49 protein-coding genes and 1 pseudogene (2 of these 50 only partly in view) are annotated in these 57,057 nt (G+C 64.9%); 22 read left to right on the top strand and 28 right to left on the bottom strand.

The window, feature by feature from the left end; genetic code table 11:
• The 5 genes from ACMGGG_RS21950 to hutG all read left to right on the top strand — a co-directional run.
• Positions 1-852, top strand: partial view of an HAL/PAL/TAL family ammonia-lyase gene (locus ACMGGG_RS21950; RefSeq protein ID WP_414154420.1) — the 3' portion only. It extends 672 nt beyond the left edge of the window; only the last 852 of its 1,524 coding nucleotides appear in the window; its start codon lies off the left edge, out of view; it ends in the stop codon at positions 850-852.
• 23 nt (positions 853-875) lie between these two features.
• Positions 876-2,408, top strand: a complete 1,533-nt coding sequence (gene hutH / locus ACMGGG_RS21945) for a histidine ammonia-lyase (RefSeq protein WP_125931228.1) — start codon at positions 876-878, stop codon at positions 2,406-2,408.
• 104 nt (positions 2,409-2,512) lie between these two features.
• Positions 2,513-3,916: an amino acid permease gene (locus ACMGGG_RS21940; protein ID WP_414154419.1), complete on the top strand. Its 1,404-nt coding sequence runs from the start codon at positions 2,513-2,515 to the stop codon at positions 3,914-3,916.
• A 15-nt stretch (positions 3,917-3,931) separates the two neighbouring features.
• Positions 3,932-5,137 carry an imidazolonepropionase gene (gene hutI / locus ACMGGG_RS21935; RefSeq protein ID WP_112899353.1) on the top strand — a complete coding sequence of 402 codons (1,206 nt, stop codon included), beginning with the start codon at positions 3,932-3,934 and terminating at the stop codon, positions 5,135-5,137.
• Between the two features lie 10 nt (positions 5,138-5,147).
• On the top strand, positions 5,148-5,951 hold the full coding sequence (hutG, locus tag ACMGGG_RS21930; protein WP_414154418.1) for an N-formylglutamate deformylase: 804 nt from the start codon (positions 5,148-5,150) through the stop codon (positions 5,949-5,951).
• 56 nt (positions 5,952-6,007) lie between these two features.
• Here the strand turns inward: hutG and ACMGGG_RS21925 are convergent, their stop codons facing one another.
• Positions 6,008-11,509 carry a dermonecrotic toxin domain-containing protein gene (locus ACMGGG_RS21925; RefSeq protein ID WP_414154417.1) on the bottom strand — a complete coding sequence of 1,834 codons (5,502 nt, stop codon included), beginning with the start codon at positions 11,507-11,509 and terminating at the stop codon, positions 6,008-6,010.
• Positions 11,510-11,686: 177 nt separating this feature from the next.
• Between ACMGGG_RS21925 and pip the strand changes: the two genes are divergently transcribed.
• The 7 genes from pip to ACMGGG_RS21890 all read left to right on the top strand — a co-directional run bounded on the left by pip (position 11,687) and on the right by ACMGGG_RS21890 (position 20,454).
• Positions 11,687-12,658 (top strand): prolyl aminopeptidase, encoded by a 972-nt coding sequence (gene pip / locus ACMGGG_RS21920; RefSeq protein WP_063541390.1) that lies wholly within the window; start codon positions 11,687-11,689, stop codon positions 12,656-12,658.
• Entirely contained in the window at positions 12,655-13,092 is a 438-nt protein-coding gene (gene dtd, locus ACMGGG_RS21915) for a D-aminoacyl-tRNA deacylase (protein WP_054894799.1), read from the top strand. The genes pip and dtd overlap by 4 nt, the downstream gene beginning before the upstream one ends.
• 263 nt (positions 13,093-13,355) lie before the next feature.
• Positions 13,356-15,101 carry a glucan biosynthesis protein G gene (locus ACMGGG_RS21910; RefSeq protein ID WP_081255321.1) on the top strand — a complete coding sequence of 582 codons (1,746 nt, stop codon included), beginning with the start codon at positions 13,356-13,358 and terminating at the stop codon, positions 15,099-15,101.
• Entirely contained in the window at positions 15,094-17,667 is a 2,574-nt protein-coding gene (mdoH, locus tag ACMGGG_RS21905; protein ID WP_112899350.1) for a glucans biosynthesis glucosyltransferase MdoH, read from the top strand. Before ACMGGG_RS21910 ends, mdoH begins: the two co-directional genes overlap by 8 nt.
• A 221-nt stretch (positions 17,668-17,888) precedes the next feature.
• The gene (locus ACMGGG_RS21900) at positions 17,889-18,686 is read left to right on the top strand and encodes a transporter substrate-binding domain-containing protein (protein ID WP_414155834.1); all 798 of its coding nucleotides are present in this window, start codon (positions 17,889-17,891) and stop codon (positions 18,684-18,686) included.
• 78 nt (positions 18,687-18,764) lie between these two features.
• The gene (locus ACMGGG_RS21895; RefSeq protein ID WP_414154416.1) at positions 18,765-19,727 is read left to right on the top strand and encodes an amino acid ABC transporter permease; all 963 of its coding nucleotides are present in this window, start codon (positions 18,765-18,767) and stop codon (positions 19,725-19,727) included.
• Positions 19,720-20,454: an amino acid ABC transporter ATP-binding protein gene (locus ACMGGG_RS21890; RefSeq protein WP_054894811.1), complete on the top strand. Its 735-nt coding sequence runs from the start codon at positions 19,720-19,722 to the stop codon at positions 20,452-20,454. Before ACMGGG_RS21895 ends, ACMGGG_RS21890 begins: the two co-directional genes overlap by 8 nt.
• Before the next feature lie 75 nt (positions 20,455-20,529).
• Here ACMGGG_RS21890 and ACMGGG_RS21885 read toward each other — a convergent pair whose 3' ends face one another.
• From ACMGGG_RS21885 to ubiE, 12 genes and pseudogenes are all read right to left on the bottom strand, one after another.
• Positions 20,530-22,473, bottom strand: coding sequence for a methyl-accepting chemotaxis protein (locus ACMGGG_RS21885; protein ID WP_112899349.1), 1,944 nt, complete (start codon positions 22,471-22,473; stop codon positions 20,530-20,532).
• A 152-nt stretch (positions 22,474-22,625) separates the two neighbouring features.
• Complete coding sequence (locus ACMGGG_RS21880) at positions 22,626-23,339, bottom strand: methyl-accepting chemotaxis protein (protein WP_414155833.1); 714 nt, start codon at positions 23,337-23,339, stop codon at positions 22,626-22,628.
• 141 nt (positions 23,340-23,480) lie between these two features.
• Positions 23,481-24,425 (bottom strand): annotated as a pseudogene (locus tag ACMGGG_RS21875) (methyl-accepting chemotaxis protein); the annotation flags it as partial.
• 216 nt (positions 24,426-24,641) lie between these two features.
• Positions 24,642-25,349: a 16S rRNA (uracil(1498)-N(3))-methyltransferase gene (locus tag ACMGGG_RS21870; RefSeq protein WP_414154415.1), complete on the bottom strand. Its 708-nt coding sequence runs from the start codon at positions 25,347-25,349 to the stop codon at positions 24,642-24,644.
• Positions 25,346-26,137, bottom strand: a complete 792-nt coding sequence (gene tatC, locus ACMGGG_RS21865) for a twin-arginine translocase subunit TatC (protein WP_063546576.1) — start codon at positions 26,135-26,137, stop codon at positions 25,346-25,348. The genes ACMGGG_RS21870 and tatC overlap by 4 nt, the downstream gene beginning before the upstream one ends.
• Positions 26,134-26,508, bottom strand: a complete 375-nt coding sequence (gene tatB, locus ACMGGG_RS21860; RefSeq protein ID WP_065863874.1) for a Sec-independent protein translocase protein TatB — start codon at positions 26,506-26,508, stop codon at positions 26,134-26,136. The genes tatC and tatB overlap by 4 nt, the downstream gene beginning before the upstream one ends.
• A 3-nt stretch (positions 26,509-26,511) precedes the next feature.
• Positions 26,512-26,796: a twin-arginine translocase TatA/TatE family subunit gene (locus ACMGGG_RS21855; protein WP_054894793.1), complete on the bottom strand. Its 285-nt coding sequence runs from the start codon at positions 26,794-26,796 to the stop codon at positions 26,512-26,514.
• Positions 26,797-26,873: 77 nt separating this feature from the next.
• A complete protein-coding gene (locus ACMGGG_RS21850; protein ID WP_054894792.1) occupies positions 26,874-27,206 on the bottom strand; it encodes a phosphoribosyl-ATP diphosphatase in 333 nt (110 codons plus the stop codon).
• A 2-nt stretch (positions 27,207-27,208) separates the two neighbouring features.
• Positions 27,209-27,601 (bottom strand): phosphoribosyl-AMP cyclohydrolase, encoded by a 393-nt coding sequence (hisI, locus tag ACMGGG_RS21845; protein WP_054894791.1) that lies wholly within the window; start codon positions 27,599-27,601, stop codon positions 27,209-27,211.
• A gap of 73 nt (positions 27,602-27,674) precedes the next feature.
• Positions 27,675-29,285 (bottom strand): ubiquinone biosynthesis regulatory protein kinase UbiB, encoded by a 1,611-nt coding sequence (ubiB, locus tag ACMGGG_RS21840; RefSeq protein ID WP_054894790.1) that lies wholly within the window; start codon positions 29,283-29,285, stop codon positions 27,675-27,677.
• Positions 29,282-29,905, bottom strand: coding sequence for an SCP2 domain-containing protein (locus tag ACMGGG_RS21835; RefSeq protein WP_054894789.1), 624 nt, complete (start codon positions 29,903-29,905; stop codon positions 29,282-29,284). Before ACMGGG_RS21835 ends, ubiB begins: the two co-directional genes overlap by 4 nt.
• Positions 29,905-30,675 (bottom strand): bifunctional demethylmenaquinone methyltransferase/2-methoxy-6-polyprenyl-1,4-benzoquinol methylase UbiE, encoded by a 771-nt coding sequence (ubiE, locus tag ACMGGG_RS21830; protein WP_054894788.1) that lies wholly within the window; start codon positions 30,673-30,675, stop codon positions 29,905-29,907. The genes ACMGGG_RS21835 and ubiE overlap by 1 nt, the downstream gene beginning before the upstream one ends.
• 124 nt (positions 30,676-30,799) lie before the next feature.
• Here ubiE and ACMGGG_RS21825 point away from each other — a divergent pair, with 124 nt between their 5' ends.
• The 3 genes from ACMGGG_RS21825 to ACMGGG_RS21815 all read left to right on the top strand — a co-directional run bounded on the left by ACMGGG_RS21825 (position 30,800) and on the right by ACMGGG_RS21815 (position 32,443).
• Positions 30,800-31,075: a polyhydroxyalkanoic acid system family protein gene (locus ACMGGG_RS21825; protein WP_063546572.1), complete on the top strand. Its 276-nt coding sequence runs from the start codon at positions 30,800-30,802 to the stop codon at positions 31,073-31,075.
• Between the two features lie 131 nt (positions 31,076-31,206).
• Positions 31,207-31,629, top strand: coding sequence for a phasin family protein (locus ACMGGG_RS21820; RefSeq protein WP_063546570.1), 423 nt, complete (start codon positions 31,207-31,209; stop codon positions 31,627-31,629).
• Positions 31,630-31,639: 10 nt separating this feature from the next.
• Entirely contained in the window at positions 31,640-32,443 is an 804-nt protein-coding gene (locus ACMGGG_RS21815; RefSeq protein ID WP_054894784.1) for a phasin family protein, read from the top strand.
• A 94-nt stretch (positions 32,444-32,537) separates the two neighbouring features.
• Here the strand turns inward: ACMGGG_RS21815 and ACMGGG_RS21810 are convergent, their stop codons facing one another.
• The 14 genes from ACMGGG_RS21810 to gshB form a co-directional block, all read right to left on the bottom strand.
• The gene (locus tag ACMGGG_RS21810) at positions 32,538-33,152 is read right to left on the bottom strand and encodes a TetR/AcrR family transcriptional regulator (RefSeq protein WP_414154414.1); all 615 of its coding nucleotides are present in this window, start codon (positions 33,150-33,152) and stop codon (positions 32,538-32,540) included.
• Positions 33,153-33,156: 4 nt separating this feature from the next.
• Positions 33,157-34,839: a class II poly(R)-hydroxyalkanoic acid synthase gene (gene phaC, locus ACMGGG_RS21805; RefSeq protein WP_125931240.1), complete on the bottom strand. Its 1,683-nt coding sequence runs from the start codon at positions 34,837-34,839 to the stop codon at positions 33,157-33,159.
• A 136-nt stretch (positions 34,840-34,975) separates the two neighbouring features.
• Complete coding sequence (gene phaZ, locus ACMGGG_RS21800) at positions 34,976-35,827, bottom strand: poly(3-hydroxyalkanoate) depolymerase (RefSeq protein WP_063546564.1); 852 nt, start codon at positions 35,825-35,827, stop codon at positions 34,976-34,978.
• A gap of 60 nt (positions 35,828-35,887) precedes the next feature.
• On the bottom strand, positions 35,888-37,567 hold the full coding sequence (gene phaC / locus ACMGGG_RS21795) for a class II poly(R)-hydroxyalkanoic acid synthase (RefSeq protein ID WP_063546562.1): 1,680 nt from the start codon (positions 37,565-37,567) through the stop codon (positions 35,888-35,890).
• A gap of 233 nt (positions 37,568-37,800) precedes the next feature.
• Complete coding sequence (locus tag ACMGGG_RS21790) at positions 37,801-38,178, bottom strand: gamma-butyrobetaine hydroxylase-like domain-containing protein (RefSeq protein ID WP_063546560.1); 378 nt, start codon at positions 38,176-38,178, stop codon at positions 37,801-37,803.
• Between the two features lie 154 nt (positions 38,179-38,332).
• Positions 38,333-39,676, bottom strand: a complete 1,344-nt coding sequence (hslU, locus tag ACMGGG_RS21785) for an ATP-dependent protease ATPase subunit HslU (protein ID WP_054894846.1) — start codon at positions 39,674-39,676, stop codon at positions 38,333-38,335.
• A gap of 76 nt (positions 39,677-39,752) precedes the next feature.
• On the bottom strand, positions 39,753-40,283 hold the full coding sequence (gene hslV / locus ACMGGG_RS21780) for an ATP-dependent protease subunit HslV (RefSeq protein WP_054894845.1): 531 nt from the start codon (positions 40,281-40,283) through the stop codon (positions 39,753-39,755).
• A gap of 177 nt (positions 40,284-40,460) precedes the next feature.
• Positions 40,461-41,732 (bottom strand): dihydroorotase, encoded by a 1,272-nt coding sequence (locus ACMGGG_RS21775; protein ID WP_414154413.1) that lies wholly within the window; start codon positions 41,730-41,732, stop codon positions 40,461-40,463.
• Complete coding sequence (locus ACMGGG_RS21770; protein WP_054894843.1) at positions 41,729-42,733, bottom strand: aspartate carbamoyltransferase catalytic subunit; 1,005 nt, start codon at positions 42,731-42,733, stop codon at positions 41,729-41,731. Before ACMGGG_RS21770 ends, ACMGGG_RS21775 begins: the two co-directional genes overlap by 4 nt.
• A gap of 12 nt (positions 42,734-42,745) precedes the next feature.
• Positions 42,746-43,264 carry a bifunctional pyr operon transcriptional regulator/uracil phosphoribosyltransferase PyrR gene (gene pyrR / locus ACMGGG_RS21765; protein WP_054894842.1) on the bottom strand — a complete coding sequence of 173 codons (519 nt, stop codon included), beginning with the start codon at positions 43,262-43,264 and terminating at the stop codon, positions 42,746-42,748.
• 46 nt (positions 43,265-43,310) lie between these two features.
• Positions 43,311-43,736: a Holliday junction resolvase RuvX gene (ruvX, locus tag ACMGGG_RS21760; RefSeq protein WP_054894841.1), complete on the bottom strand. Its 426-nt coding sequence runs from the start codon at positions 43,734-43,736 to the stop codon at positions 43,311-43,313.
• Complete coding sequence (locus ACMGGG_RS21755) at positions 43,736-44,305, bottom strand: YqgE/AlgH family protein (protein ID WP_054894840.1); 570 nt, start codon at positions 44,303-44,305, stop codon at positions 43,736-43,738. Before ACMGGG_RS21755 ends, ruvX begins: the two co-directional genes overlap by 1 nt.
• Before the next feature lie 94 nt (positions 44,306-44,399).
• Complete coding sequence (locus ACMGGG_RS21750; RefSeq protein ID WP_063546554.1) at positions 44,400-45,299, bottom strand: energy transducer TonB; 900 nt, start codon at positions 45,297-45,299, stop codon at positions 44,400-44,402.
• An 89-nt stretch (positions 45,300-45,388) separates the two neighbouring features.
• Positions 45,389-46,342: a glutathione synthase gene (gene gshB / locus ACMGGG_RS21745; protein WP_054894838.1), complete on the bottom strand. Its 954-nt coding sequence runs from the start codon at positions 46,340-46,342 to the stop codon at positions 45,389-45,391.
• Positions 46,343-46,537: 195 nt separating this feature from the next.
• On the opposite strand from gshB, the gene ACMGGG_RS21740 reads away from it, so the two are divergent.
• From ACMGGG_RS21740 to trhA, 7 genes are all read left to right on the top strand, one after another.
• Positions 46,538-46,939 carry a response regulator gene (locus ACMGGG_RS21740; protein WP_063546904.1) on the top strand — a complete coding sequence of 134 codons (402 nt, stop codon included), beginning with the start codon at positions 46,538-46,540 and terminating at the stop codon, positions 46,937-46,939.
• Positions 46,940-46,986: 47 nt separating this feature from the next.
• Positions 46,987-47,352 (top strand): twitching motility response regulator PilH, encoded by a 366-nt coding sequence (gene pilH / locus ACMGGG_RS21735; RefSeq protein WP_012274551.1) that lies wholly within the window; start codon positions 46,987-46,989, stop codon positions 47,350-47,352.
• Positions 47,349-47,903, top strand: a complete 555-nt coding sequence (locus tag ACMGGG_RS21730; RefSeq protein WP_054894837.1) for a chemotaxis protein CheW — start codon at positions 47,349-47,351, stop codon at positions 47,901-47,903. The genes pilH and ACMGGG_RS21730 overlap by 4 nt, the downstream gene beginning before the upstream one ends.
• 50 nt (positions 47,904-47,953) lie before the next feature.
• On the top strand, positions 47,954-50,005 hold the full coding sequence (locus ACMGGG_RS21725; RefSeq protein WP_414160021.1) for a methyl-accepting chemotaxis protein: 2,052 nt from the start codon (positions 47,954-47,956) through the stop codon (positions 50,003-50,005).
• A complete protein-coding gene (locus ACMGGG_RS21720) occupies positions 49,987-55,263 on the top strand; it encodes an Hpt domain-containing protein (RefSeq protein WP_414154412.1) in 5,277 nt (1,758 codons plus the stop codon). The genes ACMGGG_RS21725 and ACMGGG_RS21720 overlap by 19 nt, the downstream gene beginning before the upstream one ends.
• Entirely contained in the window at positions 55,256-55,729 is a 474-nt protein-coding gene (locus ACMGGG_RS21715; protein WP_414160005.1) for a chemotaxis protein CheW, read from the top strand. The genes ACMGGG_RS21720 and ACMGGG_RS21715 overlap by 8 nt, the downstream gene beginning before the upstream one ends.
• Positions 55,730-55,803: 74 nt before the next feature.
• Positions 55,804-56,421 (top strand): PAQR family membrane homeostasis protein TrhA, encoded by a 618-nt coding sequence (trhA, locus tag ACMGGG_RS21710; RefSeq protein ID WP_063546544.1) that lies wholly within the window; start codon positions 55,804-55,806, stop codon positions 56,419-56,421.
• Positions 56,422-56,431: 10 nt separating this feature from the next.
• On the opposite strand, the gene ACMGGG_RS21705 is transcribed toward trhA, so the two are convergent.
• On the bottom strand, positions 56,432-57,057 hold the 3' portion of the coding sequence (locus ACMGGG_RS21705; RefSeq protein WP_063546542.1) for a 16S rRNA (uracil(1498)-N(3))-methyltransferase. 94 nt of this gene lie beyond the right edge of the window; only the last 626 of its 720 coding nucleotides appear in the window; its start codon lies beyond the right edge, outside the window; the stop codon is at positions 56,432-56,434.

Genomic DNA, 57,057 nt, shown 5'->3' with positions numbered 1-57,057 from the left:
ATGAGCTTCGAGGCCCTGCGCGGCCAGATCGCTGCGTTCGACCCCGAGATCATCGCCCTCAAGCCACACCCAGGCATGCAGCTGGTGGGCGAGAACCTGCGCGCGCTGCTCGATGGCAGTGAAGTGATCGCCTCGAGCAAAGGCATCCGGACCCAGGACGCCCTGAGCATTCGCTCGATTCCGCAGGTGCACGGCGCGGCCCGCGACCAGATGGCCCATGTGGTGCGCCAGGTCGAGGCCGAGCTCAACGGCGCCAACGACAACCCGCTGCTGCTCGGTACACCGGACGATTTCCGTGTGGTCTCGCAGGCCAACCCCCATGGCCAGTCGGTGGCCCTGGCTGCCGACCTGCTGGCGATCGCCATGGCGGAGATCGGCGCGATTGCCGAGCGCCGCCTGGACCGCCTGGTCAACCCGCATGTCAGTGGCCTGCCGGCGTTTCTGGTCAGCAACCCCGGCGTCAACTCGGGGATGATGATCGCCCAGTACGTCGCCGCCTCGCTGTGCGGGCAGAACCGCCAGCTGGCGCAGCCCGCGGTGCTCGACAATTTCGTCACCTCGGGGCTGCAGGAAGATCACCTGAGCATGGGCACCAATGCCGCCCTCAAGCTGCACCAGGTATTGGAGAACTGCACGCAGATCCTCGCCATCGAGTACCTGCTGGCCGCCCAGGCATTCGAATTCCTCAAGGAACAGCGTTTCGGCGCGGGCACCGACGCGGCCTGGCGCTTGCTGCGCGAGAGCGTGCCGGCCTACCTGCAGGACCGCTGGCTGGCGCCGGACATCGCCAGCACCGCGGCCCTGCTCAAGGATCCACGGTTGCCGCAGCCGGTGCTGGCTGCGCTGCACTAGACAAAATAAAAAGGAGCATGAACATGGAAGCTTTGACCCTGACCCCCGGCCAGTTGACCCTGGCCCAGTTGCGCCGCATCCACCAGGCGCCGGTGCGCCTGAGCCTGGATGCCGACGCGGGTGCCGCCATCGACGCCAGCGTTGCCTGCGTCGAGCGCATTCTTGCCGAAGACCGCACGGCCTACGGCATCAACACCGGTTTCGGCCTGCTGGCCTCGACCCGCATCGCCAGCCACGACCTGGAAAACCTCCAGCGCTCGCTGGTGCTGTCCCACGCTGCCGGGATCGGCGCGCCGCTGGACGACGCGCTGGTGCGCCTGATCATGGTGCTGAAGATCAACAGCCTCAGCCGGGGTTTCTCCGGCATCCGCCGCAAGGTCATCGATGCGCTGATCAGCCTGGTCAACGCCGAGGTCTATCCGCACATTCCGCTGAAGGGCTCGGTTGGTGCCTCTGGCGACCTCGCGCCGCTGGCGCACATGTCGCTGGTGTTGCTGGGCGAGGGCAAGGCGCGTTACCAGGGGCAATGGCTGAATGCCAACGAAGCCCTCGCGGTGGCCGGCCTCGAGCCGCTGACCCTGGCTGCCAAGGAAGGCCTGGCCCTGCTCAACGGCACCCAGGCGTCCACCGCCTATGCGCTGCGTGGCCTGTTCCAGGCCGAAGACCTCTTCGCCGGGGCCATTGCCTGTGGTGCGCTGACTGTGGAAGCGGCACTGGGCTCGCGCTCGCCGTTCGATGCGCGTGTCCATGAGGTGCGCGGCCAACGTGGCCAGATCGACGCTGCCGCCTGCTACCGCGACCTGCTGGGCGACTCCAGCGAGGTTTCGCAATCGCACAAGAATTGCGGCAAGGTCCAGGACCCGTACTCGCTGCGCTGCCAGCCGCAAGTCATGGGCGCCTGCCTGACCCAGTTGCGCCAGGCTGCCGAGGTGCTGGCGGTGGAATCCAACGCCGTCTCTGACAACCCGCTGGTGTTCGCCGCCGAGGACGAAGTGATTTCGGGCGGCAACTTCCACGCCGAGCCGGTGGCCATGGCAGCCGACAACATCGCCCTGGCCATTGCCGAGATCGGCTCGCTGAGCGAACGCCGCATCTCGCTGATGATGGACAAGCACATGTCGCAGTTGCCGCCGTTCCTGGTGGAAAACGGCGGGGTCAACTCCGGCTTCATGATCGCCCAGGTCACCGCCGCCGCGCTGGCCAGCGAGAACAAGGCGCTGTCGCACCCGCACAGCGTCGACAGCCTGCCGACCTCGGCCAACCAGGAAGACCACGTGTCGATGGCCCCCGCCGCGGGCAAGCGTCTGTGGGAGATGGCCGAGAACACCCGTGGCGTGCTGGCCATCGAATGGCTGGGCGCTTGCCAGGGCCTGGACCTGCGAGAGGGCCTGAAGACCTCGGCGAAGCTGGAGCAGGCGCGCCAGACCCTGCGCCGCGAGGTACCGCACTATGACCGTGACCGCTTCTTCGCGCCGGATATCGAGGTGGCTGTGGAGCTGCTGGCCGACGGGCGCCTGACCGGCTTGTTGCCGGCTGGAGTGCTGCCGAGCCTGTGATCGGTGTCCATGCCTTCGCGGGGCGAACCCGCTCCCGCAGTCGAACCTGCAGGAGCGGGCTGGCCCCGCGATGAGGCTCTTGAGAACAACAATAAGGACGAACCATGCAACCAGCACAAGGACTCAAACGCGGGCTGACAGCCCGACACATTCGATTCATGGCCTTGGGATCGGCCATCGGTACCGGCCTGTTCTACGGCTCGGCGTCGGCGATCCAGATGGCCGGGCCAGCGGTGCTGCTGGCCTACCTGATCGGCGGCGCGGCGGTGTTCATGGTCATGCGCGCGCTTGGCGAAATGGCGGTGCACAACCCCGTGGCCGGTTCTTTCGGGCAGTACGCCAGCACCTATCTCGGACCGATGGCCGGGTTCGTGCTCGGCTGGACCTATGCCTTCGAGATGATCATCGTGTGCATCGCCGACGTCACCGCGTTCGGGATCTACATGGGCTTCTGGTTCCCCGAGGTGCCGCGCTGGATCTGGGTACTGGGCATCGTGTTCCTGATCGGCGGGCTGAACCTGTGCAACGTCAAGGTGTTCGGCGAGATGGAGTTCTGGCTGTCGCTGCTCAAGGTCGGCGCCATCGTTGCGATGATCGTGGCCGGCTTCGGCATCATGGCGTTCGGTCTGGGCCAGGCCGGTGCCGAAACCGGTGTCGGGGTCGCCAACCTGTTCGAGCATGGCGGCTTCCTGCCCAATGGTATCGGTGGCCTGATCGCCTCGTTCGCGGTGGTGATGTTCGCCTTCGGCGGTATCGAGATCATTGGTATTACCGCCGGTGAGGCGCAGGATCCCAAGCGCGTCATCCCCAAGGCGATCAACGCCGTGCCGCTGCGCATCCTGCTGTTCTACGTGCTGACGCTGTTCGTGCTGATGTGCCTGTACCCCTGGCCACAGATCGGCACCCAGGGCAGCCCCTTCGTGCAGATCTTCAGCAACCTGGGCATCAGCTCGGCCGCTGCGGTGCTGAACGTGGTGGTGATTTCCGCGGCGGTCTCGGCGATCAACAGCGACATCTTCGGTGCGGGTCGCATGATGTACGGCCTGGCCGAGCAAGGCCAGGCGCCGCGAGGGTTCGCACAGTTGTCCAGGCACGGCGTGCCGTGGCTGACGGTGCTGGTGATGGGCGCTGCGCTGCTGTTGGGGGTGCTGCTCAACTACCTGATTCCGGAAGACGTCTTCCTGCTGATCGCCTCGATCGCCACCTTCGCCACCGTGTGGGTGTGGCTGATGATTCTGGTCACCCAGGTGGCCATGCGCCGGCGCATGAGCCGCGAGCAAGCGGCCGCACTGGAGTTCCCTGTGCCGTTCTGGCCCTGGGGCCCGGCGCTGGCGATTGTGTTCATGTTGTTCATTTTCGGTGTGCTCGGCTACTTCCCGAACACTCAGGCGGCGCTGCTGGTGGGCGTGGCGTGGGTGGTGTTCCTGGTGCTGTCCTACCTGCTGTGGTGCAAGCCGCGCTCGGGGCAGGGCCAGGTCGCCCGGGAGCAGGTCGAACTGCACCGCTGACTTGTGGAGAGCTTTATGAGAACCCTTTGGCAGCACTGCCACGTGGCCACCATGGCCAACGGCAGCTACTCGATCATCGAGGATGCGGCGATCGTCACCAATGCCGGGCTGATCGAATGGATCGGCCCCAAGGCCGAACTGCCGGGCGTCGATGCCGAGCGTGTGGTCGACCTGGGCGGCGCCTGGGTCACTCCTGGCTTGATCGACTGCCATACCCACACAGTGTTCGGCGGCAACCGCAGTGGTGAGTTCGAACAGCGCCTGCAGGGCGTCAGCTATGCCGAGATCGCCGCCCAGGGCGGTGGCATCGCCAGCACCGTGCGTGCCACGCGTGCGGCCAGCGAGGACGCACTGCTGGCCAGCGCCCGTCAGCGTGTTCAGGCGTTGCTGCGCGATGGTGTCACCACACTGGAGATCAAGTCCGGCTACGGCCTTGACCTGGCCAATGAGCGCAAGATGCTGCGCGTTGCCCGGCGCATCGCCGAAGAGCTGCCAGTGACCGTGCGCGCCACCTGCCTTGCCGCTCACGCATTGCCGCCGGAGTACGCCGGCCGGGCCGATGACTACATCACCCATATCTGCGACGAGATGCTCCCGGCCCTGGCCGCCGAAGGGTTGGTGGATGCGGTGGATGCGTTCTGCGAACACCTGGCGTTCTCGCCGGCGCAGGTCGAGCGGGTGTTCATCAAGGCGCGTGAACTGGGGTTGCCGGTCAAGCTGCACGCCGAGCAGTTGTCGTCGCTGCATGGTTCGAGCCTCGCGGCACGTTACCAGGCGCTGTCGGCCGATCACCTGGAATTCATGACCGAGGAAGATGCCATCGCCATGGCCCAGGCGGGCACCGTCGCCGTGCTGCTGCCGGGGGCGTTCTATTTCCTGCGTGAAACCCAGTTGCCGCCGATGGACGCCCTGCGTCGGCATGGCGTGAAGATCGCCCTGTCCAGCGACCTCAACCCCGGCACCTCGCCGGTGCTGTCGCTGCGCCTGATGCTGAACATGGGCTGCACCCTGTTCCGCATGACCCCGGAAGAGGCCTTGGCCGGTGTCACCGTGCACGCCGCCACGGCCCTGGGCCTGGGCGACAGCCATGGTTCGCTGGAGGCTGGCAAGGTCGCTGACTTCGTCGCCTGGCAGATCGATCGTCCTGCCGACCTGGCCTACTGGCTGGGTGGCGACCTGCCCAAGCGCGTGGTGCGCCTGGGCCACGAAATTTCCCACTGAGCGAGGCGTCATGGACAAGGTATTGAGTTTTCATCAAGGTCGCCTGCCGCTGCTGATCAGCATGCCCCATGCCGGTCTCACGTTGACCCCGGCGGTCGAAGCCGGGCTGGTGGACGAGGCCAGGAGCCTGCCGGACACCGACTGGCATATTCCGCAGCTGTACGATTTTGCCCGTGAGCTGGGGGCCAGCGTGGTGGCGGCCGAGTACTCGCGCTTCGTCATCGACCTGAACCGGCCGGACGACGACAAGCCGTTGTACGTCGGCGCCACCACCGGGCTGTACCCGGCGACGCTGTTCGACGGCGAGCCGTTGTTCAAGGAAGGGCAGGTGCCGTCGGCCGACGAGCGTGCCACCTACCTGGAGAAGATCTGGCGCCCGTACCACGGCACTCTTCGCCAGGAGCTGGATCGCCTGCGGGCCGAGTTCGGTTACGCGCTGCTGTGGGACGCCCACTCGATCCGTTCGCTGATTCCGCACCTGTTCGAGGGCAAGCTGCCGGACTTCAATCTCGGTACCTTCAACGGCGCGAGCTGCGACCCGGCGCTGGCCGAGCGGCTCGAGGCGGTGTGCGCCGACGCACCTGCCTACAGCCATGTACTCAACGGGCGTTTCAAGGGCGGGCATATCACCCGTCACTACGGCGATCCGGCCAACCACGTCCACGCGGTGCAGTTGGAACTGGCGCAGAGCACCTACATGGAAGAGGTTGAGCCGTTCGCCTACCGCGAGGATCTGGCGCGGCCCACGCAGGAGGTGCTGCGGCGTCTGCTCGCCAGCGTGCTCGAATGGGGCAAGGGGCGTTACGGCAAGTGAGGGCAACCCCGGGCCGGGACAAAGCCGGCCCGGGGTAGTGCGGTGTCGCCAGTGGGTCATTCGCGCTCGGGGTTGGCCTGGAGGGTCAGCTCCTGTATCAGGCGAGCTTCCTTTGCCTGCTTTTCACGCTTCAAGCTGTCGAACTCCGGCGCGAGTTGCTCCAGGGTGCTGTCGGGGAACTGCTCGGGCAACTCCAGTACCTGCGCCTGGTACTGCTGTTCGATCGCTTCGAAGCGCGCCTGGTGGGTGTGGCGCAGGTAGCGAATCCATTCTTCGTTGCTGGTGGCGTAGTTCAGGAACGACTCGCCCTGTTCTTCGCGGTGCACCTGGTCCACGGCCAGCGCCAGCTCGTTACGGCTGACATCGGCGAAAGCCTCGTACAGCATGTTGTCGTCCGGTACGCCAAGCTTGAGTTCCGCATTCAACCCGCGTCGATAGGCCAGGCGCACCTCTGCCTCGTCGCGCCCCCTGGCTTTGTCCCGGGCGATCTCGTCCAGCCGGTGCAGGCGGAAGAGACGACGCAGCTCCCGGTAGAGCGTGTGCTCCGACTCTGCCGCCTCGGTCAGCAAGCGCCGGCCGTCGATCAGCAGTTCGATGTTCTGGAACACCAGCAGGGCGCCGTCATGGCAGGTCTGGTTGCCGGTGTCGGGCTGCACCAGGGCCTCTTCGGCCACGGCGTTGAACAGCAGACGCTCCTCGGTATTGACCGCGGCCTTGACCAGCATCAGACGCACGCGCTCGCAGAACGATTGGCGGGTCTGGCCGTTGCGATAGGGGGCAGCCTGGCGCAACCGACCGACCAGCGCCAGCAGGTTGGCAGCGTCACCGCTTTCTTCGAGGGTTTCCCAGGCGCTTCTCAGGGCCTCGTTCTGCGCCTGGGCGCCGAGCGACCAGTCGTCGACGTTGGGCAGGTCGTTATCGGCAGAGAGCATCGGGTTGTGCAGGTGTCCGCCAGCCATTTCATCATCTGACGAGGTGAGAAAGAGCAGGTCTTCGGGCACGTCCATGGCGAAGGTATAGCTGTGCTGGCTGTCCGATGAGGTGCGCGCGCGCGTCATGGTGTCCATGCTCAACGGGTTGCCGAACAATGCGATCGATGAGATCGGGAAACCGTTATCGATGTTGCTGAGGATGTGTTCGGGAAGTTCGGTGAGCTGGTTTTCACTGAGATCCAGCATGTCCATCGGCAGCAGGCTGTCGATCCATGCCGGCCAATGCTGCAGGCCCATGTTGTTCAAGTCGAGGCGGCGCAGGTTGCGTAGCGCTTCGGGCACTTGGGTGATGGTGCCCATGCGGTTGCCGCCCAGGTCCAGCACTGTCAGGTTGCTCAAGTGAGCGAGGGTTGCAAGCATGCTGTCGTCCACCTCCAGGTTCATGTCGCGCATCGAGAGGTAGGTCAGGCGTGGCAGGCGGAGCAGTGCCGTGGGCAGGGTCTGGGTGGCGCCGATGTATTCCACCAGGTTCAGGCTCTCGACGTTCGGGAGTCGGGCGAGAAACGCATCCAACTGCTCTGTGCTTCCACTCGCTCGGGATAGGGACAGGTTGCGCACCCGCTCGTTGAAGAAGGCCGGCAACTGTGGCGGGAAATGCCCCAGGTCCATGTCTTCCAAGCGCAAGGTCGTCTGGGTCAGGCCTTGTTCCTGGCTCTGCCAGAAGGTGCTCAACGCGGAGCCGATACGGCGGCGGGCAAGTGTCGCGGCCTGGCTTGGCGGGGCGCTCGAACTGGAGGCGTTGGCCCACTGGTCGATGGCCTCGTGCAACGCCTGGCGTTGCTGGAGGTGCTGGTCGAGACGGGTACGCAGGCCGGGCGAGATATCGACCGTGACGTTGGGGCTCGACGCTTCGTGGGCCAACAGCAGGCGCAGCAATTGGTCATCGCTGATGCGGTTGCCTTCCAGTGTGATGACGGTGTGTGGGCGTGCGTCGGCGTGGCTGCTGAGCAGCATGCCAGGCAGTACCCGCAGGTTGTTGTCGCGTAGCGAAAGTTCGCCGATGTTCGCCAGTGCCCCTAGGCCCAGACCCTGCGGCCAGTGGTCGAGGGTCATACGGTCGAGACCAAGGTAGTCCAGCGTGAGCTCGCGAAAATCCGGGCGGTAGCGTTCGGAAAGGCGGTTGCCGCTGAAGTCCAGGCGACGCAGGCGAGGCAGGCCGGCGAGGCTGTTGATGTCGCTCTCGGACAGTTGCAGGTTCTGGTTCAGCAGGCTGAGCGATTCGAGCTCGGGGAAGTGCGTTGCCATCAACCCAACGCTGAACAGCATTTGCGATGGGGCGGCGGTTTGCGAGTAGGGGCGGCTGATTTCGAGTGAGCGCACGCCTGGCAGCTGTCGGAACAGGTTGTTCAGGTGCCGCTCGTATGCGGTCCAACCCACGCTACTGCCAAATGACGGCTCGGTCAGTCGCACGTGCGTGATGGTCGCGCTGAGGAAGTCGGGCAGGTCCGAAGGGAAGCTGCTGAGGTCGATGCGCTCCAGGTGCAGGGGGGCTTGGGTGTCTCCGAGGGCGGGCAATGCGTTGCGGTGCCAGTGATTCATGAAGCGTGCCTGAAGCTCGGAGAACGTTTGTGGCGGGACAAGGATGTCGGGGTGGACCGCCGTGCGCCAATCGTCCAGCCAGCGCTGGAGGGCGGTGCGCTGTTCTTGCAGCTCGCGCAGGCGGTTATGGATGTCCGAACGGTTCATGCCGCTGGTTTCAAGGCGGGTCAGGATCTGTTCGGCCGAGCGGGAGAGGTGTTCGGGCAGTTCGAGGGTGCGGATGATGCGCAGCAGTGTATGGCGGGTGAACGAACCCCCAACCGCACCTCGACCGCCCAGTGGGTAGCCGATGCGCCCGTCGGCCAGGCGCATCGGTGAGCGGTAGCCTGGGTTCAGCGGTTGCATGCCCAGCAGGCGCCTGAACGTAGCGCGTGGCAGGAGGTTGGCCTGGATCAGGCGTTGCAAGGCAAGGGTCTGTTCGGCACCGTCGCCCGCCAGTGTTTCGCGCAGGGCGGCGGGCATCACCTCGAGCAGTGCGCTGTACAACGAAGTATGCGAGGACAAGGAGGTGGCCGATTCCGCAAGGTAGCCTGAGGCGGTGCTGACGAGGGTCTGGCCTTGCGTGTCGGTGGTGCCGATCTCGAAGGTTCCGCCAGGCAACTGCTCCAGTGTCAGGCGGGTGCCGGTTGGCCAGTCGGACAACTGCTCCAGCGTGTACAGCGCCAGCCGCTCGCTATCGGCATTGCGCACCGAGTCCAGGAATAGCCCCTCGTAGGCACGCGCCAGGCGCACCTGTTGCTGATAGAGGCGTATTTCCTGGGCCAGGCGGTAGGGCACCTTGGCTTGTGCCAGGCTTTGCAGCTCCTCGGGCGTGGCGTGGCGCAGCAGTTCCTCGACGATTGCATTCGGCAGTTGCGGGTAGCGCTGCTGGATGAGCTCTGCGGATGGCGTCACGCTGCTCGACAAGGCGCTGTAGCGCTTGGCGAATTCTGCCTGGGCCATGTGTGGCTCGGCGTAGGCGGGCGTCTGGCTGATCTGCTGGTCCAGCGTGAAGCGCGCCAGGGTGTCTTCCAGCAGTGCGGGAAGCCGCTGGTTATCGGCGACGATCCGGCGCAGCACGTCTTCCTGGGTGTCGCTGGTCTCCAGGATGTGGATGATGGTTTCATCGTCGAACGCCGCGGCCAGCGGGCTTGCGCGACGCATGAGGGTAAGCGCCTGCCAGGTCAGCGGCTGGTCCAGTTCGTGCAGCCAGGCACCGGCACCATTGTGGCGCAGGCTCGGTTGGTAGCTCTGCGGGTTGTGCGGGTGTTCGAGCCGGTATTCACCAGTAGGCGTCGCCTGGCTCAGCGAATAGTGGGTGCCGTCCAGCGCGAGCCAGGTCTTGCCTTGGTGATGGTACAGGCCGAATTCATCTGGCTGCAGGTCGGCTGGCAGCAGAATGTCGTGCGCGAACGGCCGCAGGTCGGGCGCCCACAGGCGGGTCTGGCCATCGGGCAGTTCGACGGGGGTGAGTTCTTCGATGAACGAGGGCGTTTCGACCGCAATACGCTCGAGCGCCGGTACCTCGCCTGTGCCGCCGGCGGCCCCCAGTGCGGCGGTGAGCGCCACGTTCTCGACCACATCCATCAGGTACTCGAAGGCCTGTTGCTGGTCGCCGCTGGCCCAGCTGTCCAGGCCCTCGAACACCTCGTAGCTCAGTTGGATAGCGGCCACGCCCATCATCACCTGGCCCAGCACGGGTATGAAGAAGGCGCTGATGTTGAGCGCGTCGAATGCCAGCTGGGTGAAGTAGGCTCGACGCTTTTCGGCGGTCTTTTCGTCCTCGACGGCGGTGGGCACCGCGTGGAATGCCGCGTCGTCCTTGAGCCGCTGCTGCTTGTGCTCGACCTGATGGCTGAGCAGCGGCTGGCGCAAGGGCTCCAGGGTCACCGGAACCCAGGCCTCTGGGTCGCGGACCCGCTCGACCTGGCTGCCTTGGCCGTCGGAGCTAGGTTGTACGGTGCTCCAGTCGACCGGTTGCAGGCAGTCGCGCAGCTTTTCGAAGAAGGTGGCGCTGTCACGCGCCGGCACTGCGCGCTTGAGCTGATCGACCGGCATCATCCACAGCTGTTCGCGCAAGTGGGCCTGTGCCTCGTGCACCGAATGGTGCTGCTGCAAGGGGGTGTCGCTGCCGGGCAGGTAGGTGACGAGCAGGCCTTTGTGCGGCAATAGCAGCGGATCGTAGGCCAGTAGCTGCTCGGGAGAGGCGACGGCGCCGATGACCATGGCCCCGGTCAACGGCACCCCGAACAGGGCCAGCCCGGCGCAACGCACCGGGCTGCCCTGGTACTCGGCTGGCTTGTCCTCGACGAGGGCGAGCAGTATCGAGTGCAATTCGGCGTCGATCGCTTGGCTGAGTAAGGCTTTATGCACCTCCACGCGCAAGGCCGCATGTTCGGTCGCGCGCAGCGCTGGCGCCGCGGAGTTCAACACGTCGCCGATCAGCGTCTGGTACTGGCCGCCGATGTCCAGCTCACGGCTCAGGGCCGCGAACTCGTGGGGAACGATGGAGAGTTGTTTTCCGTCCGGCGTAAGGAACGTAAACGTGTTGCTGTCGACAACGGCTGCGCTGAGCCATTGTCCATCTAGCCCATTGGGCTCGGCTTCGGCCTCCTCGAAATTCTGCAGCGCACAGTGCAGCAGCGATTGAGTGGCCAGTTTCAACGCACGCTGCCCATTGACGACGGGATCGCCTTCCAGCTGCAGTTTGTAAGCTTCTGCCTTGCTGGCATTGATCAGGTAGTGGGTGGATACGTCGAGGGACAACGCGAACCGCTTTTCAATCGCCTGGCGCAAGTGCTGGGTGGCGAACGCTGTCAGCGCCGGGAGCACGCCCAGTTGCGCATTGAGCTCGGTGCTGTGGGCCTGGTAGTCGGTATAGGCCTGGGCGAGGTCACGGGTAGTCGCGTTGGCCTGCGCGAACCAGGTCGGCGGGGTTTTGAGGGTTTCGCGCATGATGGTGTGCGCAGGGGCAGGGGTCGTGTGCATCCACGGCGGCATCTTGTGTTCGATCAAGGCGTGGGGAGCGAGGGGGGCTGACGGCTTCATGGCGGTGTCTCGTGGGGAAATCGCCGATGCTAGTGAGCCGCGCAGGCCAGGCTGACATAACAGTTTATAGAGGCCGTGAGGCAATCATCTGGCAGGCCCATCACACGGGTACATGCTCAAAGCGCAATTCAGGTTTATGATGGCCCTCGGCCGAACAATCCTCACACGGAGTGCGCAATGCAGACCCTCTACCCGCAGATCAAACCCTACGCCCGGCACGATCTGGCCGTGGAAGCGCCGCACGTGTTGTATGTCGATGAAAGTGGTTCGCCTGAAGGTTTGCCGGTGGTGTTCATCCACGGAGGTCCGGGCTCGGGCTGCGACGCCCAGAGTCGTTGCTACTTCGACCCCAACCTCTACCGCATCATCACCTTCGACCAGCGCGGCTGTGGGCGCTCCACGCCACACGCGAGCCTGGAGAACAACACCACCTGGCACCTGATCGAAGACCTGGAGCGCATCCGCGAGCACCTGGGCATCGACAAATGGGTACTGTTCGGTGGCTCCTGGGGCTCGACGCTGGCGCTGGCCTACGCCCAGACCCACCCCGAGCGCGTGCATGGCCTGATCCTGCGTGGGATCTTCCTGTGCCGTCCCCAGGAAATAGAATGGTTCTATCAGGCGGGCGCCAGCCGTCTGTTCCCCGACTACTGGCAGGACTACATCGCGCCGATCCCGGCCGAGGAGCGCGGCGACCTGGTCAAGGCTTTCCACAAGCGCCTGACCGGCCACGACCAGATCGCCCAGATGCAAGCCGCCAAGGCCTGGTCGACCTGGGAAGGCCGTACTGCCACGCTGCGTCCCAACCCGCTGGTGGTCGATCGCTTCTCCGAGCCTCAGCGTGCGCTGTCGATCGCCCGTATCGAATGCCACTACTTCATGAACAATGCCTTCCTCGAGCCGGACCAGCTGATCCGCGATTTGCCGAAGATCGCCCACCTGCCGGCGGTTATCGTGCATGGACGCTATGACGTGATCTGCCCGCTGGACAACGCTTGGGAGCTGCACCAGGCCTGGCCGAACAGCGAACTCAAGGTGATCCGAGATGCTGGCCACGCCGCGTCCGAGCCAGGCATCACCGATGCCCTGGTACGCGCGGCAGACCAGATGGCGCGTCGCCTGCTCGACCTGCCCCTGGAAGAAGCATGAAGGGCCTGCTGCAGCGTGTACGCGCAGCACGGGTGGAAGTCGAGGGCGAGATCGTCGGCGCCGTAGACCAGGGTTTGCTGGTGCTGGTGGCGGTCGAGCCTGAAGATACCCGCGAACATGCCGATAAGCTTTTGCACAAGCTGCTGAACTACCGGGTGTTCAGCGACCCGCAAGGCAAGATGAACCTGTCGCTCAAGGATATCGGCGGCGGGCTGCTGCTGGTGTCGCAGTTCACCCTGGCCGCCGACACCCGTAGTGGCATGCGGCCGGGTTTTTCGACGGCGGCGCCGCCTGCACTGGGGGCCGAGCTTTTCGACTATCTTTTGCAGCAGGCTAAGCTTCAGCACTCGGACGTCGAGAGTGGCCGTTTTGGTGCAGACATGCAGGTTCACTTGGTCAATGATGGCCCCGTAACATTTATGTTACAAATATGAGCCGCAAAAACCCCTTGTTTGTAGGAAAACAAGGGGTTTTGTACGATAAATAGTTTGTCCAGCCTGATGCGTTGTAACGCAGCCTGCTGGATAATCGCGCGCTGCGTGAGCCTGCGTTCGCAGGTTCGTTTCACTCTGACTCGAGCATTGTCTGGATCCGTTTGGGGAATCATTGCGCCCTTGCGGGGTCCGAACAGTGCTCGCCAACCCGGCATTGGTCGCTGGCCGTTGGTTTCATGATCTGTTTACGGCGAGGGTTGCTCGTGATTGTAAGTCCCTGTAATGCACCAAGAATCCCCGGCAATCGGCTGCGCACGGCCTTGTTGGCAGGCGCAGCGCTGGTTGGCCTGATGAGCGCTGGCCAGCTGTGGGCATTCAATCTTGACGATGTTGCAGCCAAGGCAAAGGATCTGGCCGGCCAGAAGTACGAAGCACCGAAGAGCAACCTGCCTCCGGTGTTCCGCGACATGAAGTACGCGGACTATCAGAAAATCCGCTTCATCCAGGAAAAGGCCGAATGGGCGAATGACAAGACCCCGTTCAAGCTCTCCTTCTATCATCAGGGCATGCACTTCGACACGCCGGTGACCATCAACGAGATCACCGCCAAGAAGGTCGAAGAGATCAAGTACGACCCGAGCCGCTTCGAGTTCGGCGACGTACCGCATGACGCCGATGCCACCAAGAACCTCGGCTACGCCGGTTTCCGCGTGCTCTACCCGATCAACAAGCCTGACAAGCAGGATGAGATCATGACCCTGCTGGGCGCCAGCTACTTCCGCGTGGTCGGCAAGGGGCACGCCTATGGCCTGTCTGCCCGTGGCCTGGCCATCGACACCGCGCTGCCGTCCGGCGAAGAGTTCCCGCGCTTTCGCGAGTTCTGGATCGAGAAGCCCAAGCCCGCCGACAAGCACCTGGTGATCTACGCGCTGCTCGATTCGCCACGTTCCACCGGCGCCTACAAGCTGACCGTGCGTCCAGGCGACGACACCATCGTCGACGTCAAGTCCAAGGTGTTCCTGCGCGATCACGTCAGCCGCCTGGGCATCGCCCCGCTGACCAGCATGTTCCTGTTCGGCCCGAACCAGCCGTCGAAGGTACAGAACTACCGTCCGGCGCTGCATGACTCCGAAGGCCTGTCGATTCACGCCGGCAACGGCGAATGGCTGTGGCGTCCGCTGAACAATCCGAAACACCTGGCAGTCAGCAACTTCAGCGTCGAGAACCCGCGTGGTTTCGGCCTGATGCAGCGCCAGCGCGCCTTCAGCGACTTCGAAGACCTCGACGACAACTACCAGAAGCGTCCAAGCACCTGGATCGAGCCCAAGGGCGACTGGGGCAAGGGCACCGTCGACCTGGTCGAGATTCCGACTGCCGACGAGACCAACGACAACATCGTTGCTTTCTGGAGCCCGGAAACCCTGCCTGAGCCAGGCAAGCCGTTCGAGTACAACTACCGCCTGCACTGGACCATCAGCGAGCCCAAGTTCCAGGCCCAGGACCTCGGCTGGGTCAAGCAGACCCTGCGTTCCACCGGTGACGTCAAGCAAGCCAACCTGATCCGTCAGGCCGATGGCAGCGTGGCTTTCCTGGTCGACTTCAACGGCCCGGTGCTGGCGGCATTGCCGGAAGACACCGCGGTGCGCAGCCAGGTCAGCGTGGGCGACAATGCCGAGCTGGTCGAGAACAATCTACGCTACAACCCTGAGATCAAGGGCTGGCGTCTGACCCTGCGGTTGAAGGTCAAGGATCCGAAGAAGTCCACCGAGATGCGTGCCGCGCTGGTACGCGATGTTCCGGTCGAGGCGCCGAAGGAAACCAAACCTGCCGAAACCAAGCAGGACAAGGCGGCCGCCAAGCACGCCAAGGCTCAGCATGCCAAGGCCGAGAAGGCCGAGACGCCTGCCGAGCAACCAGCCGCCGACGCGGCGTCCACCAACGGGGCCCCGGCCACCACCGAGAAGGTGCTGACCGAAACCTGGAGCTATCAGTTGCCTGCCGATGAGTAACTCAAGCGCAAGGCCGGAATCGCTTGGCGAGTACCTGGCCCACCTCCCTCTGAGCGACGAGCAGCGAGCGGAACTCGCCAGCTGCTCTTCCTTCAGCGAGCTGCACCAACGCTTGGCGGCCGATCCGGCCGCCAGCGCCACCGAGGCCGTCCAGGCTTCGGTGGGTTCCCGTCTGACGGTTGGCAGTGCCGCCGAGCTCGAAGAGGCCGAGATGCTCGGCGTCGACGGCGGTGGCCGCCTGTGCCTGAAGATCGCCCCACCGATCAAGCGTACCAAGGTCCTGCCCGAGCCCTGGCGCACCAATATCCTGGTGCGCATGTGGCGGCGCATGACTGGCCGCACCAACGCTCCGCAACCGCCCAAGCGCGAGTTGCCGCCGGCACGCTGGCGCCGGGTCGGTTCGTTGCGCCGCTACATCCTGCTGGCGCTGATGATCGGCCAGACCATCGTCGCCGGCTGGTACATGAAGGGCATCCTGCCGTACCAGGGCTGGTCGTTCGTCGACCTGGACGAAGTGGTCAACCAGCCGATCTGGGACACCGTCGTGCAAGTCTGGCCCTATGCCTTGCAGACCTCCATCCTGATTCTCTTCGGCATCCTGTTCTGCTGGGTGTCGGCGGGCTTCTGGACTGCGCTGATGGGCTTCCTCGAGCTGCTCACCGGCCGCGACAAGTACAAGATTTCCGGCAGCAGTGCCGGCAACGAGCCGATCCCGGCCGATGCCCGCACCGCGATCGTCATGCCGATCTGCAACGAAGATGTGCCACGGGTCTTCGCTGGCCTGCGCGCGACCTTCGAGTCGGTGGCCGCCACCGGCAACCTGGACCGCTTCGACTTCTTCGTGCTCAGCGACACCAACGACACCGACATCGCCGTTGCCGAGCAACAGGCGTGGCTCGAGGTATGCCGTGAGGCGAAAGGCTTCGGTCGTATCTTCTATCGCCGCCGCCGCCGCCGCGTGAAACGCAAGAGCGGCAACCTCGACGACTTCTGCCGTCGCTGGGGGGGCGAATACAAGTACATGGTCGTGCTCGACGCCGACAGCGTGATGAGCGGTGAGTGCCTGAGCAGCCTGGTGCGCCTGATGGAGGCCAACCCGGACGCCGGTATCATCCAGACCGGGCCGAAGGCTTCTGGCATGGACACGCTGTATGCGCGCATGCAGCAGTTCGCCACCCGTGTGTACGGCCCGCTGTTCACCGCAGGCCTGCACTTCTGGCAGCTGGGCGAATCGCATTACTGGGGGCACAACGCGATCATCCGCATGAAGCCCTTCATCGAGCACTGCGCCTTGGCGCCATTGCCGGGCAAGGGCGCCTTCGCCGGCGCGATCCTGTCCCACGACTTCGTCGAAGCCGCGCTGATGCGCCGTGCCGGCTGGGGCGTGTGGATCGCCTACGACCTGCCGGGCAGCTATGAAGAGCTGCCCCCGAACCTGCTCGATGAGCTCAAGCGCGACCGGCGCTGGTGCCACGGCAACCTGATGAACTTCCGCCTGTTCCTGGTCAAGGGCATGCACCCGGTGCACCGCGCGGTGTTCCTCACCGGAGTGATGTCGTACCTGTCGGCACCGCTGTGGTTCCTGTTCCTGGTGCTGTCGACCGCGTTGCTGGCAACCAACACGCTGATGGAGCCGCAGTACTTCATCGAGCCGTTCCAGCTGTATCCGCTGTGGCCGCAGTGGCACCCGGAAAAAGCCATCGCGCTGTTCTCCACCACCATCGTGCTGCTGTTCCTGCCCAAGCTGCTCAGCATCATCCTGATCTGGGCCAAGGGCGCGACCGAGTTCGGCGGGCGAATCAGGGTGACCCTGTCGATGCTGATGGAGATGCTGTTCTCCATGTTGCTGGCGCCGGTGCGGATGATCTTCCACACCCGCTTCGTGTTGGCTGCGTTCCTCGGCTGGGCAGCGACCTGGAATTCGCCGCAGCGTGACGACGATTCCACCCCGTGGAGCGAAGCGGTGCGGCGTCATGGCCCGCAGACCTTGCTGGGTATCGCCTGGGCTGCGCTGGTGGCTTGGCTGAATCCGAGCTTCCTGTGGTGGCTGGCGCCGATCGTCGGCTCGCTGGTGCTGTCGATCCCGGTTTCGGTGATCTCCAGCCGTGTGCGCCTGGGCCTGGCGGCCAAGGACGAGCGCTTGTTCCTGATTCCCGAGGAATACGCCACGCCGCACGAGCTGCTGGCAACCGACCAGTACACCCACGAGAACCGCTGGCACGCCCTGAAGGATGGCTTCGTTCGCGCCGTGGTCGATCCGCGTCAGAACGCCCTGGCCTGCGCCATGGGTACGGCCCGTCACGGTCAGTCTGCCGCGATCGAGACGCTGCGCGCCGAGCGCATCGCCAAGGCGCTGGAAGCCGGCCCCAAGGGGATCGACGGCAACACTCGCCTTGCCCTGCTGAGCGACCCGGTGGCGCTGTCGCGCCTGCACGAGCGGGTGTGGACCGAGCAGAACGAGGCGTGGATCAAGGTGTGGCGCAACTCCATCGCCAACGATCCGCACTCGCCGCTGCTGCCGCTGCATCCTGAAGGTGAAGGTCAGCCGGCACTCGTCGGCGCCTGATCCATCGCATTCGCGGGCAAGTCCGCTCCTACAGGCTTTGTAGGAGGGGGCTTGCCCGCGAAGCTTTTTCTACCACCATGATTTTTGGCCAACAAAGTCCCCACCGGCTCTAGGTCCCAGGGCCTGCATGCGTTAGCATCCGTCCCGACACAACGCACCGGTCGGAACGATCGTGCACACAATAAAATTCTGCGTACTTCTTGCTAGGGGACCTGGTGATGATGAAGAAATACCTGTCGCGCATGCTGCTCGGCGTCACCGCGCTGATCGCGGTCACAACCGCCCAGGCGGGCGCCATCGATGATGCGGTCAAGCGCGGCACCCTGCGCGTGGGTATGGACCCGACCTACATGCCGTTCCAGATGACCAACAAGCGCGGCGAGATCGTCGGCTTCGAGGTCGACATCCTCAAGGCGATGGCCAAGTCCATGGGCGTCAAGCTCGAAACCGTCTCCACCGCCTATGACGGCATCATCCCGGCCCTGCTGACCGACAAGTTCGACATGATCGGCAGCGGCATGACCCTGACTCAGGAACGCAACCTGCGCCTGAACTTCAGCGAACCCTTCATCGTGGTTGGCCAGACCCTGCTGATCCGCAAGGAGCTGGCAGGCGAGATCAAGTCGTACAAGGACCTGAACAACGAGAAGTACCGCCTGACCTCCAAGCTCGGCACCACCGGCGAGATGGTCGCCAAGAAGCTGATCAGCAAGGCCAAGTACCACGGCTACGACAACGAGCAGGAAGCGGTGATGGACGTGGTCAACGGCAAGGCCGATGCCTTCGTCTACGACGCGCCGTACAACGTGGTCGCGGTGAACAAGGCCAGCGCCGGCAAGCTGGTCTACCTGGAAGAACCCTTCACCTACGAGCCGCTGGCATTCGGCCTGAAGAAGGGCGACTACGACAGCATCAACTTCATCAACAACTTCCTGCACCAGATCAAGCACGACGGGACCTACGATCGTATTCACGACAAGTGGTTCAAGAAGACCGACTGGCTGAAGGACATGGAATAAGAGCCCGGACCACAAGCCCTGGCGATGACCCTGACGCGCAGGCAACCCCTGCGCGTTCGCATTTACGGAAGCACCCACGTGATCAAACACAAGAAAGCCCAGTGGCCCTGGCACGCGCTCACCGCGCTGGTGCTGGTGGGCCTGGCGTTCAGTCTGTACATGGCCACCTCGATGATCTCTTACGAGTGGCGCTGGAACCGTGTGCCGCAGTACTTCGCCTTCCAGGCCGAAGACGTGCAGCGCGCCGCGGCCTACGGCACCGTCGAGGAGATCGTCGTGTCCGGCAACGACGCCCGCGTCACGCTCAAGAGCGAGGACGGCGAGGTACAAGTGCTGGAGGTGGTCAAGGACAGTCTGCAACTGAGCCGTGGTGACGATGTCGCCGAGGGCGACCAGATCGGCGTCACCCGCCACTGGGCGGCCGGCCCGCTGGCCTGGGGCCTGTGGACTACTTTGTGGATCTCGGTGCTTTCCGGTGCGTTCGGCCTGGTGGTCGGCCTGTTCGCCGGGTTGTGCCGGTTGTCGAGCAACCCGACCCTGCGCGACCTGTCCACGGTTTATGTCGAACTGGTGCGCGGTACGCCGCTGCTGGTGCAGATCTTCATCTTCTATTTCTTCATCGGCACTGTGCTCAACCTGTCCCGCGAGTTCGCCGGGGTGGCGGCGCTGGCGCTGTTCACCGGCGCCTATGTGGCCGAGATCGTCCGTGCCGGTGTGCAGTCGATCACCAAGGGGCAGAACGAAGCGGCGCGCTCGCTGGGCCTGAATGCCAGCCAGTCGATGCGCCATGTGATCCTGCCCCAGGCGTTCAAGCGTGTGCTACCGCCACTGGCGGGGCAGTTCATCAGCCTGGTCAAGGACACCTCGCTGGTGTCGGTGATCGCCATTACCGAGCTGACCAAGAGCGGTCGCGAGGCGATCACCACGTCGTTCTCGACCTTCGAAATCTGGTTCTGCGTGGCAGGCCTGTACCTGCTGATCAACCTGCCGCTGTCGCACATTGCCAGCCGGCTCGAGCGGAGGCTTGCGCAAAGTGATTGAAGTCCGTGACCTGCTGAAAGTCTTCGACACCCGCGGCCAGGTGGTGCGTGCGGTGGACAACGTCTCCACCCAGGTTGCCAAGGGCGAGGTGGTGGTGGTGCTGGGCCCCTCGGGTTCCGGCAAGTCGACCTTCCTGCGCTGCCTGAACGGCCTGGAGCATTTCGACGAAGGCCATGTGGCCATCGATGGGCTGCGCCTGGAAGACCCCAAGACCGACATCAATGCCTACCGCCGTGAAGTCGGCATGGTGTTCCAGCACTTCAACCTGTTCCCGCACATGACCGTGCTGGAGAACCTGTGCCTGGCGCAGAAGGTAGTGCGCAAACGTAGCAAGGCCGACCGCGAAGCCAAGGCCCGTGCACTGCTGGAGAAGGTCGGCATTGGCCAGAAGGTCAATGAATACCCCTCTCGCCTCTCTGGGGGCCAGCAGCAACGGGTGGCCATTGCCCGCGCCCTGGCGATGGACCCGAAGGTGATGCTGTTCGACGAACCGACCTCGGCGCTCGACCCCGAGATGGTCGGCGAGGTGCTGGATGTCATGAAGACCCTGGCCCAGGAAGGCATGACCATGGTCTGCGTGACCCATGAGATGGGCTTTGCCCGAGAGGTGGCTGACCGGGTGCTGTTCTTCGATCATGGCAAGTTGCTGGAAGATTCGGCACCCGCTGCGTTCTTCGCGGCGCCGAGGGACCCGCGGGCCCAGGCGTTCTTGCGCCAGGTGCTTTGATCGGATCGCTCTTTGCGTGGGCAAGCCCGGCCTCCTGTAGGCGCGAGCTTGCGCGCGCAAGGCACATCACCGTTCCTACAGGCTGAATCGCCCCACCATCCCCCGCAACTGCTGCCCCAGCTGCTGTAGTTCACCACTGGAAGTGGCCGTCTGTTCGCTCGCCGAACTGGTGTGATCGGAAGCCTCGCGCACACTGATCACGCTGCGGTTGATCTGTTCGGCCACCACGCTCTGCTCTTCGCTGGCGGTGGCGATTTGCTGGTTCATCCCCTGGATGTTCGATACGGTCCGGGTGATCTGCCCCAATGCATCGCCCGCGCGGCGACTCAGCTCGACACTTTGCTCGGTCAGGGTCCTGCTGCTGTCGAGCAGAGAAGTGACTTCATCGGTGCCCTGGTGCAGGCTTTCGATCAGGTGCTCGATCTCCTCGGTCGACTGCTGGGTGCGCTGGGCCAGGCCCCGTACTTCGTCCGCCACCACCGCGAACCCGCGACCGGCTTCGCCGGCACGTGCCGCTTCGATGGCCGCATTGAGGGCCAGCAGGTTGGTCTGTTCGGAAACCGACTTGATCACGTCGAGGATACTGCCGATCCGTTGGCTTTCCCCCGCCAGGTGTTGCATCGAAGTGAGGCAGCGGTCCATCTGCGTTGCCAGCTGTTCGATACGCGCGATGGCTTCGGCCACCACCTGATCGCCCATTTGTGCCTGCTGGTCAGCGTCGGTTGCGGCCAATGAGGCATGTTCGGCGTTCTGCGCCACTTCCTGCACGGTCGCGCTCATCTGGTTCATGGCCGTGGCCACCTGGTCGGTTTCCTCGCGCTGCTGAGTGATGCGCTCGAGCGTGTCTGCGCTGGCCCCGGCCAGTTGCGAGGCCGCTTGTGACAAGTGCTCGACGCTCTGGTCGATGCCGCCGATCAGCTGGCGCAGGCTCAGCGTCATCTCGCACATGCTGCGCTGCAACTGGCCCATTTCGTCGCGACGCGCCACCGTTTCCACTTGGCTGAGGTCGCCGCGAGCGATGCGGGCGGCCTGGGCCAGGGTCTGGCGCAGTGGCTCGGTGATCTGCCGGGTGATCAGCCAGCCGGCCATCACGCCGACAGCCAAGGCCAGCAGTGCCACGCTGGTCAGCAGTGAGCGAGCGGCTACGGCTTCATGGTCGCGTTGGGCGATTTTTTGTTCGGCCAGTGTCAGGCTCGCAGCCCTGAGGTCGTTGCCCGCAGTTTCCATGCTGTTCTGCAACTGTTCGGCGCGGATTGCCGCCTGACGGTATTGCTCAAGACTGGCGCGGTACTCGGTCAGGGCTTGCTGTGGACGCGCCATGAGCTCGCTTGGCAGCGCGAGCGGGGTGAGGGCGGTGAGCATTTGTTGCAGGCTGGCCTGCGCAGCATCGAGCGAAGCCTCGCCAACCTTGGCGAAATCCTCGACCGGCGAGAAGGTGTAGGCGGGGACCAGGCTTTGCTGGTTGGCGCTGTCGACCTGGCGGGTGAGTGTGTCCATTAGTCCGAGCAGACCGTTCTGTTGTCCATCGGCTGGGAGCTTGAGCAGAGCCTGGGTCTGCAGGTTGTCAATGACTTCGCCGAGAACCCGGTCGCGATCCTGCATGATGTTGCGCAAACGGCTGCGATTGTCGACCGCCTGCAGCAGCTCGCTGAAGCTCTCGCGCAGGCGCTGCAGTTGCTGCAGTTTTTCCGTGAGCAAGCGGCGCGACTCGTCGACACCACTGCGCTGCTGGAGCAGGGTCAGCATGCTGTCGAGTTGATCCAGGGTAGTACCGATGCGCGCCTTGCTAGTGTCGTCGGACAGTACGCGGAACGTGATACGTTCGGCGCGCAGGTCCTTGGTCAGGTCATTGATACGGACGATTTCGCTGAGTTGCTGCGAGCGTTCGATGGCACCGTCCAGGGCGCGCCAGCCGCTGACGGTGGTTGCGAGTGTGAGCAACAGGACCACGGCGAAGCCGAGGGTGAGTTTGAGTCGCACGCTGAGGTTGGCGAGGCGGCGATTGAGATATCCGAACATGGCGAGTCTCCATCCATATGAGAGAAGGACCATGCTGGTAGGTTGCCAGCATGGTCCTTCTGCTCATCGGCAGAGCGCGCGTGGGACTCGACCTGTAAATCCTGTGGGAAAGTTCCACTGGCAGGTAGTGATTATTCCTTGCCTGGCGGCGCTCAGAGACGGAAGCGGGCTACCAGGCCCTGCAGGTGGGTGCCGAGCCGCGCCAGCTCGACGCTGGAGCTGGCAGTCTCTTCACTGGCCGCCGAGGTCTGGTCGGAAATATCCCGTACATTCATCACGCTGCGGTTGATCTCTTCGGCCACTGCACTCTGCTGCTCTGCCGCCGTAGCGATCTGCTGGTTCATCGATTGGATCGACGACACGGTGCGGGTAATGGTATCCAGCGAGCTGCCGGCGCGACGGGTCAGTTCGACGCTGCTGTCGGTGAGTTCGCGGCTGCTGTCCATCACACTGGATACCCGCTGGGTGCCGCTCTGCAGGTTGGCGATCAGCTCCTCGATCTCCTCGGTCGACTGCTGGGTGCGCTGTGCCAGGCTGCGCACTTCATCGGCGACCACGGCGAATCCGCGACCAGCCTCGCCTGCACGTGCAGCTTCGATGGCGGCGTTGAGGGCCAGCAGATTGGTCTGCTGGGCGACCGACTTGATCACGTCGAGCACGCTGCCGATCTTGTCGCTCTCGGTCTTGAGCTGGTTCATCGCTTCGCTGGAGTTACCCACTTCGTTGGCCAGGCGCTCGATCTGGGCGATGGCCTCGCCGACCACCCGATCACCCTCGCGAGCCTGCTGATCGGCCATCAGCGCCGCTTCCGACGCCTGCTCGGCGTTGCGCGCTACTTCCTGCACGGTGGCTGCCATTTCGTTCATGGCGGTCGCGACCTGGTCGGTCTCGACTTTCTGGTTGTTGACCCCTGCGCTGGTCTGCTCGGTGACGGCCGACAACTCTTCGGCAGCACTGGCGATCTGGGTGACGCCGTCGCCGATACCGCTGATCAGTTCGCGCAGGCCCTGGGTCATGCGTTGCATGCTGGCTTGCAGTTGGCCAAGCTCGTCGCGACGTTGCACCTGCAGGTCCTGGCTCAAGTCGCCGCTGGCCACGCGTTCGGCGGCGCTGAGGGTCTGGCGCAGGGGCGCGACGATCTGCCGGGTAATGGCCCAGGCGGCAATGATGCCTAGCAGCAGGGCCAGGGCACTGGCTCCGCCCAGTAGGGTCTTGGCCTGCAGGGCACCGCTGTTGCGCACGGCGGTCTGCGATGCGGTCATCTGCGTACCGGCATCCATCAACACCTGGCCCTGTACAACCATGCGTTGCAAGGTCTGCTCGGCGCTGGTCTGCGCTGCGCCGAACTGGTTCACCGCATCGCGATAGGCGCCCATGGCATTGGCGGCATCATCGAGACTGGCGGCGTATTCGGCGGGCACCCTGGCCGGCAGGGCCTTGAGCACAGCGAGCGCCTGGTCGATGGCATCCAGCGCGGTCTGCTGGAATTCGGCCTTGCCGCTATAGGTGTAGCCACGGACCTGGAAGCGCGCCTGCTGGAGCAAGGCGCTGGCCTGCACGATCTGTTGATAGAGGCTGATGTCGCCACCTTGCGCAAGGCGTTGCTGCACCTGGCCGATCAGCGCAGCGGCCTTGTCGGCGCTGTCACCCAGCACACTGCGTGCGGCTTCACGGCGCTGGCTGGCCTGCTTGAGCTCGACGAAGGCCTGGCGGTATTGGCGCACGGCTTGACGCTGCTGCTCCAGGCGCTGGCGATCCTGCGGATGCTCGATCTGCCCGAGCATCATCTCGACCTGCTGCTCGAGCTTGCCGAGCGCTTTTTCCAGCTCGCCCGCCGATGCGTCGTCGCGGTTGCGTTCGTACTGCTGGCGGGCGATGCGCAGGTCCTGGCTGTAGCCGAGGATCAAGGAGATGTTGCCCAGCTTGTCACCGCGGTCGATGATCGAGTCCATGCCGCGCCAACCTGTGGCGGTGATCGCCATGGTCAACAACAGTACCAGGCCGAAGCCGGCCCCCAGTTTGCGACTGACGCTCACGTTTCCCAGCGACTGGACAACCTTTCCGTACATGACGATCTCCCCGGCGACTTGAAAAGCCAGAATTTTCTTGTGTTGCAAGGCCATCGGCCTGCTGGGGAGAAACTTGATGCCAGGATGCTGACCAAATGGTCAGAATATTCGGGAAAGCAGAGCCGTGACCGCCGTTTCCACACGCAGGATGCGCTCGCCCAGTTGTACGGGGGTCAGGCCGGCCTTGCCCAGCAGTTCCACTTCGTAGGGAATCCAACCGCCTTCCGGGCCGATCGCCAGGGTGACCGGCCCTTGCACCGCGCGTGGGCAGGCCGGGTAGGGGCCGGGATGGCCAACCAGGCCGAGCGTGCCGTCGGCGATGGTGGGCAGCCGGTCTTCGACGAAGGGTTTGAAGCGTTTTTCGATGATGACTTCCGGCAGCACGGTGTCACGTGCCTGCTCAAGGCCCAGGATCAGGTTCTCGCGGATGCTGTCCGGCTGCAGGAACGGCGTCTGCCAGAAGCTTTTCTCGACCTTGTAGCTGTTGATCAGGATCAACCGTGGCACGCCGAGGGTGGCGATGGTCTGGAAAAGACGGCGCAGCATCTTGGGGCGGGGGACGGCCAGCACCAGGGTGAGCGGCAGCTTTGCCGGTGGTTGCTGGTCGAAGCTGACCCGCAGCTCGGCTTCGTGGCCCTCCAGGCGGACTACCTCGGCCTGGCCCATCAGGCCGCCGATGCGGCCTACGCGCAGGGTGTCGCCCACCGCCACGCGGTGGATGTCCTGCATGTGCGTGAAGCGGCGGTCGGCCAGTACGACACGGTCGGCCGCGACGAAGTCGGCCTCCTCGAGCAGCAGCAGGTTCACGCCTGGGTCGCTGGTGGCTGGTCGTTGTGGTCGTCCGCGGCTTCATCCTGCGGATGGCTGCGCTTGCGGATCAGGCCGCCGAACAGCACGCCGATCTCGAACAGCAGCCACATGGGCACGGCCAGCAGCGTTTGCGAGAAGATGTCCGGCGGGGTGAGGATCATGCCGACCACGAAGCAGCCGATGATCACGTAGGGACGGATCTTCTTCAGGTACTTCACATCGACAACGCCGATCCACACCAGCAGCACCACCGCCACCGGAATCTCGAAGGCGACGCCGAAGGCGAAGAACAGGGTCATGACGAAGTCGAGGTAGCTGGCGATGTCGGTCATCATCGACACGCCTTCAGGTGTGGCGCTGGCGAAGAAGCCGAAGATCAGCGGAAACACCAGGAAGTAGGCGAAGGCCATGCCGGCGTAGAACAGGATGATGCTGGAAATCAGCAGCGGGATGGCGATGCGCTTTTCATGGCGATACAGCCCCGGTGCGATGAAGCCCCAGATCTGCTGGAGGATGAACGGGATGGCCAGGAACAGCGAGACGATCATGGTCAGCTTGAACGGCGTGAGGAACGGGGATGCCACGTCGGTGGCGATCATCGTCGCATTGGCCGGCAGGTGCGCACGCAAGGGTGCCGAGACCAGGGTGTAGATCTGCTGGGCGAAGGAGAACAGCCCGGCGAAGATCAGGAAGATAACGGCTACGCAACGCAGCAGGCGGGTGCGCAGTTCGGTCAGGTGCGAGACCAGCGGCATGGGCTGGTCGTGTTCCGGAGTTTCGCTCATGGGGCTCGGGGCGGCTGGTGCGGCTCAGGGGTGGTCGTGGGCGCCGCAGGGGCGGCATTGGCGTCGGCGGCAGGTGCCGGAGTCTCGCTCGCGGCCGGCGTGTTCACGGGCTGCGCGGGCGGTGTCTGCGGGTTGAGGATGCGCTTGGCTTCCTGTTCCATCTGCAGGATGTGCTCGTTGTGCAACTGACGGCGGATGTCATCGGCACCGATCTCGCGCTCGACTTCCATCTTGATGCTGTTGAAGCTGCGCTTGAGCCGGCCGATCCACAACCCCGCGGTACGCGCTGCGCCAGGCAGGCGCTCGGGGCCGAGCACCAGCAGGGCAACCAGGCCGACGAGCAACAGCTCGCTGAAGCTGATGCCGAACATGGGTCAGTCTTTCCGTTGTGGCTCTTGGACCGGCTGAGCCTGGCCCTCGATGGTGTGCGGCTGGCTCAGCGGCGCGGTGTTGTGCGGCTGCTGGGTGGGTTGCACGGACGGCTGTACAGGCGGCGGAGTCTGCTCGGCAGGCTTGCTTTCTTCCTCGTTCATGGCCTTGCGAAAGCCCTTGATCGATTCGCCCAGGTCGCTGCCGAAGTTCTTCAGCTTTTTGGTGCCGAACACCAGCACTACGACGACCAGCAGGACGATCCAGTGTTTCCAGTCAAAGATACCCATGGTGTACTCCCTTGAATGATGTGTAGCCTGAGCGGGCGTTATCGCAGGGCGAGCCCGCTCCTGCAGGGGCATGTCGATCAGGTCGGTTGGCGCGCGGCCTTCTCGTCATGGCCGGAAAGCCCGAAGCGGCGGTCGAGTTCGTCCAGTACCGCCTGTGGATGCTGCCCCAGTGCGCTGAGCATCACCAGGCTATGAAACCACAGGTCGGCGGTTTCATAGATGACATCACTGTAATCCTTGCTCACGGCGGCGTCCTTGGCGGCGATGATCGTCTCGATCGACTCTTCGCCAAGCTTCTCCAGAATCTTGTTCAGGCCCTTGTGGTAGAGGCTCGCCACGTAGGAGCTGTCGGGGGCCGCCTGCTTGCGTTGTTCGAGCACTTCAGCCAGGCGATCGAGTGTGTCGCTCATGTTCAGTGCCCCGCGTGGTAGATAGTGTCAGGATCTTTCAGGACTGGGTCGACGATCTTCCATTCACCGTTTTCGAAGACACGATAGAAGCAGCTTTCACGGCCGGTATGGCAGGCGATATGACCCAGTTGCTCGACCATCAGGATGACCACGTCGGCGTCACAATCCAGGCGCAGCTCATGCAGTTTCTGCACATGGCCGGACTCTTCGCCCTTGCGCCACAGCTTGCCTCGCGAGCGCGACCAATAGATGGCGCGGTTCTCGGCGGCAGTCAGGGCGAGCGATTCACGGTTCATCCAGGCCATCATCAGCACACGCCCGGTCTTGTGGTCCTGGGCGATCGCCGGTACCAGGCCATCGCTGTTCCACTTGATCTCGTCCAGCCAGTCTTTCATCGTCGACTCCAAAACAGGCCCGCTCCCGTACCGGACCCTTTGCGCCTAGTGTGCCAGCCAGCAGCGCGGCTGGCTATCGGCGCACGATCAGGTAGAGCCCGGCAGCCAGCATCAGCCACGCCGGCCAGGCGGCCGGGGCGCTGAGGCTCGCTGCACCGGCGGCCAGGGTCGCGCCGCCACCGAGCAGGCCGGCACCGAGCAGGCGCAGCGCCCAGTTGTCGCCCGCCCGGCGGCGCTCTGGCAGTTGCGGGTCGTGCAGGTGCGGTTGCGACAAGCGTTCGAGCAGGTCGCGGGTCATGTCGGCCAGGTGCGGCAACTGCTCGGCTTGGCTATAGAGGTTGCCGAACACCGCCTTGGGGCTCATGCGCTCGCGCATCCAGCGTTCCAGATAGGGCTTGGCGGTGCTCCACAGGTCCAGGTCAGGGTACAGCTGGCGCCCCAGGCCTTCGATGTTGAGCAGGGTTTTCTGCAGCAGCACCAACTGCGGCTGAACTTCCATATTGAAACGACGGGCCGTCTGGAACAGGCGCATCAGCACCTGGCCGAAGGAAATATCCTTTAACGGTTTTTCGAAGATCGGCTCGCATACGGTGCGGATCGCCGCTTCGAATTCGTTGACCTTGGTGTGTGCCGGCACCCAGCCCGAATCGATGTGCAACTGCGCCACGCGACGGTAGTCGCGCTTGAAGAAAGCGATCAGGTTGCGTGCCAGGTAGTCCTGGTCTTCGGCGGTCAGGCTGCCGACGATGCCGCAGTCGATGGCGATGTACTGCGGGCTCCACGGCTTGACCGTGCTGACGAAGATGTTGCCCGGGTGCATGTCGGCGTGGAAGAAGCTGTCACGGAACACTTGGGTGAAGAACACCTCGACACCGCGTTCGGCCAGAAGCTTCATGTCGGTGCGCTGGTCGGCCAAGGTCGCCATGTCGGTGACCGGCACGCCGTAGATGCGCTCCATCACCAGCACTTTCGGGCGGCACAGGTCCCAGTACACCTGCGGCACGTACATCAGATCCGAGCCTTCGAAGTTGCGCCGCAGCTGGCTGGCGTTGGCCGCTTCGCGCAGCAGGTCGAGCTCGTCGTAGATAGTCTTTTCGTAGTCGCTGACCACTTCCACCGGGTGCAGGCGGCGCGCATCGGCGGAGGCCCGTTCGGCCACCTTGGCGATCAGGAACAACCACGCCAGGTCCTGGGCGATAACAGGCTTGAGCCCCGGGCGAACCACCTTGACGACCACCTCTTCGCCGCTCTTGAGACGTGCCGCATGTACCTGGGCGACCGAGGCCGAGGCCAGCGGCTCGACGTCGAAGCGGCTGAACACCTCGCCGACTTTCGCACCGAGCTGCGCTTCGATCAGCGCCACGGCTTTCTGAGGGTCGAATGGCGGCACGCGGTCCTGCAGCAGCATCAGCTCGTCGGCGACGTCGGTTGGCAGCAGGTCGCGGCGGGTGGAGAGCAGTTGGCCGAACTTGATGAAGATCGGCCCCAGGTCCTGCAGGGCCAGGCGCAGGCGCGCGCCGCGGCTGAGCTCGCTGGGCTTGCGCGGTAGCCAGCGCCAGGGCAGCAGCAGGCGGATGCTCAGCAGCCACCAGGGCAGGGGGAGGTCGAACAGCAGGTCATCGAGGCGGTAGCGGATCACGACGCGCTGGATGCGCAACAGACGGCGGACGGCGAGCAGCTTCATGCGTTATCGCTGGAATCAAGAGTGTGGGAAAGGCGACGGATGCGCGCCTCGAGACGTTCGATATCGACCTTCAGCGCATCGAGCTCGCTGAATGCCGCTTCGGCTTCGCGCTGCCCGACCAGGGTACGCGATTCCTCGGCCAGGTACTCGGACAGATTCTGGCTGAACCGCGACAGGCCCTGCCGGGTCCAGCGTGCGCGCAGGCGCAAGTGGCCGGCGATCAGCGCGGTGGGGACCGGCCCCAGCCAGCGCGACAGCTCGTACTCCCAGTCGAGCTCCAGGTCCTGGAGCACGCCGACCAGGTCGAGCAACACCGCGCTGTCGCCATGCAGTTCGACCTGCGGGCTGTGCAGCACGGCGTTCTTGTCCGTGGCGAAGGCCAACTGGGCCAGGCTGCCGGCCGGCGCACGCAGGGTGCAGTCGACCTCGCCCTCCCAATGCGCAGCGAGCATCAGGCCTTCGTCATCGGGCAGGATGAACAACTGCAGGGCGGGCTGGCGGCAGTCGATGGCGATCACCTTGCCTTCCAGTGCACCCAGGCGCGGCAGCGCCGTGCTGTCCATGCGCAGCACACGGTTGAGCCCGTGCTCGACGCTGGCGAGCAGCCCGGCCAGGAGCATCAGGGTTTGATTCCCCGGTGCACGGCGACGATGCCGCTGGTCATGTTGTGGTAGGTGACGCGGTCGAAACCGGCATCGACCATCATGCTTTTCAGCGTTTCCTGGTCAGGGTGCATGCGGATCGATTCGGCCAGGTAGCGATAGCTTTCCGAGTCGTTGGTGATCAGCTTGCCGGCCAGGGGCATGAAGGCGAAGGAGTAGGCGTCGTAGGCGCGCGACATCAGTTTGTTGGTGGGCTTGGAGAACTCCAGCACCAGCAGGCGGCCACCGGGCTTGAGCACACGCAGCATCGAGCGGATGGCTTCATCCTTGTGCGTCACGTTGCGCAGGCCGAAAGCGATGGTCACGCAGTCGAAGTGGTTGTCGGGGAAGGGCAGCTTTTCAGCATCGGCCTGGACGAACTCGATATTGCCGGCCACGCCGCGGTCGAGCAGGCGATCGCGGCCAACCTTGAGCATCGATTCGTTGATGTCGGCCAGTACCACCTGGCCGGTCGGGCCGACCAGTCGCGAGAACTTGGCAGCCAGGTCACCGGTGCCGCCGGCGATGTCGAGCACGCGGTTGCCGGGGCGCACACCGGACAGCTCGATGGTGAAGCGCTTCCACAGGCGGTGCATGCCGCCGGAGAGCACATCGTTCATCAGGTCGTACTTGGCGGCCACGGAGTGGAAAACCTCGGCGACCTTCTTCGCCTTCTGGCTCTCGGGGACGTCCTGGTAGCCAAAGTGGGTGGTGGGTTCGGCGTGGTCGCCTTTGCGCTGGTCGTTCATATCGCTTCACCGAAAAAAATTACCGCCATTCTAGGGCGAACGGGCGGATTTGTCTTGGCGGGGTGTGCCGTCTCGCGGGCGCGGGCATAATGCCGATTATGTCTTCATTGCCTGGATACCCCGCATGACTCAGATCAGCGTCGAACGCAAACATTCCCTCGGTCGCGAAGCTGCCCGGGCCAAGGCTGAAAGCCTGGTCGACAAGCTGTCGCGCGAGTACGACCTCAAGGCCACCTGGAACGGCGACCGCGTCGATGTCGCGCGCAGCGGCGCCAACGGCAGCGTGCACATCGGCGAGGACAGCATCCGTGTCGAGCTGAAACTGGGCATGATGCTGTCGATGATGAGCGGGACCATCAAGGGCGAGATCGAGCGCGCGCTGGACAAGGCGCTGGCCTGAGAACCGGGGCTGCATGGCGGCCCTGACCCCTCACCTTAGGGTGAGAATTCTAATTTCCCACCCTATCTTCATGCTCAAGCCCGCATTTCAAGGGCAGTTCCTCCATCCACATCGAACGTGAGGTGCAGAGCATGGCCAAGTTGACCCTGAAAAAGAAAGAAGACGCCCAGGACAGCACCCTGAGCGAAGTGCGCGGCTACGCGCGCAAGATCTGGCTGGCAGGCATCGGCGCATACGCCCGGGTCGGCCAGGAAGGCTCGGAGTACTTCAAGGAGCTGGTCAAGGCCGGTGAAGGCGTCGAGAAACGCGGCAAGAAAACCCTCGACAAGAAGCTCGACGCGGCCAACGGCCAGCTCGATGAAGCGGCCGAGGAAGTGAGCCGGGTACGTGGCAAGGTCGAGGTCCAGCTCGACAAAATCGAAAAGGCTTTCGACGCACGGGTGGCCCGCGCCTTGAATCGCATCGGCATTCCGTCTAAACATGACGTTGAGGCGTTGTCCATCAAACTCGAACAGCTGACCGAGTTGCTCGAGCGTGTCGCGCGCAAACCATAAGGAGAGCAGGATGGCTGGCAAGAAGAACACCGAAAAAGAAGGCAGCTCCTGGATCGGCGGGATCGAGAAGTACTCCCGCAAGATCTGGCTGGCAGGTCTGGGGATCTACTCCAAGGTCGACCAGGATGGCCCCAAGCTTTTCGATTCGCTGGTGAAGGATGGCGAGAAGGCTGAAAAGCAGGCGAAGAAGGATGCCGATGCGGCCAAGTCGGCGACTACCTCGCGAGTCTCCGATGTGAAGGATCGCGCGCTGGGCAAGTGGAGCGAGCTGGAAGAGGCCTTCGACAAGCGTCTGAACAGTGCAATCTCGCGTCTGGGCGTCCCCAGCCGTAACGAGATCAAGGCGCTGCACCAGCAGGTCGACAGCCTGACCAAGCAGATCGAGAAGTTGACAGGCGCCTCGGTGGCACCGGTGTCCAAGGCCTCGGCATCGAAGTCCGCAGCGAGCAAGACCGCTGCCAAGCCATTGGCCAAGGCTGCGGCGAAACCCGCTGCCAAGCCAACTGCCAAGACTGCTGCGGCAAAACCCGCTGCCAAGACCGCCGCGGCTAAACCTGCGGCCAAGCCCGCTGCCAAAGCTGCAGCTGCCAAGCCGGCCGCCAAGCCTGCGGCGAAACCAGCAGCCAAGCCGGTAGCCGCCAAGCCAGCGGCAGCGAAGAAACCTGCCGTGAAGAAAGCCCCGGCCAAGCCGACTGCAGCCAAGCCGGCTGCCGCGAAGCCCGCCGCTCCGGCCGCAACCACGGCACCGGCAGCAAGCGCAGCAGCAACTGGCAATACGCCGTCGGCACCGGTGAGCCCAGCTAGCCAAAGCTGATATCGCCGCGCGCGTTTCGCGGGCAAGTCGCAGCGGTGAACCGCCGCTGCGACTTGCCCGCGAATGCGTCAGTGGCAACACCGCAAGTTCAGCCCTACACGTCCAGATATTTCCCCGCCAACTGCTCCGCCGCCCTGCGCGCCGGTTCCTGCAGATGCGGTGCCACCAGCATCATCACCTGGTACACCACGATCCCCACATCGCCCTCGGGCCCCAGTACCCGCTGGTAATCCAGCGAGAACAGCAGTGTCAGCGTGATCTGCTCAACCAGTTGCCCCAGCGCCTGGGTCTCGCTCACCACCAATCCCTGGCTCTTGAGGCTGGCCAGCAGCGCCGCCAGGGTGCGCTTGATCGCATTGATCAGCCCACGCATGCCGCGTGCCAGCTTGGGCAGGCGGCCGGTGAGATTGGACAGGTCCTGGAACAGGAAGCTGTACTGCGCCATGCGCTCGACGATCAGGTGCAGGAACAGCCAGTAGTCCTCGGCATCCAGGCGCACCTCCAGCGGTGGATCGAGCAGCGGCATCAACTCGTCTTCGAACCGCTCGAACAGGCCCAGAACCAGCGGCTCCTTGCCGTGGAAGTGGTAGTAGAGATTGCCCGGGCTGATGCCCAGCTCGTTGGCGATCTCCAGGGTCGAGACGTTCGGCTCGCCCTGGCGGTTGAACAGCTCAAGGGCGCAGGCCAGGATGCGGTCGCGGGTCTTCATGGGCTCAGCGTGCCATCACGTAGGTGCCAGGCGCCGGCCCGAGCGGTGGGTAGGAGGGGCTGCCCAGTTCGGTCTTCGGCGGTCTGAGGCTGCCTGAGCGGCGTGAGATCCACTCCAGCCACTGCGGCCACCAGGTGCCGTCGCTACGGGTGGCATCGTGGAACCAGGCGCGAGGGTCGCTGGAGAGCCGAGGGTTTTCCAGGTAATAGGCCTTGGGGTTGCCGGGAGGGTTGATGATGCTCTGGATGTGCCCGCTGTGCGACAGCACGAAGCGTCGCTCGCCGCCCAGCAGCAGGGCCGAGCGATACACCGCGTCCCAGGGGGTGATGTGATCGTTGCTGCCAGCCACGGTAAAGCTGTCGACCGTGACCTGCCCGAGGTCGATCGGTGTGCCGCACACCTCCAGGCCACCCGGCTGCACCAGTGGGTTGAGCTTGAAGAAGTCCAGCAGCTCGCCGTGCAGGGCAGCAGGCAGGCGAGTGTTGTCGGCGTTCCAGTAGAGAATGTCGAAGGCGGGTGGCGTCTTGCCGAGCAGGTAGTTGTTGACCCAGTAGTTCCAGATCAGGTCGTTGGGGCGCATCCAGGCGAAGATCCGCGCCACCTCGCCGCCATCGAGCACGCCGCGCTGGTAGGAGCGTCGCTTGGAGGCCTCGAGGGTCTGTTCGTCGGCGAACAGGCTGGCAGGGCTGTCGAACTGGCTGTCGAGCAGGCTCACCAGGTAGGTGGCGCTGCGCACCTTGCGCAAGCGCCCCTTGACCTGCAGATGCCCCTGCAGCGCGGCCATGGTCAGCCCGCCGGCACAGGCGCCCATGAGGTTGGGGTCGCGGTTGCCGCTGATGCTGCGACAGGCGTCCAGCGCTTCCTCCAGTGCCTGTACGTAGCTCGAAAGGCCCCATTCGCGGTGGCACGGGTCGGGGTTGCGCCAACTGACCATGAATACCTGCAGGCCGTTCTTGAGCATGTATTGCACGAAGCTGTTGGTCGGCCCCAGGTCGAATACATAGAACTTGTTGATCTGCGGCGGCACCACCAGCAGCGGGCGGGTGTACTGTTTTTCGCTCATCGGCTTGTACTGGATCAGCTCCAGCAGCTCGTTGCGAAATACCACCGCGCCGGGGGTGGCGGCCAGATTGCTGCCGACTTCGAAGGCGCGATCGTCGACCTGGCGCGGCAGGCCGTCGTTGTGGCGCAGGTCGTCGAGCAAGTGGGCGAGGCCGCGCACTACGCTCTGGCCACCGGTGTTGAGCATTTCCTTGACCGCCAGGGGGTTGAGCAGCGAGTTGCTTGGTGAAACGGCGTCGGTGAGCAGGTTGAACAGAAAGTGCGCGCGGGCTCTGTCGTCATCGTCCAGCGAGCTTTCCTCGATCCACTGGCGGGTCTGCTTCTGCCAGGCCAGGTAGGCCTGCAGGCCGCGCCGGTAGAAGGGGTTCTGGCTCCACGTCGGATCGGTGAAGCGCGCGTCCCGAGGGTGCGGCTGGTGGGGTGTGTCGCCGAGCAGCACGCGGCCCAGCTGACCGCCGAGGCTCAGCAGATGGTGGGCGGTGTGCAGCGGATTGCGCAGGCCGATGCGTCCGACCTGACGCAGGGTCGAGATCAGGTCGCGACCGCGCAGGCCGGCAATGGCGTTCTGCACGTTCATGCTGGTGGCCGGGATCGGTGTCGTCCCCTTCGCCGGTTTGTCCTTCATGGCAACAATCCCTCGTCGATCCTTGTCTGCGGTGCGGCCTTCGCGGGCAAGCCCGCTCCCACCTGCACCGGATCCGTGGGAGCGGGCTTGCCCGCGAAGGCAGCACCGCCGAGTAACTGAATGTACTGGCGCCCGCTTACCTGCGCGCCACCGGCCGCGGATGCATGACCGCTCGCTGACGCTCTTCCTGGAGGAATTTCATGATGATCGGGGCGACGGCCTCGGCGCGGGTGATCAGGAACAGGTGGCCATCATCGATTATGTGTAGCTGGGCATTGGGAATTCGCCAGGCCAGCAGGCGCATGTTGATCAGCGGAATCAGCGGGTCATCGTCACCGGCCAGCACCAGGGTCGGCTGGTGGATCTTGTGCAGCCAGTGGATGCTCGTCCAGCCAAGCCCCGCGAACAGTTGCCAGTAGTAGCCGGTCTTGCCCCCGGAGCGCACCTTGGAGGCGTGGTGCAACGCCAGGTCCGGGTCGCGGCGGAAGGCGCCGCCATAAATCATCGGCGCAATGCGGATCACGTGCGACGGTTGCACATAGCGCCGCGGGCTGGCCATCATCCACAACACCTTGGGCTTGCCGGGCACCATGAAGGCCCCCGCAGCGGTGGCGGCGAGCACCAGTTTCTTGCAGCGCTCGGGATAGTCGTGGGCAAACTGCTGGGCCAGCGCCCCGCCCCAGGACACGCCGATGACATTGACCTGGCCGTAGTCCAGGTAGTCGAGCATGCGCGCGGTGAGCTTGGCCAGGCCCGGGAAACGATAGGGGTGGCGGGGCGTGGACGAGCCGCCGACACCGGGTACGTCGAAGGCGATGACCTCAAGGTCCGGGTCCAGCGCCTCGATGAATGGGAATACCAGCTCGAGGTTGGCGCCAATGCCGTTGAAGATCAGCAGCGGCGTCAGGTGTGGCTTGCCGGGGCGGACGGCGGTGCGGATGGACTGGTTGTCCAGCTCGACGGTCCTGAATACGTAGGGTTGCGACATGCGCCTGACTCTGTGATGGATGAAGCGCCGCGGCCCGCCGGGTGGTCGCGGCGGTGCGACTCAACGCTCGTGCACGTAGGTCCCCGGGGCCGCTTCGCCCGCGCTGTAGGCGCGATTGCCCAGGCGCGTCGGTGCTTTCTTCAGCTCACCGGCGCGTTCACCCAGCCAGGCCTGCCAGTGCAGCCACCAGGAGTCGGCGTGCTTGATCGCGTTCTCCTGCCAGGCCAACGGGTCGTCCGGGCGGTCTTCACCGGTCAGGAAGCGCGCCTTGGGGTTGCCTGGCGGGTTGAGGATGCTCTGGATATGGCCGCTGTTGGAGAGCACGAACTCGATCTTGCCGCCGAACAGGTGCGCCGAGCGGTAGCACGACTGCCAGGGGGTGATGTGGTCGGCGGTGCCGGCGACGCTGTAGATATCGCACTGCACTTTCTTCAGGTCGATGGCGGTGCCGGAGACTTCCAGCGCGTCGGCGCGGGTCAGCGGGTTGGTCTTGAACATCTCGATCAGGTCGCCGTGGAAGGCGGCCGGCAGGCGTGTGGTGTCGTTGTTCCAGAACAGGATGTCGAAGATCGGCGGCTCGTTGCCGAGCAGGTAGTTGTTGACCCAGTAGTTCCAGATCAGGTCGTTGGGGCGCATCCAGGCGAACACCTTGGCCATGTCGCTGCCTTCGAGCACGCCGGCCTGGTAGGAGTGGCGCTTGGCGGCTTCGAGGGTCTGTTCGTCGACGAACAGTGCCACTTGGGTATCGACCGTGGTGTCGAGCACGCTCACCAGCAAGGTCAGCGAATTGACCTTGGTTTCGCCCAGCGCGGCGTAGTGGCCCAGCAGCGCGGTGCAGGTGATGCCGCCGGAGCAGGCACCGAGCATGTTCAGGTCCTTGCTGCCGGTTATGGCCAGCACCGCGTCCACTGCTTCCTTCAGGGCGTCGATGTAGGTCGACAGACCCCACTCACGCTGGGCCTTGGTCGGGTTGCGCCAACTGATGATGAAGGTCTGCTGGTTGGAGCGCAGGCAGAAGCGCGCCAGGCTCTTTTCCGGGCTGAGGTCGAAAACGTAGAACTTGTTGATCTGTGGCGGCACCACCAGCAGCGGGCGGCTGTGCACCTGCTCGGTGATCGGCCGATACTGGATCAGTTCCAGCACGTCGTTGCGAAACACCACCGCACCTTCGCTGGTGCCGAGGTTCTTGCCAACCTCGAAGGCTTCCATGTTCACCTGGCTGGGCATGCCGCCATTGTTGACCATGTCCTTGGCGAGGTTGGACAGGCCATCGAGCAGGCTCTTGCCGCCCGTCTCGAAGAAGCGCTTGACCGCCTGCGGGTTGGCCAGCGTATTGGTCGGCGCCATGGCCTCGGTCATCAGGTTGATGACGAACTGGCCGCGGCTGACATCCTGGGGCGACAGGTCACTCTCGGCGATCCAGTCGTTGAGCTCCTTGCGCCAGGCCAGGTAGGTCTGCAGGTAACGGCGATAGAGCGGATTCTGGCTCCAGGCCGGATCGCTGAAGCGACGGTCATCGCTCTCGGGATGCAGGTTGGACTTGCCCAGCAGCACGTTTTTCAGTTCCAGGCCGAAATGGGCCACATGCTTGGCGCTGTGCAACGGCTGACGCACCGCCTGGCGCAGTACGGTGCGCGCGGAGCTCAGCAGGTCCTTGCGACGAATGCCGATGACCGGATTCAGGCCGAGGGTGTTTTCCGAGGCCTGTTTCTGCAACTCATCGTTGTTCTTGTTACTCATCTACGACGCTCCGTTGTCCTGAGACGAGTACCGGCTGGCTGTGGCGGGTACACAGACGACCGCCCGGTACTGCTGCTCGGGTGACCAGTGATAACGAACAGATGCAGGAACTTGCCAGCCCCATTGGTTACCCGACTTTCATGCAATGCGCAAGACAGCCAGTCATTGGCTGTCTGTAAGTCATTCAAACAGAACGCATTAGAAAATGCGCTCTAACGCCTGGGAAGCTTGACCTAGAGCATTAGCTTGACCACTGACTCGACCGGGTCGCGGGATTTGCCGGCTTTGTGCAGTTCGTCGAGGTACTCGGCCCACAGCTGTTCCTGGCGCAGGCACAGTTGCTCGAGGTATTCCCAGGTGAACAGGCCGCTGTCGTGGCCGTCGTCGAACGTCAGTTTCAAGGCATATTGGCCGGCAGGTTCCAGGCCGCTGAGGCCGACGTTGATCTTGCCGAATTGCAGGATGGGGTTGCCGTGGCCCTGGACCTCGGCGGAGGGGGAGTGCACGCGCAGGAACTCGGCGGGCAGGTGATAGACCTCGCCGGGGGCGTAGGTGAGAGTGAGGGTCTTCGAGGCTTTGTGCAGGTTGATGGCGGTGGGGAGACGGGCCATGGGGGGAAATCTCTCGGGAGCTGATGGAACAAGCTTCCAGCTTCTGATGGAGGGATTCAAGGGCCCATTCGCGGGCAAGCCCGCTCCCCAGGGGCACCACATACTTCAGCATTGTGGTGACCCCTGGAGAGCGGGCTCGCCCGCGGTGGTGGTATTACAGGATGTAACGCGACAGGTCTTCGTTCTGCGCCAGCTCACCGAGGTGGCTGTTCACATAGGCGGCGTCGATGTTGATCGGCGTCTCGTCATGGGCGCTGGCCAGGTCGCCGGCACTGAACGACACCTCTTCGAGCAGGCGCTCGAGCAGGGTATGCAGGCGGCGGGCACCGATGTTCTCGGTCTTTTCGTTGACCTGGAAGGCGATCTCGGCCAGGCGCTTGATGCCTTCGTCGGCGAAGGCGATGTTCAGGCCTTCGGTCTTGAGCAGCTCGCGGTACTGTTCGGTGAGCGAGGCGTGCGGCTCCTTGAGGATGCGCTCGAAGTCCTGTGGCGTCAGGGCCTTGAGCTCGACGCGGATCGGCAGGCGGCCCTGCAGCTCCGGTACCAGGTCGCTCGGCTTGCTCAGGTGGAACGCACCGGAGGCGATGAACAGGATGTGGTCGGTCTTGACCATGCCCAGCTTGGTGTTGACCGTGCAGCCTTCGATCAGCGGCAACAGGTCGCGCTGCACGCCTTCACGGGACACATCGGCGCCGCCGACGTTGCCGCGCTTGGCCACCTTGTCGATCTCGTCGATGAACACGATGCCGTGCTGCTCGACGGCTTCCAGGGCCTTGGCCTTGAGCTCTTCCTCGTTGACCAGGCGGCTCGCCTCCTCGTCACGGACCATCTTCAGCGCTTCCTTGACCTTCAGCTTGCGTGCCTTGCGCTTGCCTTTGCCCATGTTGGCGAACAGGCTCTGCAGCTGGTTGGTCATCTCTTCCATGCCGGGCGGCGCGGCGATTTCGACGCCCACCGCATCGGCGACTTCGATCTCGATTTCCTTGTCGTCCAACTGGCCTTCACGCAGGCGTTTGCGGAACAGCTGGCGCGTGTTGGAGTCGCTGCTGGACTGCTGGGCTTCCTCGTTGAAGCTGCTGACCCGCGCCTGCGGCAGCAGGGCGTCGAGGATGCGGTCTTCGGCGGCGTCTTCGGCGCGGTGGCGCACACGGACGATTTCCTGCTCGCGCAGCATCTTCAGCGCAGCATCGGCGAGGTCGCGGATGATCGACTCGACATCACGGCCAACGTAGCCGACTTCGGTGAACTTGGTCGCTTCGACCTTGATGAACGGAGCATTGGCGAGCTTGGCCAGGCGTCGGGCGATTTCGGTCTTGCCGACGCCGGTAGGGCCGATCATCAGGATGTTCTTGGGGGTGACTTCAGCACGCAGCTCGGCAGGCAACTGCATGCGCCGCCAGCGGTTGCGCAGGGCGATGGCGACGGCACGCTTGGCGTCGTCCTGGCCGATGATGTGGCGGTTGAGTTCGTGGACGATCTCGCGGGGGGTCATGGACATGGTGAATTGGGTCCTGGGGCGTGGTGAGTCAGCGTGGGAAAAAGTCCCGCAGTGAGCGGGACACCAGATCAGCTGATCACTCGGCCAGGTCCTGCTCCTCGATGGTCAGGTTGTGGTTGGTGAACACACAGATGTCACCGGCGATATTCAGTGCGGTCTCGGCGATTTCGCGGGCCGAGAGGTCGGTCTTGTTCAGCAGGGCGCGGGCTGCGGCCTGGGCGTAGGCACCACCGGAACCCATGGCGATCAGGCCGTCTTCGGGTTCGACCACGTCACCGTTGCCGGTGATGATCAGCGAGGCGTCCTTGTTGGCCACGGCGAGCATGGCTTCCAGGCGGCTCAACGAGCGGTCCGTGCGCCACTCCTTGGCCAGTTCGACGGCGGCACGCACCAAGTGCCCGGAGTGCTTCTGCAGTTGCGATTCGAAGCGCTCGAACAGGGTGAAGGCGTCGGCGGTGGCGCCGGCAAAGCCTGCAATGACCTCGCCGTTGTAAAGGCGACGGACCTTCTTGGCGTTGCCTTTCATGACGGTGTTGCCGAGGGATACCTGGCCGTCGCCGCCCATGACGACTTTGCCGTTACGGCGGACAGAAACGATGGTGGTCAAGAGAGAGTCTCCACGCAGCGGGGCGAAAATGCCTGTTGCAGACTCATATGGGGGGAGGGGGAAGGATTTCAACCGGGGGGGATGAATGGTCGGATTGGCAGTGGCGTTGAAGTGGGGCCTTCGCGGGCAAGTCGCAGCGGCGGTTCGCCGCTGCGACTTGCCCGCGAAGAGGCCTACTCAGGCTTCGTGGCAGACATGCCCATCGACCAGGGTGTAGCGCACTGCGCCCGGCAGGCAATGCCCGATGAACGGGCAGTTTTCGCCACGGGAGAACCACTGCTCGCCGGCCAAGGTGGAGGCGCTCGGGTCGAACAGCACCAGGTCTGCCGCACCACCGACCTTCAGCTCGCCCGCCGGCAGGCGCAGCGCCTGGGCCGGGCCGCTGGACAGCCGTGCCAGCAGGGTCGGCAGGTCGAGCAGGCCGTCCTCGACCAGGGTCATGGCCAGCGGCAGCAGCAGTTCGACACTGCTGATCCCCGCTTCGGTGGCGCCGAACGGTGCCAGCTTGGCATCGCGCTCGTGGGGCTGGTGGTGGCTGGAGATCGCCTGGATGACGCCCGACTTCACTGCCTCGCGCAGGCCATCGCGGTCGGCCGGGGTGCGCAGCGGTGGCTGTACGTGGTACAGGCTGGAGAAATCGCGCAGCGCCTCGTCGGTGAGGATCAGCTGGTACAGCGCCACGTCGGCCGTGACCGGCAGCCCCAGTTGCTGGGCCTGGGCGATCAGCCGTGCGCCGCGGGCGCTGGTGATCTGGGTGAAGTGCGCTCGCACGCCGGTCTGTTCGACCAGCAGCAGGTTGCGCGCCAGCGCCACGGTCTCGGCGGTTTCCGGTATGCCCGGCAAGCCAAGGAAGCTGGCCATGGCGCCTTCGTGGGCCAGGCCTCCGGCTGACAGGTCGCGGTCCTGGGAGTGGAACACCACGGTCAGGTCGAAGGTGGCGGCATATTCCAGGGCGCGGGCCAGGGTCCGGTTGTTGGGGATCTCCTTGAGGCCGTTGCCGAAGGCCACGCAGCCGGTGTCGCGCAGGGCCACCAGCTCGGCCAGTTGCTCGCCTTCCAGGCCCTTGGTCAGGGCGCCAATCGGGTAGACCTTGCTGTTGGCTGCCTCGCGGGCGCGGTCGAGGATCAGTTCCGCGACGGCCGAGGTGTCGAGCACCGGTTTGGTCTGCGGCGGGCAGCACAGGCTGGTGACGCCGCCAGCCACGGCTGCGCGGGTTTCGCTGGCAATGTTGCCCTTGCGGCTGTAGCCCGGCTCGCGCAGGGCGACGTCGAGGTCGACCAGGCCAGGTGCGGCCACCAGGCCGTCGGCCTGGATCGTGCGTCTGGCGCTGAAGCCTGCTGGCGCTGCGCCGAGGGCAAGGATACGACCGTTCTCCAGGTGCAGGTCGGTGATCTGGTCCAGGCCGCTGCTGGGATCGATGACCCGTGCGCCGATGATGCTGATGGTCACAGGGCGTTCTCCTGGTCGAGTTGACGTTGCGCGTTCTGGCCGCTCATGGCCATCGACAGTACGGCCATGCGCACGGCGATGCCGTAGGTCACCTGGTTGAGGATCACCGAGTGCTTGCCGTCGGCCACCGCCGATTCGATTTCCACGCCCCGATTGATCGGGCCCGGGTGCATGACGATGGCGTCCGGCTTGGCGCCGGCCAGGCGTGCGGTGGTCAGACCGAACAGGCGGTAGAACTCGCCCTCGCTGGGCAGCAGGCCACCGGCCATGCGCTCACGCTGAAGGCGCAGCATGATCACCACGTCGACGTCTTTCAGGCCCTCGGCCAGGTCGGTGTAGACCTTGACCCCGTACTGCTCGATACCGATCGGGATCAGCGTCTTCGGGCCGATCACACGGATGTCCGGGCAACCCAGGGCCTTGAGCGCGAGCATGTCGGAGCGGGCTACGCGCGAGTGCAGGATATCGCCGACGATCGCCACCGAAAGGTTCTCGAAGCTGCCCTTGTGCCGACGGATGGTCAGCATGTCGAGCATGCCCTGGGTCGGGTGGGCATGGCGGCCATCGCCGCCGTTGATCACCGCGACCTCCGGGCACACGTGCTCGGCGATGAAGTGCGCGGCGCCGGAGTCGGAGTGACGCACGACGAACATGTCGGCAGCCATGGCTTCCAGGTTGCGCAGGGTATCGAACAGGGTCTCGCCCTTGCTGGTCGAGGAGGTCGACACGTTCAGGCTGATCACGTCGGCCGACAGGCGCTGGGCGGCCAGTTCGAAGGTGGTGCGGGTGCGGGTGGAGTTCTCGAAGAACACGTTGCACACGGTCTTGCCGCGCAGCAACGGAACCTTCTTGACGGCCCGGGCGCCAACTTCGAGGAAGGAGTCGGCGGTGTCGAGGATCTCGGTGAGCAGTTCGCGGGGCAAACCGTCGAGCGAGAGGAAATGGCGTAGCTGGCCCTGATCGTTGAGCTGCAGCGGGCGCTTGGCGTCGAATGGCGTCATCGCGGGGGACTCTTAAAGGGCGGATGCGGGGGCGAGGTCCTGGCGCTCGAGGGCGAGCGGGGCGGGTCCGGTCAATTTTACCCGTTCATGGGCCGCCAAGGACAGCGTCGCGCCGAGCACATTCGGGCGGATCGGCAATTCGCCTGCGTCCAGGTCGAGCAGGCAGACCAGGGTCACGCTGGCCGGGCGCCCATAGTCGAACAGCTCGTTGAGCGCAGCGCGGATGGTTCGACCGCTCATCAGCACGTCATCCACCAGCACCAGGTGCTGGCCTTCGATCTCGAACGGCAGCTCGGACGGGCGCACCTGCGGGTGCAGGCCGTTCTGGCTGAAGTCGTCGCGGTAGAACGACACGTCGAGGGTGCCCAGCGGGCTCTGGTCGCCAAGCGCTTGCTGCAGGGCCTGGGCAACCCACACGCCACCGGTGCGGATACCGATGAAGCGTGGCTCTGCGATGGCGCGGCGCGCCAGGTGGGCGCGAAGGTCGACGGCCATCTGCCGGATCAGGTCGGCGGGATTGGGTAGGCTCATTGCGTGCTCCTTGGGGCGCCGGCATCGCCGGCAGCAAAGCGGATGGTCAGGTATTGGCCTCCAGCCAGCCCTGCAGCAGCAGTGCAGCGGCGATGGCGTCGACCGGGTTGTCGCGGTAGCTGCCACGCTGGCCGCCACGGGCCATCTGTTCGCCCTTGGCCTCGAAGGTGGTCAGGCGTTCGTCGTGGGTATGTACCGGCAGGTTGTAGCGTCCATGCAGGCGGCGGGCGAACTTCTCCGCGCGTTCGCTCATCTCGCTGGGCGTGCCATCCATGTTCAGCGGCAGGCCGACGACGATGGCGTCGGGTTTCCATTCCTTGATCAGTTTCTCGACCTGGTTCCAGTCCGGCACGCCGTTCTGTGCCTTGAGCGTACACAGTTCACGGGCCTGGCCGGTGATGACCTGGCCGACGGCGACGCCGATCTGGCGGGTGCCGTAGTCGAAGCCCAGCAGCAGGCGCAGCTCGGCCATCAGGCGTGCCCTGCCTGGCTGGTCAGCAGACTGAGGTTGATGCCCAGGCTTTGCGCGGCGGCCTGCAGGCGCTGCTCGCAGGCCATGCCGAAGAGGATCTCGGGGTCGAACGGGCAGTTGAGCCAGGCGTTATCGGCCAGCTCCGCCTCGAGCTGCCCGGCTTCCCAGCCGGCGTAGCCCAGGGTGATCAGGCTCTGCTTCGGGCCGACGCCCTCGGCGATGGCGAACAGCACATCCTGTGATGTCGACAGCGACAGGCCTTGCAGCTCGATGGTGGCCTGGTAGGTGCATTCGGCGCTGTGCAGCACGAAGCCGCGGTCGGTCTGCACCGGGCCACCCTGGTAGATCGGGATCTGCAGGGTGCTGGCAGGCGGTTCCTCATCCGGGCGCAACTGCTCGAGGATATCGGCCAGGTTCAGCTCCTGCGGGCGATTGACCACCAGGCCCATGGCGCCGTTGGCGTTGTGCTCGACGATGTAGGTGAGGGTCTGGGCAAAGTTCGGATCGGCCATGTGCGGCATGGCAATCAGGAACTGGTGCTTGAGGTAGCTCGGCGTGAGGGTTTTCATGAGGGGTAGTGTGGCGTCAGGTGGCGAGGCTGACAAGCTGGCTGTGCGGTGTATGTACCGGTCCCCTCGCGGGGCAAGTCGCAGCCCGTACCAGTCAATTGCTCGACAGCCGGTCCCCACGCGCGAAGCGCCAGGTGCGGATGATCTCCAGGCGGTCGAACTCCGCCAGGTCGCCGGTGAACGGCGCGAACGGTGCCGCAAGGCGAACGATGCGCTGGGCAGCCTGGTCCAGCACCGGTTGCCCGGAGGATTCAAGCACCAGCACTTCATACAACGAACCGTCGCGGTTGATCGACACCATCATCCGCAGGCTGCCGTACATCTGCTGGCGTCGGGCTTCTTCCGGGTAATTGAGGTTGCCGATCCGCTCGACTTTCTTGCGCCATTCCTCTTTGTACCAGGCCCCCTTGTCGCGCATGGTCGAGGCCGCGTTGAGACGATGGATGCGGGGGCGCTTGGCATACAACTGCTGTTCGTTGGACAGCTCGGCCTCGAGGCTGGCGATCTGGCTCGACAACTGCGAGCTGTCGAAGTCCGGCACCGGTGCGGGGGGCTTGGGTTGAGGCTTGCTTTCCTTTGGCGCGGTTTCGGCTTTCTGCGGTTTCGCTGCCTTGGTCGTCACCACGGATTTCGCCGGCGCCGCTGGCGTTTCCGGCCGGGCTGCCGGAGGCGGGGTGATCTTGTTGACCTTGCTGTCCTGGAATGGCGCCACTTCGGTGGTGGTGGGCACGGCTTTCTTGTCCAGGGTGCCACTGCCTTGCTGGTTGTCCTGGGCCTGGTAGTCGGCTTTCTCCGGCGCTTTCTCGCTCTTGAAGGTGGCCAGGGTGATGTCCATGGTCTGGCGGACTTCGGCGGGCTTGACCACGCTGAAACCCACCCCGAGGATCAGCGCAAGGTGCACCAGGGCGGCAAGAAACAGCGTGAAACCGAGCCGGTCCACCGGGCGAACGCGCGGTGGCAGCAGGTCGGATGGGATGTCGGCAGGCAGCGTCATCGGGTATCCAGCAACCGCAGTGGGGCAGCAGGTCGAGTGAAATGGACCGGCATCATACCCCACTCCAGGGTTTTGCTCCGCGTCGGTGGTCAGCGCGCCTTGAGCTTGCGATCAATGGCGTCCATCAGCTGGCCGCCGATATGGGTGTTGTAGGCAGCATCGATCTCGCGGATGCAGGTCGGGCTGGTGACGTTGATCTCGGTCAGCGAGTCGCCAATCACGTCCAGGCCGACGAACAGCAGGCCCTTTTCGCGCAGGGTCGGGCCGACCTGGGCGGCGATCCAGCGGTCGCGCTCGGTCAGCGGACGGGCTTCGCCACGGCCACCAGCGGCCAGGTTGCCACGGGTCTCGCCGCTGGCCGGGATGCGTGCCAGGCAGTAGGGCACCGGCTCGCCGTCGATCATCAGGATGCGCTTGTCGCCATCGACGATCTGCGGCAGGTAGGCCTGTGCCATGATCTGCTGGTGGCCATGCTGGGTCAGGGTTTCGAGGATCACCGAGAGGTTCGGGTCGCCCTGGCGGTGACGGAACACCGATGCGCCGCCCATGCCGTCGAGCGGCTTGAGGATCACATCGCCATGGGTGGCGGCGAAGGCGCGCAGGATGTCGGCGCGGCGGCTGACCAGGGTTGGCGCCATGCACTGCGGGAACTGCGTGGCGAACAGCTTTTCGTTGCAGTCACGCAGGCTCTGCGGTTTGTTGACGATCAGCACGCCTTCGCGCTCGGCCTGCTCCAGCAGGTAGGTGCTGTAGACGAACTCCATGTCGAAGGGGGGATCCTTGCGCATCAGGATCACGTCCAGCTCGTTCAGCGCGCTGTCCTGCTCATCGCCCAGCTCGAACCAGCGGGCCGGATCGGCGAACACCTTCAGCGGTCGCATCTGCGCACGGGCCTGGCCGGCACCCAGGTAGAGGTCGCGCTGCTCCATGTAGAACAGGCTCCAGCCACGCTCCTGCGCCGCCAGCAGCATGGCCAGCGAGCTGTCCTTCTTGTAGGAAATGGACGCGATGGGGTCCATGACAATCCCGAGACGAACGCTCATGGGGTAATTCCTCTTGGCGGCAGGTGGCCGCGATGGCACGAAAGAAAAGTGGCTCAGGGTGGCGCCGGGAACGCGGCCGGTCAAGGGGGGAGGCAGATGGAATGCCTACCCGGACTGTGTTAAAAATGCCAGTCAGAGCGCTGCATGGCAGCCCTTGAGGTTTCATTCCTGGCTTGGCGATGGGTGACGCATTTCATGGAACAGCCCCTGAAGGTGATGGTGATCGACGATTCCCGCACCATCCGCCGCACCGCCCAGATGCTGCTGGGCGAGGTGGGTTGCGAGGTGATCACCGCCAGCGACGGTTTCGATGCCCTGGCCAAGATCGTCGATCACAAGCCGCGGATCATCTTCGTCGATGTACTGATGCCGCGTCTGGACGGTTACCAGACCTGTGCGGTGATCAAGCACAACAGTGCGTTCAAGGATATCCCGGTGATCCTGCTGTCGTCGCGTGACGGCCTGTTCGACAAGGCCCGCGGCCGGGTGGTCGGCTCCGATCAGTTCCTCACCAAACCGTTCAGCAAGGAAGAACTGCTCGACGCGATCCGTGCCCACGTGCCCGAATTCGCCGCGCAGGCACAACACGCACCCTGACCGCGCCCGCCCTGGCGCGGTCTTCATTTTCCTGATGGGGAAACCGTATGGCCCGAGTGCTGATTGTCGACGACTCGCCGACAGAGATGTACAGATTGACCGAATGGCTCGAGAAGCATGGCTACCAGGTGCTCAAGGCCAGCAACGGTGCCGATGGCGTGGCCCTGGCCCGCCAGGACAAGCCGGATGCGGTGCTGATGGACATCGTCATGCCCGGCATGAACGGCTTCCAGGCCACCCGCCAGCTCAGCAAGGACCCTGAAACCAGCGCCATCCCGGTGATCGTGGTCACCACCAAGGACCAGGAAACCGACCGCATCTGGGCCACGCGCCAGGGCGCTCGCGATTTCCTGACCAAGCCGGTGGAAGAGGACGCGCTGATCGCCAAGCTCAAAGAGGTGCTGGGCGCTTGACCACACGCCCCCAGGGTGCGTCGCTGACCGCCTTCGAGCTGTTGCTGGACATCGACCGCCGCTGCCGCCTGCTGGTGGCCGACCAGCCGCTGCAGGACACGCGCCTGCAGCAGTGGAGCGGTATCGGCTTTCGCATCGCCGGGCAGTGGTTCGTCGCCCCCATGGGTGAGGTGGCTGAAGTATTGCGCGAGCCGCGCAGCAGTCGGGTGCCCGGGGTGCAGCCTTGGGTGCGCGGCGTCGCCAACCTGCGCGGTCGCCTGCTGCCGGTGATGGACCTGTCGGCGTTCTTCGGCCTTGGGCCGGCGGCCTCGGGCAAGCAGCGCCGCGTGCTGGTGCTGGACCATGACGACCTGTTCGTCGGCCTGTTGGTGGATGAAGTGGTCGGCTTGCAACATTTCGACCTGAGCAGCCTGGAGCTGTCGCCCCCGCAGCCACTGATCCGCGCCGCGGCGCGTTTCGTCCAGGGGCATTTCCCGCGTGAGCGCAACTGGGCGATCTTCAGCCCCTTCGCCCTGGCCCAGGCGCCAGGCTTTCTCGATGTGGCGTTGTAGAGGACCCTGCGACAGTGAACAAGCCCGCTCCAACCGTCGTTCCCGAGGCCGTGGCCCAGCGCCCGCGCAGCACCGCGCAGATCACTGTGCTGTTCGTGGTGCTGATCCTGTCGATCGTGCTGCTGTTCGCCAACTTCGCCTACCTCAACACCCAGTCCAACCACGACAAGCAGTACATCGGCCATGCCGGCGAGTTGCGCGTGCTGTCCCAGCGCATCGCCAAGAACGCCACCGAGGCGGCGGCGGGCAAGGCCCTGGCGTTCCGGCTGCTGTCCGATGCACGTAACGATTTCGAGCGCCGCTGGAAATACCTGCGCGAGGGTGACAAGGCCACTGGCCTGCCGCCAGCGCCGGCCACGGTGCGCGACGAGATGGACGCGGTGCGCCAGGACTGGGAAAACCTGCGGCGCAACACCGACACCATCCTGGCCAGCGAGCAGACCGTGCTGTCCTTGCACCAGGTGGCGGCGACCCTGGCCGAAACCGTGCCACAGTTGCAGGTCGAGTATGAAAAGGTCGTGGAAATCCTGCTGCAGAGCGGTGCACCGGCCAGCCAGGTGGCCGTGGCCCAGCGCCAGTTGCTGCTGGCCGAGCGGATTCTCGGTTCGGTCAATACCGTGCTGGCCGGTGACGATACCTCGGTGCAGGCCGCCGACACCTTCGGCCGTGATGCCAGCCGCTTCGGCCAGGTGCTCGAGGGCATGCTCGGTGGCAATCCGGCGATCCAGGTGACCCGTGTCGAAGACCCGGACGCGCGTGCGCGCCTGGCCGAGATCGCCGAGCTGTTCCAGTTCGTTTCCGGCTCGGTCGACGAAATCCTCGAGACTTCACCGGAGCTGCTGCGGGTGCGCGAGGCCGCGAGCAACATCTTCAGCCTGTCGCAGACCCTGCTCGACGAAGCCTCGCACCTGGCCAATGGTTTCGAGAACCTGGCCGGGCGCACCCTCGACACCGTCGGCGGCTACGTGCTCGGCCTGCTGGCGCTGGCCTCGATCATCCTCATCGGCCTGGTGATGGTTCGCGCCACCAACCGGCAACTACGCGACACGGCAGAGAAGAACGAGCGCAACCAGCAGGCGATCATGCGCCTGCTCGATGAAATCGAAGAGCTGGCCGATGGCGACCTGACGGTGACGGTGTCGGTCACCGAAGACTTCACCGGCGCCATCGCCGACTCGATCAACTTCTCGGTGGACCAGTTGCGCGACCTGGTGGCGACCATCAACCACAGCGCCGAGCAGGTCGCCGCTGCGGTGCAGGACACCCAGAACACCGCACGCCAGCTGGCCAAGGCTTCGGAACACCAGGCCGACCAGATCAGCGAGGCGTCGCTGGCGGTGGGCGACATGGTCGAGTCGATCGACCGGGTTTCCGCCCACGCCTACGAGTCGGCCAAGGTCGCCGAGCGTTCGGTAGCCATCGCCAACAAGGGCAACGAGGTGGTGCACAACACCATCCATGGCATGGATAACATTCGCGAGCAGATTCAGGACACCGCCAAGCGCATCAAGCGTCTGGGGGAGTCTTCCCAGGAAATCGGCGACATCGTCAGCCTGATCGACGACATTGCCGAACAAACCAACATCCTGGCCCTCAATGCGGCGATCCAGGCTTCGCTGGCGGGTGAAGCGGGGCGCGGCTTCGCCGTGGTCGCTGACGAAGTGCAGCGCCTGGCTGAGCGTTCGTCGTCGGCCACCCGACAGATCGAAGCGCTGGTGCGAACCATCCAGGCCGATACCAACGAAGCGGTGATCTCCATGGAGCAGACCACCGCCGAAGTGGTGCGTGGTGCGCGTCTTGCCCAGGACGCAGGCGTGGCCCTCGCTGAAATCGAGGGCGTGTCGCAGAACCTGGCCGAACTGATCCACAGCATTTCCGACGCGGCGCAATTGCAGACGTCCTCGGCCGGGCAGATTTCCCACACCATGGCGGTGATCCAGCAGATCACTGCGCAGACCTCCGCCGGTTCCGGCGCTACCGCCGACAGCATCCGTCACCTGGCCAGAATGGCCAGCGAGATGCGCCGTTCGGTGTCTGGTTTCACCTTGCCAGGCCCCGGCCGAGCGGCGCTGAGGAGAGTTCTATGGCCGTTACGGCAATGAGCCCCGAGCGTCACGACACGGTCGCCCTGAGCTGGACCAAGGCGGCCATCGCCGATTGTCTGGGCCAGGCGCGGCAGGCGCTGGAGCGTTTTTCCAGCGAGCCGGGCGACCCCGCCTTGCTGGGGTTCTTCGTCGACAACCTGCATCAGGTGCAAGGGTGCCTGACGATGCTCGAGCTCAATGGCGCGGCGCGCCTGGCCGAGGAATTGGAGTTGCTCGGGCGTGCCCTCTTCGAGGGCCAGGTCAGCCCGCGTGGCGATTGCCTGGGTGCGCTGTTCCGCGGCCTTGAGCAATTACCGCCCTACCTCGAGCGCCTGCGGGGGGCGCGCCACGACCTGCCGTTGGTGGTGCTGCCGTTGCTCAATCAGTTGCGCCTGTGCCGCGGCGCCGAGCCGCTGGCCCAGGACAGCCTGATGGGAGAGGCGGCGCAGCGCCTGGCGGGGGCCAACGATCTGGCCAACCTCGACCTGTCGCTGGGCAACTGGCGCGACCAGTTGCAGGCCGGCCAGGGCCGCGATGCCCTGCGCTCGGTGATCACTGCCCTGTGCGACGACCTGGTGCGGATCAAGGAGCGGCTCGACCCCTTCGTACGGGGGGATAACGAGCAGCGCGACCCACTCGATGTGCTGATCGCGCCGCTGCGCCATGTTGCCGATACCCTCGCAGTGCTGGGCTTCCAGCAGCCGCGCCGGGTCATCATCGACCAGGTGCTCGCCTTGCAGGCCCTGGCCCAGGGCGAACGTGCCGTGGACGATGCGGTGCTGATGGATGTGGCCGGTGCCCTGTTGTACGTGGAGGCGACGCTCAACGGCATGGTGGGCGGCCTTGCCGAGGGCCTGGAAGGCGGTATGCCCGGCTCGGACGTGACCGAGATCCGCCAGCGGGTGTTCGAGGAGTCGCTCTCGGTGTTGCAGCAGGCCAAGGACCTGATCGGCGACTGTCTGGAATCCGGTTGGCCGCGCCAGCGTCTGCAGCCCCTGCCGGGCCTGCTGCAGCAGGTGCGTGGCGCGTTGGCGATGCTGATGCTGCCGGCCGCCTCCGAGGTGTTCGGGGTGTCGGCCGACTATGTGCAAGGCTGGTTGTCGCATCTTGAGCAGGAGCCACCGGAGCAGGAGCTGGCCCACCTGGCCGAGGCCTTGAGTGCGGTGGAGTGCTACCTGCAATGGCGTGTCGCCGATCCGCTGGCCGATGCCCAGCGTTTTCTCGACATGGCCTGCGCCAGTCTGGCCGCCCTTGGCCTGCGCTGCAGCCAAGCGCCGGTCATGGCTGAGCCGCAGCGTGTCGATGACGGCATCGACGATGAGCTGCGCGAAGTGTTCCTGGAGGAAACCGCTGAGCTGCTGCCGGAGATCGAACGCCTATGGTTGCGCTGGCGTGCCGACAACCAGCAACGCGACGCGCTTGTCGAACTGCGCCGTGCCTTGCATACGCTCAAGGGCAGCGGGCGGATGGTGCACGCAGGCGCCGTGGCCGAGCTGGCCTGGGGCGCCGAGCATCTGCTCAACCGTGTGCTGGAAGGACGCATCGTGCTCAGCGGCGAGGGCGCCGTGGCGCTGCAACAGGCCTTCGTGCACCTGCCTGACCTGCTCGCCGACTTTGCGGTTGGTCAGATACCCCGGCTGGCCGATGTCGAGCAGCTCAGCAGCCACCTGCACGCCCTGGCGGTCAACGACACCGCGTCTGCCAGCGACAGTGACGGGCTCGATCCGCAACTGCTGGAGATCTTTCGCAACGAGGCCCAGGGCCATCTGGCCAGCCTCGACAGTTTCCTCATGGCTGCCAAAGGCCAGGACACCCCGGTCAGCGACAGCCTGCAACGCGCGCTGCATACCCTCAAGGGCAGCGCGGCCATGGCCGGGGTGATGCCGATCGCAGAGCTTGCCACCGCCTTCGACCGCCTGGCGCGTGAATACAAGGCGCACCAACTGGCTTTGGAAGTGGCGGATATCGAATGGCTGGAAGCGTCGCGCAGCCTGTTCCAGCTGGGCCTGGCCCAGCTTGAGCGCACACCGCTGGCACCGATTCCTGGCGCTGCGCAACTGATCGAGCAGGTCGGCGAAGCGGTGGATGCACGCCTGGCGGTGCTGCAGGACGCAGCGCCGCACACCCGCCGCAACCGTCGTGATCCACAACTGATCGCCAGCTTCCTGGCTCAGGGCATGGATATCCTGCTCGATGCCGAGTCGCTGTTGTCGCGCTGGCAGGAGCACCCGCGCGAACGCCAGGAGCTGGACACGCTGCTTGATGAGCTGACGACCCTGGCCCATGGTGCGCACCTGGCCGATTTCTGGCAGGTGGATGAGCTCTGCGAAGCGCTGCTCGATCTGTATGGGGCGGTTGAGGAGGGCAGCCTGGTCGCCAACGGGCATTTCTTCGCCCAGGCGCGGCAGGCCCACGAAGCCCTGATCGACATGCTCGATGAGATTGCTGCCGGGCAGGAGGTCACCCCGCGCAGCGAGTGCCTGGATGGCTTGCGCGCGTTGCTGGACGGGGCGCTCGACCCGGCGGCAACCGGGCGGGTGGGCGAGCAGGGCGTGACCCCGCTGGCCACGGCCATGGACCTGCCGGAGCCGGCAGTGGTGCAGTTGTTCCTCGACGAGGCCAGCGACATCCTCGACAGCGCCGATCAGGCTTTGCAGCGCTGGCGACAGGAGCCGGAAGGCAGCTCAGCGGTGTCGGCGTTGCAGCACGATGTGCAGACCTTGCGTGGCGGTGCGCAGATGGCCGCGATTGGCGCCATCGAGGTGCTCGCTCAGGAGCTGGCGTTGCTCTACGAAGGGCTGGTCGATCGGCGGTTGGCCGCCAGCAGTGCGCTGTTCGAGCTGCTGCAGCGCAGCCATGCGGCGCTGGGCCAGATGCTCGACAGCCTGCGCCAGGGCGAGCTGCCGTCTTCGGCGGTGGCACTGCTCGGCGAGTTGCGTGAGTTCCGCCATGCGCCGGTCAGCGAGCCGGAGGTGGCAGAAACACCTGGCGACAAGGAGCTGCTGGAAGTCTTCCTCGAAGAAAGCTCGGACATCGTCGAAAGCGCTGCGGCTGCGTTGGCGCGCTGGCAGGCCGACCCGCGCAGCAGTGTCGAGGTGGAAAACCTGCTGCGCGACCTGCACACCCTCAAGGGCGGCGCGCGCATGGTGGAAATCGCCGCCATTGGCGACCTGGCCCATGAGCTGGAGTTTCTCTACGAACTGCTCGCTGCTGGCCGCCTGCCGCCGACGCCCGCGCTGTTCAGCCTGCTGCAGAACTGCCACGACCGCCTTGCGCACATGCTCGACGCCGTACGTCTGGGGCAGCCGCTGCACGCGGCAACGGCGCTGATCGACTACATTCGCAACTTTTCCAGTGCGGCGCTGACCGACAGCGCCGCCGGCCAGCCGCCGGTGGAGGCCGCGCCGCTCGATGTGCCGAGCGCTGCACCCGAGCGAGCGCCGGGGGACATGGTCAAGGTCGATGCCGAACTGCTCGATGACCTGGGCAACCTGGCCAGCGAGCACGCGATCATTCGTGGTCGTATCGAGCAGCAGGTCAACGATGCACAGTTCGCCTTGAGCGAAATGGAAACCACCCTGGAGCGCATGCGCGACCAGTTGCTGCGCCTGGACAACGAAACCCAGGGCCGCATGTCCAGCCGCTGGCAGGCCGAGGGCGACGCCTACGACGATTTCGACCCGCTGGAAATGGACCGCCATTCGCAGTTGCAGCAGCTGTCGCGGGCCTTGTTCGAATCGGCTTCCGACTTGCTCGACCTCAAGGAAACCCTGACCCTGCGGGCCCAGGAGGCGCATGGCCTGCTGCAGCAGCAGGCGCGGGTCAACAGTCAGTTGCAGGAAGGCCTGACCGCCACCCTGATGGTGCCTTTCGAGCGCCTGGTGCCACGCCTGCAGCGCGTGGTGCGACAGGTGGCGAGCGAGCTGGGCAAACAGGTCGAACTGGTGGTCGGCAACGCCGAGGGCGAGCTGGACCGCAGCGTGCTCGAGCGCATGGTCGCGCCCCTGGAGCACATGCTGCGCAACGCCGTCGACCATGGCCTCGAGCCGCGCGAGGTGCGCCTGGCGGCAGGCAAGCCGGAGCAGGGCACCATCCACCTCAACCTGCTCCACGAGGGCGCCGACATCGTCATCGAGATGAGCGACGACGGCGCCGGGGTGCCGCTGGAGGCGGTTCGCAAGAAGGCCATCAAGCGCGGCTTGCTGGCGCCGCAGGCGCAGCTCAGCGATCACGAGATCTTGCAGTTCATCCTGCGTCCGGGGTTCTCCACGGCCGAGAAGATCACCCAGATTTCCGGGCGCGGGCTGGGCATGGATGTGGTCCATGAAGAGGTCAAGCAGTTGGGCGGCTCGATGAGCATCGAGTCCAGCCCAGGCAAGGGGGCACGCTTCCAGATCCGCTTGCCGTTCACGGTATCGCTGAACCGGGCGCTGATGGTGCACCTGGGCGAGGAGCAGTACGCCATCCCGCTCAACACCATCGAGGGCATCGTCCGCGTGCCGCCCGCCGAGCTCGAGGCCTGCTACCAGCTGGATCCGCCGCGCTATCGCTATGCAGGGCACGCCTACGACCTGCGCTACCTGGGCGAGCTGTTGCAGGATGTCGGCCGTCCGCGCCTGCTGGGGCAAAGCCTGCCCTTGCCGGTGCTGCTGGTGCATGCCCAGGAGCAGTCGTTTGCGATCCAGGCCGATGGCCTGTCGCCGAGCCGCGAAATCGTGGTGAAAAGCCTGGGGCCACAATTCGCTGCGGTGCCGGGGTTGTCTGGTGCGACCTTGCTCGGTGATGGGCGGGTGGTGCTGATTCTCGACCTGCTCGGTCAGCTGCGCGGCCAGCAGCGGCGCCTGGCGCGGTTGCCGGTGGGTGACGGCGAGCGGCGCCAGCTGTTCGGCCCGGCGGCGCGGCGTCCGTTGCTGGTGATGGTGGTCGACGACTCGGTCACCGTGCGCAAGGTCACCAGCCGTCTGCTGGAACGTCACGGCATGAGCGTGTTGACCGCCAAGGATGGGGTCGATGCCATGGCCCTGCTGGAGGAGCACCGCCCTGACGTGCTGCTGCTGGACATCGAGATGCCGCGCATGGACGGCTTCGAAGTGGCGACGCGGGTGCGGCGTGACAACCGCCTGCACGACTTGCCGATCATCATGATCACCTCGCGTACCGGGCAGAAACACCGCGACCGGGCCATGGCCATCGGCGTCAACGAATACCTCGGCAAGCCTTACCAGGAGTCGCTCCTGTTGCAGAGCATCGCCCACTGGAGCCAGCCTCATGCTTGAACATATCGCCGGTCAGCGCAGCAGCCTCACCGGGCTGTTGCTGCCCCTGGGCGACCGTACCCTGGTGCTGCCCAACGTTGCGGTGGCCGAGCTGATCGGCGAGCGTGCGTTCGTCTGCGAACTGCATGCGCCGGCCTGGCACATGGGCTGGATCGACTGGCGCCAGCAGTGTCTGCCGCTGATAGGCTTCGAGGCCGCCTGTGGCGGTGAAACGCCCTGTGGCGAGCGGGCGCGGATCGTCGTGCTCAACGCCTTGGGCGATACCGGGCTGCGCTACCTGGCGCTGCTGCTGCAGGGGATCCCGCGCTCGTGCAAGCTCGACAGCCAGTTGAACTATGTAGACGTGCCGCTGGGGGCGCTGGAGCTGGCGGCGGTGCAGGTGGGCGAGCAGGTGGCGCGGGTGCCGGACCTGGCGGCGCTCGAGCGCCTGGTGCGTGACGCGGATCTGCAACCTTCGGCGCAGTAGCATGATGCTCGTGCGGGCCCTGTCGCGCCACTGCCCGCCAGGAACCCATTGGCCTTGTGGAGGTCTGAGCCTGCATGTACTACGGTGAACGCTTCAACGCCTGGACCCACCTGGTCGGTGCTGTCCTGGCCTGTATCGGTGCCATCTGGCTGATCGTCGTCGCGGGCTTGCAGGGCGACCCCTGGAAGATCGTCAGCTTCTCCATCTACGGCTTTACGCTGCTGTTGCTCTACAGCATTTCCACGCTCTATCACAGCACGCGCGGCCGGGCGAAGGTGGTCATGCGCAAGCTCGATCACCTGTCGATCTACCTGCTCATCGCCGGCAGCTATACACCGTTCTGCCTGGTCAGTCTGCGCGGGCCCTGGGGCTGGAGCCTGTTCGGCATCGTCTGGGGCCTGGCGGTGATCGGCATGCTCCAGGAGATCAAACCGCGCTCCGAGGCACGGATCCTCTCGATCATCATCTACGCGGTGATGGGCTGGATCGTGCTGGTGGCGGTCAAGCCGCTGCTCCACAGCCTCGGTGGCGCCGGCTTTGCCTGGCTGGCGGCCGGCGGTGTGCTGTACACCGTCGGCATCATCTTTTTCGCCTTCGACAGCCGCTTTCGCCACTGGCACGGCATCTGGCACCTGTTCGTCATCGCTGGCAGCCTGATGCACTTCGTCGCGGTGTACTTCTACGTGCTATAGAGGCCTGAGTTTAGAAGTCGCCCCACAGCTGCTGCGCCACCGATAGCGCCACCACCGGCGCCGTCTCGGTGCGCAGTACGCGAGGGCCGAGGCGGGCGGCGTGGAAGCCGGCGCCCTTGGCCTGATCTACTTCGGCATCGCTCAAGCCACCCTCAGGTCCGATCAGGAAGGCCAGGCGTGTCGGTTTGTCATGGCTGGTCAGCGGCTCGGCCACCGGGTGCAGGACCAGCTTGAGATCGGCCTCGCTGTCTTTCAGCCATTCGGCCAGGGGCACCGGTGGGTGGATCACTGGCAGGGTAGAGCGCCCGCATTGTTCGCAGGCGCTGATCGCCACCTGGCGCCAGTGAGCCAGGCGCTTGTCGGCGCGCTCGTCCTTCAGACGCACTTCGCAGCGCTCGCTGACGATCGGGGTGATTTGGCTGACGCCCAGCTCGGTGGCTTTCTGGATCGCCCAGTCCATGCGCTCGCCGCGTGACAGCCCCTGGCCGAGGTGGATGTGCAGCGGCGAATCGGGTTGGCCGGGCAGGGCCTGGTCGAGGCTGACCCGCACGGATTTCTTGCCCACGTCGAGCAACTGGCCGAGGTATTCCTGGCCACTGCCGTCGAACAGTTGCACGGCGGCGCCGGCGCTCATGC

This window comes from Pseudomonas sp. BNK-44-b (genome assembly GCF_047456245.1).
GTDB classification, from domain to species: Bacteria; Pseudomonadota; Gammaproteobacteria; order Pseudomonadales; family Pseudomonadaceae; genus Aquipseudomonas; species Aquipseudomonas machongensis.
The sequence above is the reverse complement of the archived record's forward strand: the minus strand, read 5'-3'. Positions and strand labels throughout refer to the sequence as shown.

What these genes read in the sequence shown, in the direction of transcription:
- hutH (WP_125931228.1), top strand. Translation starts at nt 876, where the DNA reads ATGGAAGCTTTGACCCTGACCCCCGGCCAGTTGACCCTGGCCCAGTTG.
- ACMGGG_RS21940 (WP_414154419.1), top strand. Translation starts at nt 2,513, where the DNA reads ATGCAACCAGCACAAGGACTCAAACGCGGGCTGACAGCCCGACACATT.
- hutI (WP_112899353.1), top strand. Translation starts at nt 3,932, where the DNA reads ATGAGAACCCTTTGGCAGCACTGCCACGTGGCCACCATGGCCAACGGC.
- hutG (WP_414154418.1), top strand. Translation starts at nt 5,148, where the DNA reads ATGGACAAGGTATTGAGTTTTCATCAAGGTCGCCTGCCGCTGCTGATC.
- ACMGGG_RS21925 (WP_414154417.1), bottom strand. Translation starts at nt 11,509, where the DNA reads ATGAAGCCGTCAGCCCCCCTCGCTCCCCACGCCTTGATCGAACACAAG.
- pip (WP_063541390.1), top strand. Translation starts at nt 11,687, where the DNA reads ATGCAGACCCTCTACCCGCAGATCAAACCCTACGCCCGGCACGATCTG.
- dtd (WP_054894799.1), top strand. Translation starts at nt 12,655, where the DNA reads ATGAAGGGCCTGCTGCAGCGTGTACGCGCAGCACGGGTGGAAGTCGAG.
- mdoH (WP_112899350.1), top strand. Translation starts at nt 15,094, where the DNA reads ATGAGTAACTCAAGCGCAAGGCCGGAATCGCTTGGCGAGTACCTGGCC.
- ACMGGG_RS21900 (WP_414155834.1), top strand. Translation starts at nt 17,889, where the DNA reads ATGAAGAAATACCTGTCGCGCATGCTGCTCGGCGTCACCGCGCTGATC.
- ACMGGG_RS21885 (WP_112899349.1), bottom strand. Translation starts at nt 22,473, where the DNA reads ATGTTCGGATATCTCAATCGCCGCCTCGCCAACCTCAGCGTGCGACTC.
- ACMGGG_RS21880 (WP_414155833.1), bottom strand. Translation starts at nt 23,339, where the DNA reads ATGAACGAAATGGCAGCCACCGTGCAGGAAGTAGCGCGCAACGCCGAG.
- tatC (WP_063546576.1), bottom strand. Translation starts at nt 26,137, where the DNA reads ATGAGCGAAACTCCGGAACACGACCAGCCCATGCCGCTGGTCTCGCAC.
- tatB (WP_065863874.1), bottom strand. Translation starts at nt 26,508, where the DNA reads ATGTTCGGCATCAGCTTCAGCGAGCTGTTGCTCGTCGGCCTGGTTGCC.
- ACMGGG_RS21855 (WP_054894793.1), bottom strand. Translation starts at nt 26,796, where the DNA reads ATGGGTATCTTTGACTGGAAACACTGGATCGTCCTGCTGGTCGTCGTA.
- ACMGGG_RS21850 (WP_054894792.1), bottom strand. Translation starts at nt 27,206, where the DNA reads ATGAGCGACACACTCGATCGCCTGGCTGAAGTGCTCGAACAACGCAAG.
- hisI (WP_054894791.1), bottom strand. Translation starts at nt 27,601, where the DNA reads ATGAAAGACTGGCTGGACGAGATCAAGTGGAACAGCGATGGCCTGGTA.
- ubiB (WP_054894790.1), bottom strand. Translation starts at nt 29,285, where the DNA reads ATGAAGCTGCTCGCCGTCCGCCGTCTGTTGCGCATCCAGCGCGTCGTG.
- ACMGGG_RS21835 (WP_054894789.1), bottom strand. Translation starts at nt 29,905, where the DNA reads ATGCTCCTGGCCGGGCTGCTCGCCAGCGTCGAGCACGGGCTCAACCGT.
- ubiE (WP_054894788.1), bottom strand. Translation starts at nt 30,675, where the DNA reads ATGAACGACCAGCGCAAAGGCGACCACGCCGAACCCACCACCCACTTT.
- ACMGGG_RS21825 (WP_063546572.1), top strand. Translation starts at nt 30,800, where the DNA reads ATGACTCAGATCAGCGTCGAACGCAAACATTCCCTCGGTCGCGAAGCT.
- ACMGGG_RS21820 (WP_063546570.1), top strand. Translation starts at nt 31,207, where the DNA reads ATGGCCAAGTTGACCCTGAAAAAGAAAGAAGACGCCCAGGACAGCACC.
- ACMGGG_RS21815 (WP_054894784.1), top strand. Translation starts at nt 31,640, where the DNA reads ATGGCTGGCAAGAAGAACACCGAAAAAGAAGGCAGCTCCTGGATCGGC.
- ACMGGG_RS21810 (WP_414154414.1), bottom strand. Translation starts at nt 33,152, where the DNA reads ATGAAGACCCGCGACCGCATCCTGGCCTGCGCCCTTGAGCTGTTCAAC.
- phaC (WP_125931240.1), bottom strand. Translation starts at nt 34,839, where the DNA reads ATGAAGGACAAACCGGCGAAGGGGACGACACCGATCCCGGCCACCAGC.
- phaZ (WP_063546564.1), bottom strand. Translation starts at nt 35,827, where the DNA reads ATGTCGCAACCCTACGTATTCAGGACCGTCGAGCTGGACAACCAGTCC.
- phaC (WP_063546562.1), bottom strand. Translation starts at nt 37,567, where the DNA reads ATGAGTAACAAGAACAACGATGAGTTGCAGAAACAGGCCTCGGAAAAC.
- ACMGGG_RS21790 (WP_063546560.1), bottom strand. Translation starts at nt 38,178, where the DNA reads ATGGCCCGTCTCCCCACCGCCATCAACCTGCACAAAGCCTCGAAGACC.
- hslU (WP_054894846.1), bottom strand. Translation starts at nt 39,676, where the DNA reads ATGTCCATGACCCCCCGCGAGATCGTCCACGAACTCAACCGCCACATC.
- ACMGGG_RS21770 (WP_054894843.1), bottom strand. Translation starts at nt 42,733, where the DNA reads ATGACGCCATTCGACGCCAAGCGCCCGCTGCAGCTCAACGATCAGGGC.
- pyrR (WP_054894842.1), bottom strand. Translation starts at nt 43,264, where the DNA reads ATGAGCCTACCCAATCCCGCCGACCTGATCCGGCAGATGGCCGTCGAC.
- ruvX (WP_054894841.1), bottom strand. Translation starts at nt 43,736, where the DNA reads ATGGCCGAGCTGCGCCTGCTGCTGGGCTTCGACTACGGCACCCGCCAG.
- ACMGGG_RS21755 (WP_054894840.1), bottom strand. Translation starts at nt 44,305, where the DNA reads ATGAAAACCCTCACGCCGAGCTACCTCAAGCACCAGTTCCTGATTGCC.
- ACMGGG_RS21750 (WP_063546554.1), bottom strand. Translation starts at nt 45,299, where the DNA reads ATGACGCTGCCTGCCGACATCCCATCCGACCTGCTGCCACCGCGCGTT.
- gshB (WP_054894838.1), bottom strand. Translation starts at nt 46,342, where the DNA reads ATGAGCGTTCGTCTCGGGATTGTCATGGACCCCATCGCGTCCATTTCC.
- ACMGGG_RS21740 (WP_063546904.1), top strand. Translation starts at nt 46,538, where the DNA reads ATGGAACAGCCCCTGAAGGTGATGGTGATCGACGATTCCCGCACCATC.
- pilH (WP_012274551.1), top strand. Translation starts at nt 46,987, where the DNA reads ATGGCCCGAGTGCTGATTGTCGACGACTCGCCGACAGAGATGTACAGA.
- ACMGGG_RS21720 (WP_414154412.1), top strand. Translation starts at nt 49,987, where the DNA reads ATGGCCGTTACGGCAATGAGCCCCGAGCGTCACGACACGGTCGCCCTG.
- ACMGGG_RS21715 (WP_414160005.1), top strand. Translation starts at nt 55,256, where the DNA reads ATGCTTGAACATATCGCCGGTCAGCGCAGCAGCCTCACCGGGCTGTTG.
- trhA (WP_063546544.1), top strand. Translation starts at nt 55,804, where the DNA reads ATGTACTACGGTGAACGCTTCAACGCCTGGACCCACCTGGTCGGTGCT.